Source organism: Shewanella sp. 2_MG-2023 (genome assembly GCF_030548905.1).
Lineage (GTDB): Bacteria > Pseudomonadota > Gammaproteobacteria > Enterobacterales > Shewanellaceae > Shewanella > Shewanella electrodiphila.
Genome location: NZ_JAUOSO010000027.1, coordinates 1 through 44,180 on the forward strand (window position 1 = coordinate 1; position 44,180 = coordinate 44,180).

At 41.1% G+C, this 44,180-nt stretch carries 37 protein-coding genes; 19 read left to right on the forward strand and 18 right to left on the reverse strand.

What is annotated here, in order from left to right:
- Window positions 1–622 precede the first annotated feature (622 nt).
- The 3 genes from Q4600_RS19785 to tesB form a co-directional block, all read right to left on the reverse strand.
- Window positions 623–1,858: an MFS transporter gene (locus Q4600_RS19785; RefSeq protein WP_303518114.1), complete on the reverse strand. Its 1,236-nt coding sequence runs from the start codon at window positions 1,856–1,858 to the stop codon at window positions 623–625.
- A gap of 170 nt (window positions 1,859–2,028) precedes the next feature.
- Window positions 2,029–2,424, reverse strand: a complete 396-nt coding sequence (locus tag Q4600_RS19790) for a YbaY family lipoprotein (protein ID WP_102529623.1) — start codon at window positions 2,422–2,424, stop codon at window positions 2,029–2,031.
- Window positions 2,425–2,429: 5 nt separating this feature from the next.
- Window positions 2,430–3,293, reverse strand: coding sequence for an acyl-CoA thioesterase II (tesB, locus tag Q4600_RS19795; RefSeq protein WP_102529624.1), 864 nt, complete (start codon window positions 3,291–3,293; stop codon window positions 2,430–2,432).
- Window positions 3,294–3,527: 234 nt separating this feature from the next.
- Between tesB and Q4600_RS19800 the strand changes: the two genes are divergently transcribed.
- Complete coding sequence (locus Q4600_RS19800; protein WP_102529625.1) at window positions 3,528–4,406, forward strand: 1,4-dihydroxy-2-naphthoate polyprenyltransferase; 879 nt, start codon at window positions 3,528–3,530, stop codon at window positions 4,404–4,406.
- A 191-nt stretch (window positions 4,407–4,597) separates the two neighbouring features.
- Here Q4600_RS19800 and Q4600_RS19805 read toward each other — a convergent pair whose 3' ends face one another.
- From Q4600_RS19805 to Q4600_RS19815, 3 genes are all read right to left on the reverse strand, one after another.
- Complete coding sequence (locus Q4600_RS19805) at window positions 4,598–4,903, reverse strand: hypothetical protein (RefSeq protein WP_102529626.1); 306 nt, start codon at window positions 4,901–4,903, stop codon at window positions 4,598–4,600.
- Between the two features lie 341 nt (window positions 4,904–5,244).
- Window positions 5,245–6,774, reverse strand: coding sequence for an NADP-dependent phosphogluconate dehydrogenase (gene gndA / locus Q4600_RS19810; RefSeq protein WP_102529627.1), 1,530 nt, complete (start codon window positions 6,772–6,774; stop codon window positions 5,245–5,247).
- A gap of 405 nt (window positions 6,775–7,179) precedes the next feature.
- The gene (locus tag Q4600_RS19815) at window positions 7,180–9,579 is read right to left on the reverse strand and encodes an OmcA/MtrC family decaheme c-type cytochrome (protein WP_303524427.1); all 2,400 of its coding nucleotides are present in this window, start codon (window positions 9,577–9,579) and stop codon (window positions 7,180–7,182) included.
- Window positions 9,580–9,970: 391 nt separating this feature from the next.
- Here Q4600_RS19815 and Q4600_RS19820 point away from each other — a divergent pair, with 391 nt between their 5' ends.
- The 5 genes from Q4600_RS19820 (at window position 9,971) to Q4600_RS19840 (ending at window position 15,751) form a co-directional block, all read left to right on the forward strand.
- Window positions 9,971–10,618 (forward strand): 4Fe-4S dicluster domain-containing protein, encoded by a 648-nt coding sequence (locus Q4600_RS19820; protein WP_102528838.1) that lies wholly within the window; start codon window positions 9,971–9,973, stop codon window positions 10,616–10,618.
- A gap of 22 nt (window positions 10,619–10,640) precedes the next feature.
- Entirely contained in the window at window positions 10,641–12,866 is a 2,226-nt protein-coding gene (locus Q4600_RS19825) for an aldehyde ferredoxin oxidoreductase (protein ID WP_303518071.1), read from the forward strand.
- Window positions 12,867–12,904: 38 nt separating this feature from the next.
- Window positions 12,905–13,438, forward strand: a complete 534-nt coding sequence (locus Q4600_RS19830; RefSeq protein WP_303518067.1) for a hypothetical protein — start codon at window positions 12,905–12,907, stop codon at window positions 13,436–13,438.
- A 359-nt stretch (window positions 13,439–13,797) separates the two neighbouring features.
- On the forward strand, window positions 13,798–14,808 hold the full coding sequence (locus Q4600_RS19835) for a LysR family transcriptional regulator (RefSeq protein WP_248957013.1): 1,011 nt from the start codon (window positions 13,798–13,800) through the stop codon (window positions 14,806–14,808).
- Window positions 14,809–15,001: 193 nt separating this feature from the next.
- The gene (locus Q4600_RS19840) at window positions 15,002–15,751 is read left to right on the forward strand and encodes an SDR family oxidoreductase (protein WP_229372449.1); all 750 of its coding nucleotides are present in this window, start codon (window positions 15,002–15,004) and stop codon (window positions 15,749–15,751) included.
- Between the two features lie 171 nt (window positions 15,752–15,922).
- Here the strand turns inward: Q4600_RS19840 and Q4600_RS19845 are convergent, their stop codons facing one another.
- On the reverse strand, window positions 15,923–16,399 hold the full coding sequence (locus tag Q4600_RS19845; protein WP_303518062.1) for a hypothetical protein: 477 nt from the start codon (window positions 16,397–16,399) through the stop codon (window positions 15,923–15,925).
- 310 nt (window positions 16,400–16,709) lie between these two features.
- Window positions 16,710–18,629, reverse strand: coding sequence for a propionyl-CoA synthetase (locus Q4600_RS19850; RefSeq protein ID WP_229372444.1), 1,920 nt, complete (start codon window positions 18,627–18,629; stop codon window positions 16,710–16,712).
- A 383-nt stretch (window positions 18,630–19,012) separates the two neighbouring features.
- Between Q4600_RS19850 and Q4600_RS19855 the strand changes: the two genes are divergently transcribed.
- From Q4600_RS19855 to Q4600_RS19890, 8 genes are all read left to right on the forward strand, one after another.
- A complete protein-coding gene (locus Q4600_RS19855; protein WP_102528841.1) occupies window positions 19,013–19,408 on the forward strand; it encodes a MerR family DNA-binding transcriptional regulator in 396 nt (131 codons plus the stop codon).
- Window positions 19,409–19,719: 311 nt separating this feature from the next.
- Entirely contained in the window at window positions 19,720–20,889 is a 1,170-nt protein-coding gene (locus Q4600_RS19860; RefSeq protein ID WP_102528832.1) for an isovaleryl-CoA dehydrogenase, read from the forward strand.
- Between the two features lie 153 nt (window positions 20,890–21,042).
- A complete protein-coding gene (locus Q4600_RS19865) occupies window positions 21,043–22,650 on the forward strand; it encodes a carboxyl transferase domain-containing protein (RefSeq protein ID WP_102528831.1) in 1,608 nt (535 codons plus the stop codon).
- 23 nt (window positions 22,651–22,673) lie between these two features.
- Window positions 22,674–23,534, forward strand: a complete 861-nt coding sequence (locus Q4600_RS19870; RefSeq protein WP_303518056.1) for an enoyl-CoA hydratase-related protein — start codon at window positions 22,674–22,676, stop codon at window positions 23,532–23,534.
- Complete coding sequence (locus Q4600_RS19875; protein ID WP_303518053.1) at window positions 23,534–25,570, forward strand: acetyl/propionyl/methylcrotonyl-CoA carboxylase subunit alpha; 2,037 nt, start codon at window positions 23,534–23,536, stop codon at window positions 25,568–25,570. The genes Q4600_RS19870 and Q4600_RS19875 overlap by 1 nt, the downstream gene beginning before the upstream one ends.
- Entirely contained in the window at window positions 25,570–26,478 is a 909-nt protein-coding gene (locus Q4600_RS19880; RefSeq protein ID WP_303518051.1) for a hydroxymethylglutaryl-CoA lyase, read from the forward strand. The genes Q4600_RS19875 and Q4600_RS19880 overlap by 1 nt, the downstream gene beginning before the upstream one ends.
- Before the next feature lie 143 nt (window positions 26,479–26,621).
- A complete protein-coding gene (locus tag Q4600_RS19885; RefSeq protein ID WP_303518049.1) occupies window positions 26,622–27,338 on the forward strand; it encodes a CoA transferase subunit A in 717 nt (238 codons plus the stop codon).
- A 10-nt stretch (window positions 27,339–27,348) separates the two neighbouring features.
- On the forward strand, window positions 27,349–28,005 hold the full coding sequence (locus Q4600_RS19890) for a 3-oxoacid CoA-transferase subunit B (RefSeq protein ID WP_102528827.1): 657 nt from the start codon (window positions 27,349–27,351) through the stop codon (window positions 28,003–28,005).
- Window positions 28,006–28,399: 394 nt separating this feature from the next.
- On the opposite strand, the gene Q4600_RS19895 is transcribed toward Q4600_RS19890, so the two are convergent.
- The 4 genes from Q4600_RS19895 to Q4600_RS19910 all read right to left on the reverse strand — a co-directional run bounded on the left by Q4600_RS19895 (window position 28,400) and on the right by Q4600_RS19910 (window position 30,984).
- Complete coding sequence (locus tag Q4600_RS19895) at window positions 28,400–28,768, reverse strand: hypothetical protein (protein WP_303518047.1); 369 nt, start codon at window positions 28,766–28,768, stop codon at window positions 28,400–28,402.
- 539 nt (window positions 28,769–29,307) lie between these two features.
- Complete coding sequence (locus Q4600_RS19900) at window positions 29,308–29,697, reverse strand: GntR family transcriptional regulator (RefSeq protein ID WP_248957019.1); 390 nt, start codon at window positions 29,695–29,697, stop codon at window positions 29,308–29,310.
- Window positions 29,698–29,774: 77 nt separating this feature from the next.
- Window positions 29,775–30,002, reverse strand: coding sequence for a DUF2188 domain-containing protein (locus Q4600_RS19905; RefSeq protein ID WP_248957020.1), 228 nt, complete (start codon window positions 30,000–30,002; stop codon window positions 29,775–29,777).
- A gap of 637 nt (window positions 30,003–30,639) precedes the next feature.
- Window positions 30,640–30,984: an FKBP-type peptidyl-prolyl cis-trans isomerase gene (locus Q4600_RS19910; RefSeq protein WP_229372626.1), complete on the reverse strand. Its 345-nt coding sequence runs from the start codon at window positions 30,982–30,984 to the stop codon at window positions 30,640–30,642.
- 389 nt (window positions 30,985–31,373) lie between these two features.
- Here Q4600_RS19910 and gltS point away from each other — a divergent pair, with 389 nt between their 5' ends.
- Window positions 31,374–32,603 carry a sodium/glutamate symporter gene (gene gltS / locus Q4600_RS19915; protein ID WP_102528824.1) on the forward strand — a complete coding sequence of 410 codons (1,230 nt, stop codon included), beginning with the start codon at window positions 31,374–31,376 and terminating at the stop codon, window positions 32,601–32,603.
- 221 nt (window positions 32,604–32,824) lie between these two features.
- On the opposite strand, the gene azu is transcribed toward gltS, so the two are convergent.
- The gene (azu, locus tag Q4600_RS19920; RefSeq protein ID WP_102528823.1) at window positions 32,825–33,280 is read right to left on the reverse strand and encodes an azurin; all 456 of its coding nucleotides are present in this window, start codon (window positions 33,278–33,280) and stop codon (window positions 32,825–32,827) included.
- A 319-nt stretch (window positions 33,281–33,599) separates the two neighbouring features.
- Here azu and Q4600_RS19925 point away from each other — a divergent pair, with 319 nt between their 5' ends.
- On the forward strand, window positions 33,600–35,141 hold the full coding sequence (locus Q4600_RS19925) for a M28 family metallopeptidase (RefSeq protein ID WP_303518113.1): 1,542 nt from the start codon (window positions 33,600–33,602) through the stop codon (window positions 35,139–35,141).
- A gap of 120 nt (window positions 35,142–35,261) precedes the next feature.
- Here Q4600_RS19925 and Q4600_RS19930 read toward each other — a convergent pair whose 3' ends face one another.
- The 3 genes from Q4600_RS19930 to Q4600_RS19940 form a co-directional block, all read right to left on the reverse strand.
- On the reverse strand, window positions 35,262–35,663 hold the full coding sequence (locus Q4600_RS19930) for a hypothetical protein (protein WP_303518040.1): 402 nt from the start codon (window positions 35,661–35,663) through the stop codon (window positions 35,262–35,264).
- Window positions 35,664–36,063: 400 nt separating this feature from the next.
- On the reverse strand, window positions 36,064–36,513 hold the full coding sequence (locus tag Q4600_RS19935; protein WP_303518037.1) for a hypothetical protein: 450 nt from the start codon (window positions 36,511–36,513) through the stop codon (window positions 36,064–36,066).
- Window positions 36,514–36,936: 423 nt separating this feature from the next.
- Window positions 36,937–37,428 (reverse strand): DUF1097 domain-containing protein, encoded by a 492-nt coding sequence (locus Q4600_RS19940; RefSeq protein ID WP_303518034.1) that lies wholly within the window; start codon window positions 37,426–37,428, stop codon window positions 36,937–36,939.
- 468 nt (window positions 37,429–37,896) lie between these two features.
- Here Q4600_RS19940 and Q4600_RS19945 point away from each other — a divergent pair, with 468 nt between their 5' ends.
- Window positions 37,897–39,243 (forward strand): coproporphyrinogen III oxidase family protein, encoded by a 1,347-nt coding sequence (locus tag Q4600_RS19945; protein WP_102528818.1) that lies wholly within the window; start codon window positions 37,897–37,899, stop codon window positions 39,241–39,243.
- 166 nt (window positions 39,244–39,409) lie between these two features.
- On the opposite strand, the gene Q4600_RS19950 is transcribed toward Q4600_RS19945, so the two are convergent.
- Entirely contained in the window at window positions 39,410–40,048 is a 639-nt protein-coding gene (locus tag Q4600_RS19950; RefSeq protein WP_303518031.1) for a TlpA disulfide reductase family protein, read from the reverse strand.
- A gap of 278 nt (window positions 40,049–40,326) precedes the next feature.
- On the opposite strand from Q4600_RS19950, the gene Q4600_RS19955 reads away from it, so the two are divergent.
- Both Q4600_RS19955 and Q4600_RS19960 read left to right on the forward strand, forming a co-directional pair.
- Window positions 40,327–41,232 (forward strand): alpha/beta fold hydrolase, encoded by a 906-nt coding sequence (locus Q4600_RS19955; RefSeq protein ID WP_303518029.1) that lies wholly within the window; start codon window positions 40,327–40,329, stop codon window positions 41,230–41,232.
- Window positions 41,233–41,477: 245 nt separating this feature from the next.
- On the forward strand, window positions 41,478–43,268 hold the full coding sequence (locus tag Q4600_RS19960) for an acyl-CoA dehydrogenase C-terminal domain-containing protein (RefSeq protein WP_303518027.1): 1,791 nt from the start codon (window positions 41,478–41,480) through the stop codon (window positions 43,266–43,268).
- 263 nt (window positions 43,269–43,531) lie between these two features.
- Here Q4600_RS19960 and Q4600_RS19965 read toward each other — a convergent pair.
- A partial coding sequence (locus Q4600_RS19965; RefSeq protein WP_303524429.1) for a hypothetical protein occupies window positions 43,532–44,180 on the reverse strand: 649 nt, incomplete at its 5' end.

Consider the following 44,180-nt stretch of genomic DNA (forward strand, 5'->3'; position numbering starts at 1 on the left):
TCCCCTTCGTCTAGAGGCCTAGGACACCGCCCTTTCACGGCGGTAACAGGGGTTCGAATCCCCTAGGGGATACCACTCTCTTTTTTTAAGAGTTATTAAAGCCACTTAATTGTGGTTTTTTTATGTCTAAAATTTAGCTGACAACGACCAACAAACCAGTTTCCAAGTATGTTAAAGCTAGCTAAATGCTAATGTTGTTGTGGCTTAATACCCAATCATCTCCTAATTATCTTTTCTAACTATACAAGTCTAAGTTTCAATCCAAGATGAAATTCAACTTGCTGCATGTCACTAACAATATTTAATCTTCAGCCTCAAGATAAAATGACTTTAAGAGTAGTTCATTGATTTTCATGTCCATCTAAGGTTCCAAGTTAGGCTCATTTGTAGCCCATTCTTGACGTAGCACGTGGAATTAAGGATAAAGTAAAAAGTGCACCTTTAGTGCAGTTCATGAGTGCAGTTAAAGCTTTAATCCACTTAGATAAAAATGAGAGAGCATAAACACGAAACAAACTCTTTGGTTAAAAATCACTTATAAAACTGTTTTGTTCACATGCGATAAAAAGCAGGCACAAAAAAAGAGGCCTATTGGCCTCTCATATAAACTTTTTAATATCCCTTAGCTTCGTGCTGCTAAGTCATCAGCCTTTGATTGATGATAAGTTAGGCGCATAATTGCGACACAGAGTAATGAAATAAGCCCACAACATCCGATAACAACACCTTGCCATTCTAACTGGTGCCAAAATAGCATCAAATAAGGCCCTCCAAGCGCCGCACCAAGATAATAACTACAAAGGTAGAGCGAGGTTGCTTTTGCTCGATGAGTAGACGCTCTGATAGCTACAAATGAATTACAACAACTATGAGTTAAGAAAAACCCACTGGCTGTCAGTAAAAAACCAATTATAATCGCAGGTAAGGTATCTATTAAGGTTAATAACGTCCCCACCAGCATGACGAGTAATGCACCTTTAAATAAACGAAGTGCACCAAACTTTACTACCCACTTAGCAGAAAAGTAAGACGTTAATGTACCACTCAAATAACAAAGAAAAATTAACGTAGCAGCAAAACGACTAAAGCGATAAGGTTCATCCATTAAGTGCAGCTGGATAAAGCTAAACTGGTTTACCATCATCATAAATGCCAGCCCGCCAATGGCATAAACTAAACGCATTTGATTATCGGTTAAGTGGTATATAAAACCACCCACGTCTTGCTTGATTTTCGCAAGCACACCGATTGAGGTTTGTGTTTTTTCTGGCTTTAGTTCTCTTCTTGGAAGCAGATAGGTCACAATGGAAATACCCACTAAAGTCACGGCGAAATTGACCGCCATTGCTTGCTCCCATGTGCAATATTGCGACAGTAAGCCTCCCATTAATCTGCCACCAATACCGCCTAAGCTATTGGCCATAATATAAATAGCAGCAGCCTTTAATAAAAAGCTCGCTGGTAATTGATCTTTAAAATATGCCATCGCAATAGCAGGTACTGCGGCTAACAAAACCCCTTGTAATAACCTCACCATTAGCAAAGCATCAAAATCTTTTGCGTAAATAAGTAAAATGTTAGACGCGACTAACAACCATAAGCTGACCATTATCGGCGCCAAACGGCCAATACGATCTGAGATCACGGCATAAATTAATAAAGAAAAGGCAAGAGAGAAGCTCGTCACAGAAAGAATTAACGTCGCATTGGCGCCTGTAACATCAAAATGCTCAGCAATGGATGGCAACATGCCTTGCACAGCATATAAATTGATATAAACAACAATAGAGGCTAAACACAAAGCCCAGATAAGGCGAAGCTCAGATCTTGATTGATCAACTTCATTTACCGCACGCAATTCAGGCACAACTTAAGCCTCGAATAAAAAGAAATGAAATTTGATTATTGCGTGATATACAACTTATGCAATTCACGACTTTGGAAGATGTGAGTTACGTCTTAATTCCAAAGAATAAACATTAAGACGTACTCTACATTTTTGAGGTTTAGCTAAGAGCTGGAACGAAACTAACGCTCAACTTTTTTCATAATAACTTCGGTGGTGAACTTATCATTATTAATCACTGGGAATTTTTCGTAAGTTTGAAAAATCGGTCTATCTTGATACATGATCATCGCAACCACGCCATATTCAATATCGTTATCAATACTGTCAGCCGGTAAAGTAAACTTAAACGGTACTGGTGCGCGGGCAATATCAAAGGTTTTTTGTGAAATAATCAAACCTGGGGTATTCAAACCAATAATCGCGATATTAATTTTACAGTTCTGTGGCAGCGTAATTTTCTCTAAGTAGCCTGCATAACCATTAATGATTACTGGCTCATCAGGCGTAACAGTGACACATGCTGTCAGCATCAATGTCATGCATCCTAAAAGCAGCGCTTTAAAACCATATTTCATACTTTTTACCCTTTTGTCATTCTTAGTAGGCCTTCTTGGGTAGCAGATGCAACCAAACGCCCTTGTTGATCAAAAAACTGTCCTTTAACAAAACCACGACCACCACTAGCATTGGTACTTTCAACACTATAAAGCAACCAATCGGAAAAATTAAATGGACGGTGAAACCACATTGCATGATCTATGGTTGCCATTCTTACACCTGGAGTTAGAAATGATACGCCATGTGGCTGCGCCGCTGTCACTAAGAAGTTGAAATCAGAAGCGTAAGCTAACAGATACTCTTGCACACTATGATCGCTCGGAATGTTACCATTCGCTCTCATCCACACATAGCGCTTCGGCTCTGTTGAGTCGGGTGCGATAGGATGAATAGGATTGACTAAACGCATCTCAATCGGTGAATCAGCCATAAACTTTTCAAGTATTTTTGCTGGTACTTTATCGCGCATAGTGAGTGCCAGCTCTTGCTGATTCAATAACCCTTCAGGCCCAGCAACAACAGGCATCTCCGCTTGGTGATCGTAACCTTCTTCTGGTGCTTGAAAAGAACAAGTCATGTAAAAAATTGGACGCCCTTTTTGAATGGCTTTAACCCGTCTGGCACTGAAACTGCCACCATCACGCATGTTCTCAACATCATAAACAATCGGTAGCTTTTCATCGCCAGCGCGCAAAAAATAAGAATGCAAAGAGTGTACTTGTCTATCTTCACTTACCGTTTGTTTTGCAGCACTTAATGCTTGCCCCATCACTTGACCGCCAAATACATGCCCAAAGCCTAAATCTTGGCTTTGACCACGAAACAGGCCTAGTTCTATTTGCTCTAATGAGAGCAATGAAAGTAAATCGTTTAATACTTGGCTCATAATTATCCTAGCGGCTCTGCCAAACTCAATATCCTTAGGTTACCTTAGAACCACACATCATTAGTAAAAATATTCTAGAATTTACTCATATATAAACAAAATTTGATAAAATTAAGCAAAAATAACAACAACTTTTTACTTCATAGCGCGATCATAGCCGCTTACTTAATTCCAAAAAATTGCTATGCTATTAGGCTATCCTAATTTAACTCGACACCCTGAAGCCCTAAATATATGCAATCTTGGATTTTAGCTATCAGACCTCGCACACTACCTGCTGCAATAGGTCCTTTATTAATTGGTAATATTTTAGCCCTACACTTAGAGCAGTTCAGCTTTACAATTGCTTGTATCTCAATGCTGTGCGCTATTTTATTACAAATAGCCGTTAACTTAGCCAATGATTATTTCGACTTTAAAAACGGTATTGATACCGACGAGCGTGTGGGTCCAGTCCGTGTAACCCAAAGCGGTATGATTTCACCTAATAGCGTGCGTAATGCCATGATTTTATGTCTCGTACTCGCACTCATCGTGGGTTCTGCATTGATAGTACATGGTGGTTGGCCGATCGCAGTTTTGGCTGTAGCTGCGTTATTGGGGGCAGTTTGTTATAGCGGCGGTCCTTACCCTCTCGCCTCTCATGGATTAGGTGAAGTGGCTGCATTTGTATTCTTTGGGCTGGTAGCGGTCGTGGGAAGTTACTATATTCAAGCTGGCGACACTAGCATCAGTGCTTGGCTGTTAGGTAGTGCCATCGGCATGTTTAACGCAGCGATTATGCTAGTAAATAACACCCGAGATATTCAAACTGACACTAAGGCCGGTAAAAATACTCTTGCCGTTCGTATAGGTCAGGCTCAAGCTCGCGTGCTTTACCAGGCATTAGTGTATTTACCATTCGGGATCATTATTGGTGGTTTCTTGATGGGTTACTTGCCTGGAATCCCAGTATTGCTTGCAGGACTAGCATTAGTGTACGCCCGTCAACTTAGCGGTGAATTCAGTAATACCAGTGGCGAAGCCCTTAACCCAATCTTAGGTCGAACCGCCAAATTAACTATGATATTTAGTTTCTTATTCAGCCTTGGTTTAGTCATTACCTTAGCGTAAATATCACAACATAAAGGCTTCTAATGAGAAGCCTTTATTATTTATGTTAAAATTCAATCTTCACACTAATTACCATAAAGTATTTTTCAAAAAGAAATACTTTTATTAATTAGCTTCAATACAGTCTCAAAAAATTATTTACTGTTATTGATGACACTCAGAACCGATTAAAGACTTTGACGTTAAAATAGTTAACTGGCTTCTGCGGCAGCAGCGGCATTAGCTGAAATCAACTTCCTGTCAAAGTCATCATTGAGCAAAATAACATCGGCAATTGAAGCTCTTAGCTTTACTGATGCTGGTGCTTTATTAGTGGTTCTCTGACTCAGTGATTCGCGCAATAATACCACTTCTAATAACTTTTCAAGAGACTCATTATTCTTGGTTTCTAACGCGGGCAGTTGTTTTACAGCGGCTTGAGAATATTTATCATATTCGGAAGTAAGAGTTTCAATGGCTTCTACTAGTCTTTTTTTCTTATCCGTTTTCGTTGGCATGCATACTCCCTCATCTTTATTAGTATCTTATTTAACCTATATTAGAGTTGGCTCAGTTACAAGGTTGTTAACTACAGAGAAACATGAATATTGCTATTAATATAAAAAATAAGACTAATAGTTAATATAAAATTAGACCAAATACGAATGAGTCTTTATTAGAGACTAATTTTATCAAAAAAAGTTTTGTCATAGATAGATTGCATATTTTAATGTCAATAAAACCTTATTTAAGTTGTCATAAGATAGTCATTATAAAACGACTGGGCTTACAGATAACAAAAAAGCACTTCTCGCGGAGAAGTGCTTTTATTTAAAGCGACAAAATTAGCTGCTTATGATTACACCTTAGACAATGTGCGCTCTTTTGCACTCCAATCTAAATGGTACTTCTCGCCAGCAGGTTTATCAGTGCGTTCAAAGGTGTGTGCACCGAAAAAGTCTCGCTGACCTTGTAGTAAATTAGCTGGTAGCGTTTCACTGCGATAGCTATCGTAATATGCCACTGCAGAACTAATACACGGCGCAGGAATGCCTTGCATAACTGATGCTGCAACTGTTTTACGCCAATTCATGTGCTTAGCAGATAAACTATCACTGAAGGTTTTAGCCATCAGAAGATTCGCAAGCTCGGCATCGTCTTGGTAAGCTTTGGTAATAGACTGCAAGAACGTCGCGCGAATGATACATCCTGCGCGCCAGATCTTAGCAATTTCAGCAAAATCTAAAGACCAATTTTGCTCTTTTGCAGCCATCGCCATTAATTGGAAGCCTTGGGCATAACAACAGACTTTGGCGCAATATAATGCATCCTCAAGATTAGCAATAAACTCGGCTTTCTCTGCATCAGTTAACGTAACCTTAGCTGGGCCTGCAAGCTTAGTGCTTAAGTCAACTCGCAAGCCTTTTTGGGTACTGACAGCTCGCGCATACACGGCTTCAGCAATGGTTGGTGCTGGGCAGCCAATTTGTAAACTGCTTACCGCAGTCCACAAGCCTGTTCCTTTTTGGCCTGCTTTATCTAAGATCATTTCCACTAACGGCTTACCAGTTAATGGATCGTCTTGTTGTAATACTTCAGCGCTGATTTCCATCAAGTAGCTGTTTAAGCTGCCTTGATTCCAACCATGAAAAATATCACCAATTTCATGAGCCGATAATCCTAAGCCATCATGAAGTAATTGGTAAGCTTCGCAGATTAATTGCATATCCGCGTATTCAATACCGTTATGTACCATTTTCACATAATGACCAGAACCCGCAGGGCCAATATAAGTAGTACATGGCTCGCCTTCAATAACAGGGTTTCCTGGCTCAAAGCGCTCTATTGGTAACCCTGTTTCTGGATCGACTTTCGCTGCCATCGCTTTCCAGACAGGTGCAACGTATTGCCATGCATCTTTATTACCACTTGGCATCAATGACGGGCCAAAACGCGCCCCAACTTCACCACCTGAAACCGCTGAACTAAAGAACACAAATTTGCCTTTAAAACGTGCTTCACGTTCTACAGTATCAGTCCATAAACTGTTACCTGTATCGACAATGATGTCGTCAGTTTCAATACCGGCATCAATCAGTGCATTACACACACCATCAACTGGGCCACCAGCAGGAACAGATAACACGATGACACGAGGTTTTACTAATGATGCGAGCATTTCAGTAAGATTATTACAGCCAAGCATTCGGGGTGCTTTATCAGCTTTTCTTTCTGCTGTTTCTTGATTAATAGCAGCATTAACTTTTTCACTGTCAAGATCGAAAGCGGCTACCTGGTAGCCATTATCAGCTATGTTTAACGCGAGATTCTTGCCCATCACACCGAGGCCGATAACGCCGATGTCTGAACGGAATGGTTGGGTATTCATTATTATTTTCCAAAGGTCACAGAGATTAATCGCGCGTAGCGAATCCATTTGAAGGGGGATTATACGGATTTATGTAACAAAATTACAGTCGCAAAATGTGCACACTCTATTGCATAAATTGGAAGGCAGAGAAATAAACAAGTTTTAACTAATAAACACAATCAGTTATGACATACCCTTCTTAATGTAAATTATGACTAAGCCGTTTAAATACAATTTTTGGATATTCATATGTGTTGAATACAAATAGATGTTAGATACAAACAGAAGTGCGGATAAATCGGACGAGCATTAACAATGTTCAATAAGGCACTGATAAAATGTCTTAATAAAAAAGGTTGTTCAAGTAAATCGGACTGACTTTACTCAAACAACCTTCTATCAATATAACGCTAGGGCTTTAGGTTAATTAAAGCCGTGCATCACATCAATGCCAAAGCCTTTACCTTCGCCATGACAAGTATGACAAGATTCATCTCCAGGTTGATATATCGCACCTGAACTCGCATCTTGTTGGAACACCCCACCATAACTTTGAGCATGGGCAGCCCAACTAGCTTCATTGTTATGACATGCAGCACAAACTGCGACAGTTGGAGAATACTCAGCCACTTCACCCGTCATTGTCGCATTCGGCGTCGCGACAATAACTGAACTTTGCGCAGACAGAGTATCCATAGTCAGCTGGCCTTCATCATGACAAGCCTGACAGTCATTCGCTGCAGCAGGATAAGTCATATCCTCTCGCTCGCTACCACTGTAACCTACGGTTGTACGAGTATTAGCATGTAAAGAATGCACTAATTCACGATAACCTAAGCTGTTACTGATGGTTCTGAACGCCTTCACATTGGCATCACCCGGTGTATGCTTGCGCGTTGCATTCATATACTTGACCATGTCATTGGTGTGACAGCTTTGACAACTACCATCAGCAAGTGTGGTTGCAACTTGTGGTGAGTGACATGCGCCGCAGGTAGCACCATTACCAGGAGTCGAAATTTTACTGTGGGCATCGTTCACACGTTGCTGGAACTGGTCATCATGACAAGCGGCACATTTTTGGTTGTTCACCAACTCTGTATAAGCCGACACATTCGCCGTTAATGCAACAGCACTATCGGCTGGAACTTCTGCAACCACAATATTTGAATCAGTATCTTGCGCGTCACAAGAAGCCACAAGGCCAGTAGATTTATCGCCACACGCCATCACTTTAGCGTACAGAGTGCCTACTGAATCTAAATCAAAGTCAGCAACACCAGCATTTTTAACAATAATAGTGACCACTGAGCCATCTCTAGTCATCGTAATATCATCAGCGCCAGATACAATATCCCACACTTTTCGCTGGCCGTTATTCTCAGGCATCACTGTTTGCTGCGCATTACCTGAAGCGACAATCCATAAGTTATCAATTGCAGGATCGACATCTGGATTAGCACTTAATTGATTAAAGGTTAAGGTCGCCGTTAAGGTATCTTGCAATTCATCAATCACACTATCACTAATAGCAAATTGATATTGCTCAGCTAACGCATCCGTCACACTGACCGCGGCATTATGAAATATTGCTGAACCTAATGGGTTATTGCTATCAGGATGACAACCACTACAACTCATTGCCCACGCATCAGGAAATGCATCACGATCATGGAATAAACCAACAGCGGTGCCATTCCAGCCTTCTGGCGCATATTTCTCATGACAACTTAAGCAGGTTTCTTGACCTGGGTATTGATAAAAATCCGCTTGAGGCGCAGCATCTTCAATATGACATTGCTGACACTGATGCATATCACCTGGGTAAGATAAATCACTGTAGTCATGAACTGAGCCCTTATAGCCAATCACTAAGTAATCACTCTTATGGATTTTATGCACTACGCTCGCCATACCAATGCTTACACCTGTTTCAGGGTCACCAGAATAACTGGTATGACACATTACACAGCCTTCATAATCGAAGCGCTTGCTACCATGCATAAGTAAGCTATTGTCTGCAGACAGATCGGCTGTGTGACAGCGATAACAGCTTTGCTCAGAAGCCAATAACACTCGGCTATCTGCTTCTGCAGCGGCTGTGCCAGTTTGTGGATCAAAATCAAATGTCGTATTAACCAACATCGTATCAATTGTAGCCCCAGAATAAGGCAACAACTCTAAATAAACACGGTGAATGTTTTCAGCAACGTACTCAGTATTGATGCCATCAATATTCGAATAGCTGTCTAAAGATTGCGAGAATGTGTAACGATATAAACCATTACCTATGGCTTCAATACAGGCTTCTTTACAAGTAGACTCTATGCTTGCTTGCCACTGCGTGCCTTTATTTTTATCCCAGCCCGGTTCTAAATCATTATCAGCAACCTCTCCAGGCTCTACCACGTTATTAATATAACTGGTCCATTGTGGAGATAAATCCGTTTCAGCCGTACTTTGCACGCTGGCACTGTCAGCTTCATTTAACGGTCTAATACGTCTTTGTTGATCGCCAAGTTTGGCAATACCCGCACCTAATGTTTGAATCGAATCTAAGTCAGCTAGACCACTTACAGCAACGCCATTGACATTACTTAAGTAAAACTCAAAAGAAACTTGTAATGCATCATCAATAGTCACTTTTTCGATTTCAGCTTTTAAAGACTGGGCTGAAGATATTGAAATATTGATGTCACCCGGCTCACCATCTTCGCCATCATGTCCGTCATCACCGGAACATGCTGTAAGTGCGACCACTGGAACTAGAACAAGTGGAGTTAACCACTTCTTATATTTCCTAGTTAACAATCTGCTCATCATTGTTATTCCTTTTATTAATCCATGGCATTTTTATTTTTATTAATCATTATTTATTTATTAAAATCTTATTGTGATAAAAATCATGAAACCATTTAAAATATAAAAATAATAATTAAAAAACCTAAAGTTTCACTTATTAAAATGCATATTTTAAAAATCAAAATTCCAGCTAGCAGAATCCACAAACCAATATAAAACAGCAAATAAAATTACCATTTTCAAATAATGAAATACAGGCCCTAAAAGTGTGACGGGAGATATATATTGTAACTTCCAATCAAAACAAGAAAACAAACGTGATCATAGTCAACTTGTTTTTAATTTAATTAAACAATACTTAAGTTATAAATATAAACATAAAAGCAATATTTATAATTAAGAGGAAACAAATATGATTACAAGGAGAGCACTACTTGCTAATGGCGCTAAAGTTGCTGTTGGTACAGTATACGGCGGTACATTAGTTGGTTTTCTAACAGGGTGTGGTAGCAGTGATGACGCTGACACCCCTATTGTAGAAGTTCTTCCCGGCGGCCTTATGGTGGTTAATCCAATGCTATGTGTCGGTTGTCGTCGCTGCGAAATTGCTTGCAGTTGGAGCCACGGGAAATCAGCTGTCAGCCCAAGCACCTCAAGAATTAAAGTCGCTAAAAACTTAAACTTTGGCCCTCATGGCGTACAAGCCAATTATGAAGACCAGCGTGGCGAACAAGGTGATAGCACCATTGTTCCGTCTACCTGTCGTCAATGTGATGTCTGCATGACGGTATGTCCGCAACAAGCCATATCAGTCAATGAAGAAACTGGTGCAAGAGAAGTCAATGATGACTTATGTGTTGGCTGTGGTTACTGCGCGGATAAATGTCCCCAACAAGTCATTACTATCGATAAAACCACGCGTAAATCACTTAAGTGCGACCTTTGCCAAGGTAACCCTAATTGCGCTCAAGTTTGCCCTACAGGTGCCATTAAGTTTTACACCTGGGAAGAAGCAGTTGCTGAAGTTGAGCTTCATGAAAAATATTTAGAATTAGTTTAAACAAAAACTAAAAGGAATAATTATGACTACTACATATGGCGGCTGGGCCGGTTATGTTTTAAGAGTTAATTTAACAACAAAAGTAATTACTAAAGAAACAACAGAAACCTACCACGATTATATTGGCGGAATGGGAATCGGTTATAAAGTATTATGGGATAATCATGTTGATGGTATTAAAGCAACAGATGAAGAAAATAGACTAGTTATTTCAGCAGGACCATTAAGTGGTTCTGGTGCTATTTGTTCAGCAAGAACAACTATTACTTCACGCAATCCTGTTATTCGTAATCACTTAATTACTGACGGCCATTTTGGCGGGCACTTCTCACCCGAACTTAAATTTGCAGGCTACGATGCAATTATCGTTGAAGGCAAATCAGACACGCCAGTTTGGTTAAAGATTGTCGATGATACGGTAACATTAGAACCCGCAGAATCTTTATGGGGAGTGGGAATTTTCGATACTTTTGCTGCTGTTAGCAAAATGATGGGACAGCAAGCCCAAGTGGCAGCAATTGGTCCTGCCGGTGAAAACCTCGTTGCCCAATCAACAATTCAAACCCAAGGTGGTCACTCTGCTGGTGGACATGGTTCAGTTCTAGGTTCTAAGAGATTAAAAGCAATTGGTATTATTGGTACCGGCACAGTTGATATCGCTGAATCCACAACCAATGAGCAACTGCGAGCATTAGATGATCATATTCTTGGTATCATTGGCGCGAATAATAACGGCGTGGTGCCTAACCAACCGCAATCTTGGGCAGAATATAGCTCTTCTGGTAGCCGCTGGCGCGGTGGGCCAGGCGTAAAATGGGGCGCAGCTGACACCCCTATTGAATTAGAAGAAACCCCATGGGACGATCGCCAAAAAGTGGGCATGCGCAGCTCAATGGCCGAAATGTATTTTGGCCGCGACGAAGCTAATAAAATCTTCAAACGTCCTGGTGGCTGTCATTCTTGTCCTATTCGCTGTTTCTGCGAAATCAAGAACCCAAAAATGAAAACCGAATACAAACTACCAACTGAAAACATCACAAATGTATGTTTGGGCTTCTTAGATCCATGGTATTCAATGGGTAAACCAAGCAGTGGTGAGAAACGCACCGATATTCAAACCGTTGGTGCTTATTATATGGATTATAATGGCATTTGGAGCGCCTATGGCCAGCTTTCTCATGTCATGCGTGAATTTACCGCACGCGACTTTTGGAAAATAATTCTACCTGCAGAAGAATATGCAGCGATTAATTGGGCCCAGTACGCTGACCAAGATGCTCACTTCATGCAAGATTACTATACTCGAATTGCTCATGGTGCATCTTATAATGGCTCAAACATTTTTGGCCGTATGCTTGGCCAAGGTTTACATAATTTTATCAACGATGATGGTGAACTTTATAACATTGAAGATATTCTAAACGAAGTCGAATCACCAAGAATGGCAGGACTGACATTTGCACTTGAAAGTGATGAAGGTTATGAATTCTACGGTGAGACCTATAGCGTATTCTTAGATTCCCATGTAAAAGTATTCAATCGCTCAATGGTTGGTGGTGTACATCATGCCAGTGAGTCTGCAGGACAAGTTGGCGCACTGCTCAACACTGTATTTAACCGTGATCCACAATGTCATTCACACATTAATTTAATCAATTGTGGCCTTCCTTGGGCGAAAATTGCAGAAGTCGCAGAATCAATGTGGGGCCCCGGTGCATTTGACCCAGTCAAACATTACACTGAAATGAACACGTCTAAAGCTAAGTTTGCTAAATGGTGTTTAGTGAAAAACGTACTGCATGATTCACTGACTTTATGTAACTGGATGTTCCCGCTATTGGTTTCACCTGACGTAAATCGTGATTACATTGGTGATAGCTCAATTGAATCGCAAATGTTCAGTCTCGTCACAGGGATTGAGACCTCTGAAGCAGAGCTTGATGCAAAAGCTGAAACGGTACTGCAACTGCACCGAGCATTAACAGTGTTGCAAATGAATGAGCCAAATCAACGTGAAAAACATGATGTCTTATCTGAATGGGTTTACGATTTAGATCATGACATGAACTTTGGCGATGAAGGCACGATTAAAATGGATCGCGACGATATCCAAATAGGTTTAGACATGTTCTATGCCGAAATGGGTTGGGATAAAGACACAGGCGTGCCTACACGTGCCACCTTAGAGAAGTTCAAACTGGGCTATGTCGCAGATAAACTAGAAAGTTTAGCCTTGCTACCAGCTTAAGCATTGATTAGTTAGTAATAAAGAAAGGTGGTTATTTCATGATTGAACTAGTCGATTATATTCGTTTACTCAGTAAGGACGGTCGTCTTGTGACGGCCGAACAGGTCATTGCCGTTGCTGGACTTGATCTTGAAATTGAAGATGTAAAAGTCGCACATCAAGCCCTGATTGAAGATAGTCAATATCAAGATATCGCCATCATTGCTGCAGAAACTGAACATTACTTTTATTCTAAAAAGTTCATTGTCCGCAGCTATGCTACTCAGTGGGTGGGTGTTAAAGACGGTAAGTTAATTGAAACTATGGCGGACTATATTCGCCGTTACTCTTCAATGGGTGAATTAGTCGCGGCATCAAATTTCACCCATCCACCCTATAACCTTGAGCATTCAGCGTTAGTAGGCTTGATAGAGAGGTTTGATCAAACAGCAGGATGTGAAGATATTCATTTTCAGCTGGATGCTCAATCCTATGAGACTAAAAGTGAGGGTTACTTTTTTTCTATCAAAACCATGACAACAACCTATGCCAAAGTGCTAGCGGATCATGATCCTTTTGAATGGTCAGCGTAAACTCATTATTCATTAATGAGTTGAAGGATAAAATTTAACAATGCCAATCTAAAGATTGGCATTTTCTTTTACCTGCAACGTTATCATCAGGTTCAAGAATGAGTTTAAAAGTTAAATTTCAAAAGCCAGTTTAAGGCAAGATTCTCTGTTACTCATATAACATATTGAAATTCACTATTTCACTCAGTATACAAAATAAACTTTAGGATGATTTTCCTTTTAATTATCGTGAGTTAACAGTTCGATAGTATAAATCATACAAAAGCGTGATTAAGGTATAAATTATTACAACGCTCTCTGCTCAGTTACCTCTAAATTGGTACATTACTAACAAGGTTAATCCATAATAAGCGTGCATAATGAACCCTACAACAACACAAGAAAGGTTACTAAACCTCGACTACATGACCTTATTAGTTTTTTTAAGGCTATATGAATTCCAAAGCGGAAAATTAACAGCTGAGTCATTTAGCGTCCCTCAATCAAAAATCAGCCGCTGTTTATCAAGGCTCAGAGAAGCTTTTGATGATCCTTTGTTTGTAAAAAGAGTGTCAGGATTAGAAATTACCGATAAGTCACAGCGCTTATATCCAATATTAAAAAAAATTGAAATAAACCACATCGACCTTGCCCAAGAGATTAATAAAAGCGTTGAAAGCTTAGACAGTGACATTATTATTAAAGCTCCATCAGGTTTTACCAATGGCGTATTAAGAAAGCTTTATAACTGCCAATGTGAGAACCATTGCGGCAGTGCATGTGTCAAGTCTGCAGTACTGCAAGACAATGGCTCAAATGATGAAGAAATGCTGTTAAATAGCCAGTGCGATATGGTTATTAGCTGTAATCCGTCTATTCATGTTGGTATTCAAAGCCAAAAGATTTGTGAAGTAACAGACACTTTTGTCGTCGCTAAACATGATCACCCCATTTGGGATGAAATCTATAAACCCCTTTTAGATCGCGTATTAAACTACCCTGTCATTTTAACGGAAGTAATGCACTTCAACAGCGAGCTTGAAGCCACGCCGTTAAAGCAGTTTGCTGACGGCAGAATGCGAGAATTAAAAGTCGCAGCAAAAACCAATAATTTAAATGAGATTTACGACTTTTTAACTGGCACAGATGCCATCACGCTAGTGGTTTCTCAAGGTGCGGTTGATTATTTAACTAATGACGATGCTTTACGCGCGCAAATCGTGCCGCAAACAGAGCGCGCTGAGTTAATGCGCAACAAGCCCAATATGACGCTGTATATGCAAACTCGTAAAACTGAGCGCAAGTTATCAAACTGCGTTAAAAATAAGATAGCAGAGCTGATTGCTACGGGTGCCAATGGCTGTATTAAAGCTTGCCAATTATCGCGTTAATCGCAATAAATTCATAACGCATGCACCCAGTTATACCACGCCAACTAGGCTAACTTAGTTGGCGTTTTTATTGCCTTAAATCCGCCTATTTGACACATAGCGCTGTTCCCCGCAAGATAATCAACAAACTAAAAAAGACTAAAACCCTCCTAAAACAGGCTTTTATCACTAGATTGCGAAGAATGGAATCAAGATGTTTAGACAAAATATTATTATTACTGGCGCCAGTTCAGGGCTAGGCCAAGGTATGGCACTTGAGTTCGCGAAACAAGGCGCTAACTTAGGTTTGTGCGCAAGGCGGACCGATCGTTTAGAAGCATTAAAAGCCCAAATCAACGACACTTATCCCAATGTCAAAGTCTGGTTACTAGCCTTAGACGTTAACGATCATCAACAAGTATTTGACGTGTTTGACCAATTCAAAGAGCTAATGGGCAATGTCGACAGGGTTATTGTTAATGCAGGCATGGGTAAAGGTGGCTCTATCGGCACTGGGCTTTTTGAAGCCAATAAACAGACTGCCCAAACCAATTTTGTTGCAGCATTAGCTCAGTGTGAAGCAGCAATGAAAATTTTCCGACAACAAAATGCAGGGCATCTGGTCACCGTTTCATCAATTAGTGCTCTGCGCGGTTTCAGGCGCGCGATGACGGTTTACGCCGCGACTAAAGCTGGACTGACTTCGTTAACCGAAGGGATCCGACTCGATGTTATGAATACACCAATAGCGGTTACTTGTGTGCATCCAGGATACATTAAAACTGAGATTAACGATCACGCTGATGGCGCGCCATTTATGGTTGATGCAGAAACCGGTTGTCGAGCAATGGTTAAGGCCATCAATAAAGAGCCGGCTAACTGTTATGTGCCGAGTTACCCATGGGCATTTATCCAACTTATTTTAAGAGTACTGCCAGATAAAATGCTACGCAAAATGAGTTAAAAAACAACAAATCGAACAAGCATCAAACCAAAAGACAGTAAAATTGTTCAATAAATATTTTGATACCGTATCATCTTAAATTACGGCTCTGCATAAAAAAGAGAAGCATTAAGCTTCTCTTTTTTGTGCTCGTCTCGCGCCTGTCTAATGAGTATAGGGCGACAAAGTCGCTTACTTAAGTTCAGTAATATTGATTGAACCTTTACCGTAAGTTGGATGACCTTTTTGTTGTTCTTCAGGCAGTTGATTAATGCAGTAATTGATATAAAAAATGTTAAACACGACTGTGAGAATTTTATTCATTTTCAAATCAATGCCGAAATTCACGTGGGCATAATCTTGCAATGCCGCTCGCGCTCTAAATGACCAAAATACATATAAAAAGAAAGCGCCAAAAAGTAATAAACTGCCGATAGCACTCATCAAACCAAAGTCACTGTGTGACAACACACCACCAAAACCAAAGCAAACTGCTATCGCAATAATAAACGAATCATCAGCGGTGCGAATTGAAGTAATCTCGTCCATTTTGGGATACTTAGCAAATAACCAAATTATCGGATATATCCCACCAGTAAAAACGGTTAACCAAAATAATCGGCTGGTTTTAGTATTAATCTTTTCAGGTAATTCTTTAATATTATTCATATACGTTGATCAAACCTTTATCATATTTACTGGTTAACACTTATTTGCATCACTAACTTAGTTGCTACTCGACAATGTAATCTGCCTACCTTGACTGCATCATTGCTAAATGACACCCAAAGATTATAAATTAAAAACAGTTCAATTTGATTAAATAACACTATAAATCAGCATGTAACTCCCATTTTAGACCAATTATCGCTGTAATCCAGTCCCGTTTTAACGCATGACGACCTAGTTCATATCGAATCATTATTTTAAAGGCAATAAAAAACGAGCCATTTGGCTCGCTTTCAATAACACTAACAAACTACACAGTAAGCTCTTTGGTAAGCGAATCAGCATACCCCATCTTAGTTAACGCAGTGCGAACAATATCTAATGTCATTGGATCTTCAATGGTCGCTGGCACAGTATATTCGTTGTTATCAGCGATTTTACGCATGGTGGCACGTAATATTTTTCCTGAACGAGTTTTAGGTAACTTTTGTACTGCACTCACTAATCTAAAAGAAGCGACTGGGCCAATTTCATGGCGTACTAAAGCCAGTAACTCTTTGTAAAGTTGCTCATCTGATAAGTTAACGCCATTTTTAAGCACCACTAACCCGAGTGGTACTTGGCCTTTTAACTTATCTTGTACCCCAATGACCGCAGCTTCAGCCACTGCATCATGCTGACATAACACTTCTTCAAAGCGACCAGTCGATAAACGGTGCCCTGCGACATTAATAATGTCATCAATACGGCTCATGATATACAGGTAACCATCTTCATCAATGTAACCCGCATCACCCGTTAAATAGTACCCTTCATACATCGACAAATAACTGTCTACATATCGTGCATCATTATTCCAAAGGGTACTTAGATTACCAGGTGGCAATGGCAGCTTAATGACCACATTACCGCTTTCATTAGCAGGTACTTCATCACCCATGGCATCGAGTACCTCTACTTGATAACCCGGTACTGGACGTGCTGGCGATCCCGCTTTTACTTCAATGGGATCAACCCCCATCAAATTCGCTGCAACAGGCCAACCAGTCTCGGTTTGCCACCAATGATCAATAACTGGCTTATTGAGTTTATCTTGTGCCCAATAAAGCGTATCAGGATCGCAGCGCTCACCCGCTAAAAACACTTGGCCTAAACAAGATAAATCGACGCCTTTAAGCAGTTCACCATTAGGGTCTTCGCGTTTGATCGCACGAATGGCAGTAGGGGCGGTGAAAAAACTGTTAACTTTATATTGCTCAATGATGCGCCAAAAAGCGCCAGCATCAGGGGTGCCTACAGGTTTCCCCTCATACATTAGTGTTGTTGCACCAGCCATTAACGGCCCATAAACAATATAAGAATGACCAACCACCCAACCCACATCAGATGCAGCCCAAAATACATCGCCTGCTTCAATATTATAAATGTGCTTCATCGACCATGTCATAGCAACTGCGTGACCACCATTGTCACGCACGACGCCTTTGGGTTGCCCAGTGGTGCCCGAGGTATACAGCACATATAAAGGGTGAGTTGATTCAACTGGCACGCAATCCACAAATGGGGCATCCGCTATTGCAGTCTGCCAGTCAGCATCTCTCACAGGTTGCATCTCAGCACTATACTGGGGACGATTTAAAATAACGCAGTGATTCACTTCATGGCTAGCTTGATTTAATGCTTCATCTAAAAGCGGTTTGTATTTCACTACGCCTGATGGCTCGATACCGCACGAAGCCGAAAGAATTAACTTGGGTTTAGCGTCGTTAATGCGTGTTGCTAACTCATTTGCAGCAAAGCCGCCAAACACTACAGAATGAATAGCACCAATCCGCGCACACGCTAACATCGCGTAAGCAGTTTCAGGCACCATTGGCATGTAAATCACCACCCTATCGCCTTTTTCAATGCCAATAGACTGCATATAACCCGCTAAACGGCTTACTTGAGATAGTAATTCTTGATAGCTAATACTGTATTGGTTTTGCGTCACTGGACTTATATATTCGATTGCAGTTCGTTCGCCATGACCCGCTTCTACATGTCTGTCGACTGCGTTATAACAGGTGTTCATTTCACCACCAGCAAACCACTTATAAAACGGCGCGTTAGACTCATCAAGCACTTGCTTGAATGGTGTAAACCAGGTTACAGCCTCTGCTGCCTGTTGCCAAAACCCTTGCTTATCTTGCAAAGATTGCTGATGCATTTGCTTTCCTAATCCAGCCATCTTTTACTCTCCAGTAAACTGCTTGTCAGTTAATTTTAAATCGTAGTGATTATTTTTATTTCATTATGGCGTGGTTAAAAAATAAACCCTATTAGACCAAGGGATATAGCATTTCAGGGATTAAATAAGGATTTTGAATCTGCACTTAATGAGTTAACGTATTGAAATTAAAACACTCGTATAAATTTTCATGTCACCTATTTAGCAAAACTTGATATAATGCCTAGTGCTAACTTGAGCTATGACTGGTGAATGCCCACCTTGATTGGCAAGCACGATTTACAAAAATCCCCGCTAAAAAAGCCGTTACAAACTGGCTGCAAACTTTACCTTTACGTAAACTTCATATATCTTGCATCAAAAGACGTACTTTTGGTGAAACGATGAGCGCAAATTTAAATCCACAATCCACTTATTCAATTAGTGATTTATCAAAGGAATTTGATATCACCACACGGAGTATTCGTTTCTACGAAGACCAAGGGTTAATTAAACCTAAACGCCGTGGGCAAACCCGTATTTACAGTCTGAAAGACCGTGTACGTTTAAAACTTATTCTACGTGGTAAGCGCCTAGGCTTTTCGCTAGCTGAAACCCGTCGTTTGTTTGAACTCTACGATGCTGACAAAAGCAGCACATCGCAGCTGCACACCATGCTTGATTTAGTCGAAGAAAAGAAAGCATCACTGCAACAGCAAATGGACGATATTAAAGTGGTATTAATGGAGCTTAATTCGGCAGAGCAACAATGTAGAGCAGCCCTTAAAGAAGAAGCTTAAATACTTATTTTAAATAACCATTGAGATACCAATAACTCAACAAATAGAAGTTAATCTCAAAAGGTATGCACCAGCTCATATAGCGATCCAGTAAATAGCACGTTAATACAGACAGTAACACCAAGCAGTAACACCAAGAGGTAGCGGAACTCATCGCCGCTATTTTTTGAAGTAACAAGTAAAACAACATTGAGCCCGTACAAAGAGATGGGCCAATAACAACATAACAAGCTTGACCATAAAAATTATAAGCCCAAGAAACAACATAGTTTCACGGCAGCAGTAACCTATATTCAACAGGACACAAGACAATGACATCACTCTACACAAGCCTTAATTTCGGCCTGGGCGAAGACGTGGACATGCTTCGCGACGCCATCCACGACTTTGCCAGCAACGAGATTGCTCCAATCGCTGCACAAGTTGATCAAGACAATGCATTTCCTAACCACATGTGGCCTGTTTTAGGCGAAATGGGGTTACTGGGTGTAACTGTGCCTGAAGAGTTTGGCGGCGCTAACATGGGCTACCTTGCCCACGTGGTCGCAATGGAGGAAATCTCCCGCGCATCTGCTTCTATCGGCCTAAGTTATGGTGCCCACTCAAACCTTTGCGTTAATCAAATTAACCGTAATGGTAACGATGCGCAGCGCGCAAAATACCTACCTAAACTTGTCAGCGGCGAACATATCGGCGCATTGGCGATGAGTGAGCCTAATGCAGGTTCTGATGTGGTATCAATGAAGCTTAATGCCCGCAAAGAAGGTGACCGCTACATTCTTAATGGCAACAAAATGTGGATCACTAACGGTCCTGATGCTGACACTTTGGTGATTTACGCTAAAACCGATATCGACAAGGGCCCACACGGTATTACAGCCTTCATCATTGAGAAAACATTCAAAGGTTTCAGCACAGCGCAAAAGCTCGATAAATTAGGCATGCGCGGCTCTAATACCTGTGAGTTGGTATTTGATAACTGTGAAGTACCAGAGGAGAACATTCTTGGCGGTCTGAATAACGGCGTCAAAGTGTTGATGAGCGGCTTAGATTACGAACGTGTTGTGCTATCAGGTGGCCCACTTGGGATCATGAATGCCTGTATGGATATTGTTGTACCTTACATTCACGAGCGTGAACAGTTTGGTAAATCAATCGGTGAGTTCCAGCTTATTCAAGGCAAAATCGCTGACATGTACACAGGCATGAATGCTGCAAAATCTTATGTCTACAACGTAGCCAAATCATGCGATCGCGGTGAGACGACCCGTAAAGATGCCGCTGGCGCTATCTTATACAGCGCAGAGCTAGCAACCAAAATGGCACTCGATGCAATTCAGTTACTCGGCGGTAACGGTTATATCAATGAATATGCAACGGGCCGACTACTGCGTGATGCCAAGCTATATGAAATCGGCGCAGGCACCTCTGAAATTCGCCGTATGTTGATTGGTCGTGAACTGTTTAACGAAACAAAATAATCAGCAAAACGCTAATTATCTATACACCAAAAAGCATAACCTAAGCCTTTTTAAATGGCCACATTGAAAGTGTTATTGCGAAGCATGGTTGGGAGTTCCCCCCATTGTCTCAGCCATGCTATCGCGCCACTTGACTCATTAAGGATATGAATTGTGACGCAATTGAGCAGCCGTATTAACTCCCGCAGCGATGAATTTAAAGCCAAGCATAACGACATGGCCGCACTCGTCGATGATTTAAAAATCAAACTCGCTAAGATTGAGCAAGGTGGCGGCCCTGTCGCCCTTGAACGTCATCTATCGAGAGGTAAATTGCTCCCGCGCCAACGAGTGGAAAAACTGCTCGACCCAGGTTCGCCATTTTTAGAAATCTCCCAATTTGCCGCCTATGAAGTTTATGATGAAGCCGTTCCAGCAGCAGGCGTAATCGCAGGTATTGGTCGTGTCAGTGGCGTTGAATGTATGATTATCGCCAATGACGCAACCGTTAAAGGCGGCACTTACTACCCTATTACCGTCAAAAAGCATTTACGCGCCCAAGACATTGCCAGTCGCTGTCATTTGCCATGTATCTACCTTGTCGATTCTGGCGGCGCAAACTTACCACGCCAAGACGAAGTATTCCCCGATCGCGACCATTTCGGGCGCATCTTTTATAACCAGGCGCAAATGTCAGCTAAAGGCATTCCGCAGGTTGCTGTCGTAATGGGCTTATGCACTGCTGGCGGCGCTTATGTACCCGCAATGGCAGATGAATCGATTATCGTAAAAGAGCAAGGCACCATCTTTTTAGCTGGACCGCCATTAGTGAAAGCGGCAACTGGTGAAGAAGTCTCAGCAGAAGAGTTAGGCGGCGCTGAAGTGCATACCAAAATCTCTGGGGTTGCCGATCACTTAGCCCAAAATGATGACCATGCACTTGAGCTTGCCCGTAAATCAATTTCTCGCCTTAATCATCAAAAAGAAATTGCCGCACAATTAAGCCCTGTTAAACCGCCAAAGTTTGATATTAACGAGCTTTACGGCATTGTCGGCACTGATCTTAAAAAACCATTTGATGTCAAAGAAGTCATCGCCCGTATGGTCGATGACTCAGATTTTGATGAATTCAAAGCCAATTACGGCAACACGCTGGTTTGCGGTTTTGCCCGTATTCATGGCTACCCCGTCGGCATTGTGGCTAATAACGGTATTTTGTTTTCAGAGTCAGCCCAAAAAGGCGCTCACTTTATTGAGCTATGTTGCCAGCGAAAAATTCCATTACTATTTTTACAAAACATCACCGGATTCATGGTCGGTAAAAAGTACGAACATGAAGGCATTGCCAAGCACGGCGCAAAAATGGTTACCGCCGTATCCTGTGCAAATGTGCCTAAATTTACTGTGATTATTGGTGGCAGTTATGGCGCGGGTAACTACGGCATGTGCGGCCGTGCATTCGAGCCAACCATGATGTGGATGTGGCCCAATGCACGCATTTCAGTCATGGGGGGTGAACAAGCGGCAGGCGTATTAGCCACAGTACGCCGTGATGGTCTCGCCCGTAAAGGCCAAGAATGGTCTGATGAAGACGAGCAAGCATTCAGAAAACCGATTGTTGAGCAATACGACAAAGAAGGTCATCCGTATCATGCCAGTGCACGTTTATGGGATGACGGAATCATCGACCCTGCGCAAACTCGTGATGTGGTTGGTTTAGCCTTATCGGCGGCATTAAATGCGCCTATTGAAGACACCAAGTTTGGTGTATTCCGCATGTAATTGCGGATAAATAGGAGCAGATAATGACAGATACAACAGCCATAAAAAATGACGTTCTAAAAAATGATTATCAATACATCCAATGCCAGCTAAACCAAGGTGTTGCTGAGCTAATATTAAACCGTGTTGAAAAGCATAATGCCTTCGATGAAGTGATGATTAGCGAAATGATTAGCGCCATTGAAGCCTTTGCTATCAACAGTCAATGCCAGCAATTGATACTGCGAGCAAACGGTAAAAACTTCAGTGCAGGCGCTGATTTAAATTGGATGCGCAAACAAGCAAAAATGGACTTTGAGCAAAACCTTAGCGATGCCAACGAACTGGCTAAGTTAATGCACGTGCTAGATAAGTTCCCTAAACCGACTATCGTTTTAGTCAATGGTGCAGCCTTTGGTGGCGCACTTGGGCTAATTTGCTGCTGCGATATTGCCATTGCCAATGAACGTGCCAGTTTTTGCTTAAGCGAAGTCAAACTCGGGCTTATTCCAGCAGTGATAAGCCCATACGTGGTTCGCGCAATGGGTAACCGCCAAGCAAGGCGCTACATGCTAACCGCCGAGCGCTTTAGCGCAGAGGTTGCATTAACTTATCAAGTTATTCATGAAATAAATGATGACTTAGATGCTGCAGCAAAACCATTTATTGAAGCCTTTAATGGCAACAGTCCTCAAGGTATGGCGTGGGTTAAAACCTTAGTGTCGCACCTTGAAGATGGCGTTATTGATGACGCTACCCTCGCCCATACCAGTGAGCAAATTGCTCGAATTCGTGTGTCAGATGAAGGCCAAGAAGGCCTTAATGCATTCTTTGAAAAACGCTCGCCAGCTTGGATAAGCAACCAACAACAAAACGCCAAGACTGATGCACAAGGAGCCAAATAATGTTTACCAAATTATTAATTGCTAACCGCGGTGAAATTGCTTGTCGCATTATTAATACCGCCCGCGCAATGGGCGTTCGCACTGTTGCTTTATATTCCGATGCCGATGCCAATGCCCGTCATGTTGCCATGGCAGATGAGTCATTTCATATTGGTGGCAGCGCGCCAGCAGAGTCGTACTTAAAGGGTGATGTCATCATAGATATCGCCAAAAAATCAGGTGCTGAAGCGATACACCCAGGTTACGGTTTCTTATCTGAAAATGCAGGTTTTGCTCGCAGCTGTGAGCAAAACGGCATAGCCTTCATTGGTCCAGGCAGCGATGCCATTGACTCAATGGGCAGTAAAAGCGCCGCAAAAATCATTATGGGCGCAGCCAATGTACCGCTAGTGCCGGGTTACCATGGCGATGCACAGGACGACAACACCTTACTTGCTGAAGCAGAAAATGTCGGCTATCCCATGCTGATTAAAGCAGCCTATGGCGGCGGTGGTAAAGGCATGAAAATCGTTGAAAACCAAGCTGAAGTACTTGATGCGATTAACTCAGCTCGCCGTGAAGCAGCATCATCGTTTGGTAATGACAAACTGTTGATGGAACGCTATTTGCGCCAGCCTCGCCATGTTGAAGTGCAAGTATTTGCCGATACTTTTGGCAACACCATTTACTTATCTGATCGTGATTGTTCAATTCAACGTCGCCACCAAAAAGTGGTCGAAGAAGCGCCAGCGCCAGGTTTGTCTGATGCGCTGCGTCAGCAAATGGGTGAAGCCGCTGTTGCTGCAGCCAAAGCGATTGATTATGTGGGCGCAGGTACGGTTGAATTCTTATTAGATACCGACGACAGCTTTTACTTCATGGAAATGAATACCCGTTTGCAAGTTGAGCATCCAGTAACCGAAATGGTTACAGGACAAGACTTAGTAAAATGGCAGTTAATGGTGGCCAGCGGCAGTGAGTTACCCCTTAAGCAAGATGAGGTCAGTATTCACGGCCATTCATTTGAAGTACGTATCTATGCTGAAGATCCCCGTAATGAGTTCCTGCCAGCGGCGGGTAAATTAAACTTCTTACGTGAGCCTGATCAAAACCGCCATGTGCGTATTGATTCTGGTATTCGTGAAAACGACGTCATCAGTAACTTTTACGACCCGATGATTTCAAAATTAATCGTATGGGACGAATCTCGCCCACGTGCGCTGCAGCGTCTGACTCATGCATTAAGCTCATACCAAATTAGCGGTCTTAAACATAACATCGAGTTTTTAGCTAATATCGCTGAGCATCCCGCATTTGCTGAAGCTGATTTTTGCACTGACTTTATCGAACGTTACGCCAGCAGTTTAATTGGTGACGTCACCAATGAGTCGGATAATGCCCTCGCCTTAGCAGGCCTTTATCAAGTGCTTTCTCGTCAAGAGACCGCAAAGGTTAACGCCACCAATAGCGAAGACCCATACTCGCCTTGGGGACAAGTCAGTGGCTTTAGGCTCAATAGCGCCAGCGTGCACCATGTAGCGCTACTCGATGATGTTCAAACGTTGCAAAACTTAGTCATTACTGACTTAGGTGATGCTTTACACCTTGGCCTAAACGGTCAAGCGCTCAAGCTTGCTGGTTCCATAGTTGATGACATGTTATTAGCTGAAATTAACGGCCATAAAAGTAAAGTCCCAGTCAGCCATGAAGGTGATGATTTTACTCTTTTCTTACCGTCTGGCAGTTACCACTTTAAAGCGGTTCAGGCACAAGTTGCCGAAGACACCGCAGACAGTGCGGATAAATTAAAAGCACCAATGAATGGCACTGTGGTCACCCACTTAGTTGAGGTGGGCGATAGCGTCACTGAAGGCCAAGGCTTATTAGTGATGGAAGCGATGAAAATGGAATACACCATTGAAGCGCCATTTGATGGTGTGGTCAGTGAGTTTTACTTCCAAAGCGGCGAACTCGTGACCGATGGCGCTCAGCTATTAAATGTCGAAGCGCTTAATGTCGAAGCTCTGAATGTAGAAGTTGCAGAAAAGGAAGCCTAATGATGAATGCAGCGAGTCTTCCTAACAAAGTCAGTATTTTTGAAGTTGGCGCCCGTGATGGTTTACAAAATGAAAAGGCAGTTAGCACCCGAGATAAACTGACCTTAATTGAGCAACTCGCCGATGCAGGGGTCAAGCGTATTGAAGCCGCCAGTTTTGTGTCACCTAAATGGGTGCCACAAATGGCTGATTCAGGTGACGTGCTTAAAACTGTCAAGCGTAAACAAGGCGTGGTCTACTCTGCTCTTACCCCCAATCTAAAAGGGCTGGAACTTGCACTTGACGCTGGCGCCGATGAAGTTGCCATCTTTGGCGCGGCATCTGAAAGCTTCAGTCAGCGCAATATCAACTGCTCTATTGAGGAGTCGATAGCACGCTTTGAGCCAGTCATGGCACTGGCTAAGCAAAGAAACATCCCCGTTCGCGGCTATGTTTCCTGTGTCCTTGGTTGCCCTTACGAAGGTGACATTGATATTAACGAAGTCGCCCGAGTGTCTGAAATACTTTACAAAATGGGCTGTTACGAGATTTCACTTGGCGACACCATAGGTGTTGGCACGCCCATTAAAGCCCGTAAGATGGTTGAAGCCGTTGCTAAATTAGTCCCGGTTGAAAAGCTGGCGCTGCACTTTCATGACACCTACGGCCAAGCATTAGCTAATATCGCAGCCTGTTTAAGCACAGGCGTTAGCGTGATTGATTCATCCGTTGCAGGCCTTGGCGGTTGCCCGTATGCCAAAGGCGCATCAGGCAATCTTGCTACCGAAGATGTGGTTTACATGCTGCACGGAATGGGTATCGAAACCGGCATTGATTTAACCAAGCTTGCTAAAGCAGGTCAGCAAATAAGCCACACTTTAGACAGAACAACAGGCTCAAAAGTGGCACAAGCTATTTGCGCAGAATAAACCGTTTTTAGCTAATAAGCTTTTTAGCTAATAAACTTTTTTGCTAATAAGCTTTTTGCTAATAAATAGTAAGTAGATAGCAGACCAAATACATCGTGATGGGCATTCATTGCCACTCGCGCAATACAGAAAAGGACAAGATGATGGCAGGACTCAACAAAGTCGTTCACAGTTACGATGAAGCCCTAAACGGCCTCAGTAATGATATGACCATTATGGTCGGCGGTTTCGGATTATGTGGCATTCCAGAAGGTCTGATTAATCACATGGTCAAAATGGGCGTCACTGGATTAACCGCTATTTCAAATAATGCCGGTGTGGATGACTTTGGTTTAGGCTTGCTACTAAAAGAGCGCCAAATTGCCACGATGATCGCCTCTTATGTCGGTGAAAATGCCACTTTTGAGCAACAAATGTTGTCTGGTGAACTTAATGTCATCTTAACGCCACAAGGCACTTTAGCTGAAAAGATCCGTGCTGGCGGCGCAGGTATCCCTGCCTTTTTCACCGCTACTGGTTACGGCACACCGATTGCTGACGGTAAAGAAACCCGTGAAATCAAAGGCCGTCATTACGTACTTGAAGACTCATTGACCGCTGACTTTGCCCTCGTTCGAGCTTGGAAAGCTGACACCATGGGTAACTTAATCTTCCGTAAAACCGCAGCGAACTTTAACCCGATGATGGCGACAGCTGGAAAAATCACCGTGGTAGAAGCTGAAGAAATTGTAGAGCCAGGTGAGTTAGACCCTAACCATATTCATACCCCAGGTATTTACGTTGACCGCGTTATTCAAGCAAGTTTCGAGAAGCGCATCGAACAACGTACTGTCAAACCAAATGCAGCGGCAGCAAAATAAGGAGCAAGACATGGCATTATCAAGAGAACAACTTGCTCAACGTGTAGCCCAAGAAATGCAAGATGGCTTTTACGTTAACTTAGGTATCGGCATTCCGACCTTAGTGGCTAACTATATTCCTGAAGGCATGAGCGTGATGCTGCAATCTGAAAATGGTTTATTAGGTATGGGTGAGTTCCCAACTGAAGACACCATAGATGCAGATCTTATCAATGCAGGTAAGCAAACCGTCACTGCTGTTGATGGCGCATCGTTTTTCTCATCGGCAGAAAGCTTTGCCATGATCCGTGGCGGCCATGTTGATTTAACCGTACTGGGCGCTTTTGAAGTCGATGTAAATGGTTCAATCGCCTCATGGATGATCCCAGGCAAGTTAATTAAAGGCATGGGCGGCGCCATGGACTTAGTGGCTGGGGCTGACAATATTATTGTCACCATGATGCATGCTGACAAAAAAGGTAACTCTAAGTTACTGCCTTTATGCGAGCTGCCTTTAACGGGTTATGGCTGCATTAAACGCGTGATGACTGACTTAGCCTTTATGGAAATCAAAGACGGCGCATTCCACTTGTTAGAGCGTGCCCCTGGGGTGTCGGTTGAAGAGATCCAATCTAAAACAGCGGGTAAGTTGGTCGTGCCAGAGCATGTACCAGAAATGGTGTTTTAAATTGAATGTGTGATTCAATTTAAATTTGATTAAAGACTAAAAGCGAGCTTCATTGAAGTTCGCTTTTTTGTTGGCTGCCAACTTCGGTTGAATTATTTAGTTTTTGAAAGATTAACGTCGTGGCGCTTCGCCCACACCAGACCAAAAGGGAGTGAACGGCAACTCCCTCTTGGAACACCCACCCGCTCCAACGAAGTGTTATTCCTCTGACTTACTAAGCCAATTGACTACCGCCTTAGATTCGCCATCCATGGCTCAACTAAGGCTATGTCGGCGTCCTGCCTCCATCACGTCAATTAGCTTAACGTCATCGGACACTTCAAATGGAGATTGTTGAATCGGCAGGTTTGTTTTTAATTAGATATTCAATTTACTTTACCTAAACTTATTTTCTTCACTTATTGCCTTCTAAATAAACTCGTTCATATACATAATAAATATACATAATCCAACAGGTATCAATCACTATAAGAATCAACATTGGTGAAAATTTATCAAAGAAACCTAAGATTGCTGAATACAATCCAGTGGAAGCATAAACACATAAGAAAATAAGTTTGAAATCTACATCATATTTAAACAGTTTTATTTCTTCCTGTGTAAAAAGCGCGACTAAAAATATAATTCCACTTACAACTCCGACTGCATAATTTCCCAAAAAAGTGAAAAATAGACTTCCTTGCATAAACATAATTGGAATTATCGACGACTGTATAAAAGAATAGGTATCTTGACGCTCACAGCCTTCATACGGATTTTCCATTTATATCATTCCCTTTGGTTATTATCTAAATTCTGGCCTACAAATCATTACTCAAAATCTGAGGGTTCCCACTTATTCGTTAGCGGATAACACTGGCTTGCTATATTTATTTAGCCCCCCAACAAAAGATATGGTACTAAAAAACAATATAGGTGTTTTAAATTCTGTCCCTTGGGGTTGCGCCTTTATCAAAAGTTACTCCCGATTTCATATAATAAGTGGGAACAGATCAAACTTTCTTTATCGTACAGCAAAATTAATCTGCGGGTTCGATGATCTCCGTTGGAAGTGTCTGAATCCGTTAAGCTAATTTTAGTGATGGAGGCAGTTCATTCTCTTGCATCCATGCACTTCATGACATTCAAGCATCCAGTCTATCGAAACTGATATTACCTCAGTTGAGTCATGGTCACTCTGATATCCCTGTCTTCGAGACATTCATATATCCACATGTAACCCTCCCTTATATCGATCATATTTTAAGAGAGGGTTACAGAGGATATTTAACATTCATTATACTAATCAAAAAAATATAGACCTCAACTGTCAAATGATAAGTTTGAACGCCAAACATTTCTTTTTCCATGTTCAATAATATCTATATAACCTAGTGATTCTAATCTAGCTAATTGCTCCCTTATCACGCTTTTCACTGAACCGATTTCGAGAGCTAAGTCATTTTCTGAGGGCAAATTCTGACCAGATTTATAATGCTCATTTAAATATTCAAAAACAATCCTGAATTGGAAATGTTGGTTTAACATTTTATTCAATCTAACTTGAGATGCCACTCCGTCAATCAATGCGTTAAAAAGTTTTGGGTGTTCTATTTTATATTCTTCAAGGTTCAACTTTGGTGCTTCAATAACATCAGCTAGATGGGCTAAGTTTTTAAAACCTGTCAGTGTTAATTTTTCATCTAAATTCATAATGGTTCCTATTTATATAATGGATAATAGAGTTTAATAATCAGAATTCTTGCTTCTGACAGTTAATTTAAAATCAATTACCCCTTAGGTGGAAATGGATCATTTCCGTGAGAATCCCGTTTGCGAATTCGACCATCTTGCCTATGAATAAATAATTCTGATTTCTGATTTTTTGCAATCTCTCTTGCAACTTCTATTGCAGAAGATTGGGTAGTGTGTCGACTAGTGAACCTTTCGTTTCCAGCACCTTTAACTCCCCATCCACCTTCAGGATGTGGAATTGCATGTTGATTTTTTCTTGGCATATAAACCTCTGTTGTGAAATGCCTTTATATAGTAACAAAACAACCAACAAACACAACATGTAGTGAAAACTAGCACCAAAAACACCATATATAGATTTCAAAGGGGGTACTTTAGCCAAGATACCAATGAAACCTGCGGGCTCAATTCACTCCGTTGGAAGTGTCTGAGGGCGTTTAGCTAATTTACGTGATGGAGGCAGGACGCCGACATAGCCTTAGATTGAGCCATGGATGGCGAATCTGAGGCGGTAGTTAATTCGCTAATAAGTACGAGGTTAAACACTTCGTCGGAGCGGCAAGAATCTTTATATATGAATCAGCGAAAAGGGAAATGCTGTTGTTTCCCTTTCGTCTGGTGTGGGCGAAGCACCACGACTTTAAATCTTAGTGACCGCAGGTCATAAATAATCGAATTAAACTAATCCAAACACTCCAATAGAACCTACAGATTCAACAATCTACATTGGAAATTGCCGATGCTGTTGAAGAATTTATATAGAAAGATGAACGTGAGTTTGCAGCTAAGGCTTTATTAGCCCTGATAGGTTAGCCAAAAACAACAATGGCAACATTACTGTTGCCATTCATCAATCACTACGATGCTGATGATTAATATCAGCAGTTAAACGTGCTGATATCAATCATCTCGGGTTAGCACTTCTAATAATTCGATTTCAAAGAATAAATCAGAATTAGGTGGGATTTTATCGCCAATTTTGCGTTCGCCATAACCAAGGTGAGCAGGGACTGACAGTTGGCGTGTTCCGCCTACCTTCATTGGGTTGTCACCAATAATACCTTGATACCAACCCTGAATAACCCGTTTAGCGGAGATCACCACTTGAAAAGCTTCTGAGCTATCAAATACGCTGCCATCGGCTAATTTACCGGTATATTTACAGGTGATTAGTGCACCTTTTTCTGCGGCTTTACCTTCACCAACCGTGATGTCGGTAATATTAAGTTCTGCAAGGGAAGTCATACGAATGCCTTTTCTATAAAATAATGCCGAGATTATAACAGCAAACGGACATTATTCTGATGCTAAAAATAACTAAGAATCAGTTATTCAGCATCGTTTCTAACCGCTAAATAATTCTTTCCAGCTAACCAATACATCTCCCACAACCGCCCTATTCTCATCAATCTCAATTGTTCACTAAAACTGAATATCAGCTGAACCAACTGGCAATTTAAATTAATAATTACAACTATTTAATCTTACATCAAGCTTGTATCAAGTTGATGTCCTGATAATGAGTTATCGATTAAATCAACAGCTAACACTTTAAAATTATTTCTTAAAGATAGCGCTTTAACCTAAATAGATAAGCCAGTTTGTAAACCACAACCCTTTCAAGAGGACAAAAAATGGAACCCCAGTTAGTCGAAGTGAAAGACTTCGTATCATTCACCTTAGCCATTATTACCTTATTTATTGGTAAAGGCATCATCTCGCAATATGAGGTGCTTAGAAAATACAGCATACCCGAACCTGTTGTTGGCGGTTTTTTCTGCGCTATTATTGTCGGCGTTCTGTATTATGCCTTTGGACTACAAATTGAATTTAACCTCGAAGTAAGAGATATATTATTACTGTACTTTTTTGCGGGGATTGGTTTAAAAGCTGATTTTGCGACCTTAATTAAAGGCGGTAAACCGTTACTAATTTTACTATTTTTATCAAGCACCTTTATTATCCTGCAAAATGTCATGGGGGTAAGTGTTGCAAGCTTATTTGGCTTAGATCCTAAAGCCGGCTTAATGTCAGGTTCGATTTCTCTCATCGGCGGCGTTGGAACCGCAATGGCATGGACCCCAACCTTTGTTGAAGAGTTAGGCATTACCAACGCTAGTGAACTAGGCATAGCTTCAAATACCCTAGGTCTTATCGCAGCATGTGTTATTGGTGGCCCGATTGCCGCCTATTTAATGAAGCGTCATAAGGTCAAACCCAATCAAGATGACGAACTGGATATTGGTGCTAGCCATCAAGAAAACAGTAAATCAATTAAAGTCGATTATTTTGGGGTACTGCGCGCTTGGCTATGGCTTAATGTCACCTTGATAATGGGCTATTTTATTGATTTAGGTTTGCAAGGCGCAGGCCTTAAATTACCTATGTTTGTCGCCTGTTTACTTGCAGGTATTATTATCGGCAACGTTGGTAGAGCGATACTGAATCGCAATAAAGACAGAGACCAAACCTACATTGAAGAAGCGTCAAGAGGGCTAAGCTTAATTCAAGATATTTGTTTAGGCATGTTCTTAACCATGGCGCTAATGAGTCTTAAAATCTGGGAACTCGAGGGCAGCTTCGCTTACATCTCCGTTGTAATGACTTTACAAGTCATTCTGTCTGTTGTCTTTACCATTTTTGTCGTCTTTAGAATGATGGGTAAAGATTATGAAGCGGCAGTGATTTGTTCAGGTTTTGGCGGGGTAACCTTAGGCTCAACAGCAACTGCAATTGTTAATATGACTGCGGTATCACAACAATATGGCGCCGCCCATAGAGCCTTTATTATCGTCCCTTTAGTGTGCGGCTTTTTCATCGACATCATCAATGCAATGATTATTAATATGTTCGTGAGCTTTTAACCATCTCTCACACATTTTAAATTAACAAAAAGGCGAACCATTTTAGGTTCGCCTGTTGATTTTTAACACTCGCTCGTTAGAGTTTATCCTAATTGAGTAAGCTCAAAGTGAATTAACTCAAAGCCAATTAAACCTGTAAATTTAACAGTATTTGCTATAGACCTGTGTTAAAAGCTTATGTAAAAGTTTCTGTTAAAAACCTTCGCATATAAATGCTATTTTTAAGCCTCTATAACAAAGCTACCTTGCATAATCGCCCAATGCCCAGGAAAGGAGCAAAAGAATCGGTAAGCTGCACTGCTGTCTAACCCTTCAATACTAAAAGTGATTGATGTCTCTGCACCACCACCAATAACACCAGTATGTGCGATGACTCTGGTATCGTCTGGTTTAACATAACTGTGTTCAATACCTGCAGTCATTCCATCATTGGCGATTGCTTGTATATTCTCGGCCGTACTTAACACCCAATTATGTCCCATCGCAGATTTAGGTAACGTGCCTGAATGCTTCAGGTTTAAAGTTACTTGTTTACATGTTGCTGGAACAGCTAACGTTTTCTTATCAAATTGCATTGCATCATTGGCTGTAATAGTCAGTTCACAGTCATTAGCACTGACACTTAAACTTGCGAGAGTTAACGCTAGTGTCGCTGTTAACTTAGTAATGTGAGTCATATTGCTCCCTTATAATATGGTATTGATTGCAGCAGCGCTGCTTAGCAAAGACAGTCTAAATCAATAACAAGTAAATGAGAATGATTATCAATAGTAAATAAGTTAAAGATTAAATTAGCCTACTACGAATGTGACTGACTCAAAGTGATCATCAACAGTTCGGCAATATTGTTAATAACGCCATTGAAAATCAAGTTGTAACTTATCGTTACACTCGACACTTTCTCTCCGCCATCATACTGTTACAATGAATTTTCCCCCTAAATACTGGACGTAACCTGTGAAAACTTTTCGTTTATTGACCGTATGTAGTCTGCTTTTGCTACCAAGCGTTGATGCTGCGCCATTTCAATTTGATCAAAAGATTTATCATGAAGATGTCAAAACTCTCGCCAGCGACGAGTTTGAGGGCCGAGGCCCTTTATCTAAGGGAGAAAAGCTGACTGTTGAGTATTTAGAAAATGCCTACAAAGCGATGGGGCTTGAACCCGGTTTTGGTGACAGTTACCGCCAAGCTGTGCCTATGGCTAAAATTACCGCAGACCAAAACATGCAGCTAAAAATTGACGATTTAGTTTTCAATAATGGCAGCGACTTCACCGCCAGAACTGAACAAGTTTTACCTCAGCTTGCGCTAAATAATAGTGATGTAGTCTTTGTCGGCTATGGAATTAATGCCCCAGAGTATCAATGGAATGATTACGCTAACCTTGATGTACAAGGTAAGACCGTGATTATTTTAGTAAATGATCCTGGTTTTGCGACCCAAGACCCTAGCATCTTCAAGGGTAACGCTATGACTTACTACGGTCGTTGGACTTATAAATATGAAGAAGCGGCAAGACAAGGTGCCAAAGCCGTTTTTATTGTGCATGAAACCGCACCAGCAGCCTATGGTTGGAATGTCGTACAAAACAGCAATACCAATACTAAATACACTTTAGTCGATGAGGATAAAAACCAGTCTCATATTGGTGTCATGGGTTGGATACAACATGATGTAGCCAAACAAATTTTTAAGGCCGCAAACTTAGACTTCGATAAATTAAAAGTCACAGCTGCAAAACCAAGTTTTAACGCTATTCCATTAAACCTTAAAGCTAATTTGTCTGTAAAAAACGATATTGAATTAGCCACATCTTATAATGTCGCAGGGTTAATTCCAGGCACTAGCCAAGGTGATGAGTACTTAGTGATGCATGCCCATTGGGATCACCTTGGTAAAACGATTAAAGATGGTAAAAGTCATATATATAATGGCGCAGTCGATAATGCTTCTGGCGTTGCTGGCGTCATGCAATTAGCGCGTCACTTTAAACAACAAAAGTTAGCTCCAAAACGCGCTATTCTTTTCACCGCCTTTACTGCTGAAGAAACAGGGTTAATTGGCGCACAATATTTTGCTGCTCACCCACCTGTACCCACTAAACAAATTGTGTCATTTTTAAATATCGATGGGATGAATGTTGGTAAAGGTGTCGATTACATTTTGCGTTATGGTGAAAATGTATCTGAACTAGAAACGTATTTAGATAATGCCGCTAAAGCTCAAGGTCGGTCAGTTAAAGCTGATCCCCGTCCTCAAAATGGTTTAATGTTCCGCTCAGATCATTTTGCATTAGCTAAACAGGGCGTGCCAGGGTTAATGTTTATGAGCCTAGGCGACACCGACCCTGAATACATTTCACATAAATACCATCAAACTGCCGATGATTATAATCCCAATTGGGACCTTGGTGGCGTAAAACAAGATTTGGCATTAATCTCAGATATCATTGAAAAACTTGCTAATAATGATGATTGGCCAAAATGGATTGAAGAATCTGATTTCAAAAAACGCCGAGCTGAAGATGCACGGTAATAGGCACTATATGACTTTTCTGTCATTACTGTAAAAGCTCAGTAAATCAAAAAGCGAACCAATTAAGGTTCGCTTTCTAATTTATGCGATAAAGAACGAAGCTAAATACAATAATTCGTTCTAGAAGTGGTAGCGCACGCCGCCTATTGCTTCTAGCTCGACTTTAACATCATCCAGTAAATACAAGGTTGGCTGTGCTTCGATAAAAAAGGTGAATCGCTCTACCTTAGTGTGAGCACCAAATATTGCTCTAGCACCTAATTGAATATCATTGCTTTTAGAGTCAGCAACCTTACCGCCAATGCCCCAGTAAAAATGGGGGTGGTCTTGAAAATTGAATGTTTTATCTAAGGTAAATGATAAATCATCTAAGCCTACACCAAACTTATAATTATCCATTTTGATATTAATACCTGAGTCACTACCGACCATAAGTCCCACTTCTGGAGCCGCTTTGGCTGGCGCTGAAATCATTATGGTTATGAGAATGATGATTGAGGTAAACAGTGTCGCAGACTTCATGAATATCCTTGCTAGATGCTTAAAAAGCGACATCCTAGCGAGATTGCATATCGGTGTAAATTAGAAACCCCTGTCCTTTCTTTTATGCACATTTATTTATAATAAAGCTTCAATTCTGATAACCATTTGATAGCGCAATAGCATCAAGCTAAGTAATGTCCGTCTAAAATGAGCTTATTAATGCCAAGATAGTTTGTGACGAGATGGCTTGTAACAAGATGGGTTGTGAAAAAAATAATAGCGCTAAAAAAAGCTGTTGGGAGATTGAATGAAATAGCTAGAGTAATTTTAAGAGAGTGTAACTAACTTTGTGTAACAGCTTATCAAACAGTACTCAATATAATATCGAGTACGGAACCGATTCAAATACATCTCAATCTATGAACAAGTTCCGATTATCTTACTTTAAGATAATTTCTCGCATTCTATATTCACCGGTTAAGGTTCTAACTTCTGGGTATTTGGCTGAAATTTCGTTAGACATTTTCTCGTCTGACTCACTCCATTTCTTCATAAACTCTTGATACCTGGTTTTATTCGGCTCGATATCAGCAGCATTAGCAAAACTGACCACCAGCAGCATATTAAAATCACCGCTCGTAGGTAAATCACTGCCGTATATCTTCCAATCTTTAATATAACCAAGCTCCTTTTGCAGCTTTACAGCTTTAACCCAACTATTGCGTAAACCCGCTAGGTAAATATCACCCATGTTCGGATCAACACGTACAGTCGTCATCATCATTATTTCGGTGCCAAGATCATAATCTTCAAATACTTCTAATCTATCCTTTGAAAATGCAGAACCACTTACTAAAACGCATAACAATAATATTAAGGTCTTGTTCATGTCGTTCACTCCTATTGCAATCATTTTGGTCACGATATAGCGACCAAATGTGCATAGAAAGTATAGCCAAATGGGCTATAAACGCATGATTAAATGCAAACGTCAGTCTTTTCAGTTTATTAGATTGAAATTTATACTGACAAAATAAAGTGATGTCATTCTAAAGTAATACAAGCTTATGATGAATATAGATAAAAAAAGGATACTTAAGAATGACACCGAATGTTCAGCAACAAACGCTGGTATAGAAATGATCAACTAACTCCATTATAAACCCCTAAAAAAAGCCTGTTAAACGTTGTGTTAACAGGCTTAAATGTAGCACTTTGGTGGTACGCTATTTATCGGCAATAACTAGCCTGTTGATAAAAGCGTTTTCCTAACTATAATCGCAATTTAAAGTCACAATATTAGATAACAAGGTTAAAGCTCTTTGGCAGTATTGCCTGCAAATAGACTTTGTATTTTGGGTGTAATACTAATCAACTGAGCAGTCAGTAAGCTCATGCTATAACCCAGTACAGCACCGATGAATAATGGCGGTAAAATCGCGGCAAGATCTGCACTCATTGCAAAAGTAATGCAACAACCTATAAAAGCGCCAGGGATAAAAGCGAGCTTTTTATAACTTGCCTGTAAACACATTGCTGCTGTAGCAATACCCGTAAAGGCATAACCTATTATCGGAGATATAAAGAAACTACTGCCTGAAATGATTAACCATCCCCAAAACACGCCCGATAAATTAGTACTCATGGCCATAAACATGCCTTTAATACCGGTTTCTGTTTGAGCAAAAAAAGTGCTGCAACTTAAAAAACCTATCCAAGTCACTAATTGGAAAACGTCGGCAACGCCTGCCCACAATGCTGCTAATAAACCTGCTGAAATCGCGATTTGCCAACGATGTTCCATAGCTAACCTCTTGAAATAGTCTTCATTAAGAAACTGAGTGTTTATAAAATAACACAATAGAGGTTAATTTACGCTATTCAGGCACTAAAAAAAAGCGACCCAAGCCCAGTTTTGATGAATGAATCAACAAATTTTCGATAAAAAACACGTAAACATTAAATATTACTAATTTAAGATATAGCTTGTGGCGACTGTAGGGACCACTTTTTCTAATCATTAGAAATCTGCTTCAATCATTTTTTTGTCGTATAAGTATTGAATTTAAAACGGAACAAGTGATAGGCATCAAATTTTGGTAAATCAACTACATAAAAAAGGTATAGATTTGTATTTTCATGCTTTACACAACAGTTTGGACTTATTGAGTCATTTACGCTGATATCCATCTAATAAATGATTACAAACCAATCGCCCTTTTCAAATGAAAAGCTTGCACAGTTGGTGAAACCAAAAGACTAAGGCTTGCTCATGAAAAAATACTTATCTACTTCTAGGCTGAACCTTGCTACCAGCTCTTTAGACTGGGTAATGGGGATGACGATTAAGCAATCGCTCAGTTTAAAAGATGCCGTCGCATTAACTGATGTGACTAAGCTGACTGTGCCAGAAAAGCCCATCGAAACACTTTATATTCATATTCCTTTTTGCCATACCCTTTGCCGTTTTTGTTCATTTCACAAAATTAAATTTAATGAAGGTGTCGCCAAGGCTTATTTTAAGGCGTTAAGACAAGAAATTCGCATGGTGATAGCCCAAGGTTATCGCTTTAATCGGGTATACATTGGTGGCGGGACGACAACCATATTAGAAGATGAGTTGATTAAAACCATCGAGATGATTAAGTCTATTACCACGGTACGAGAAGTGTCCTGTGAAAGTGACCCAATTTATTTCAAAGAAGGTAATCCACATTTACTCAAAGGCTTGGTTGACCGCATGTCGATTGGGGTGCAAAGCTTTGATGATAAAATTCTAAAAGCCAGTGGCCGATTTGAAAAATTCGGCAGTGGTTTGCAACAAGCTGAATACGTTAGCCGTGCCATTGAAGTGATCCCCACAGTTAACTTGGACATGATGTATGGCTTTAAGATGCAAACGCCAGAGACTGTTGCCAGTGATTTAGCTCAAACCATTCGCTTAAGCCCAGATCAAATCACCACTTACCCTTTAACCGTTGGCATAGGCCAAAATCGCAAGAAAGCAGGTTGTTTAGCAGGTAGTCCTGAAGAATTATGGCCACAGTTTTTAGCGGTAAAAGAAGCAATGGCTGAACGTTACATCATGGAGTTCCCGTGGACATTCAGCCGTAACTTTGGTCAGCCAGTAGAAAATAAATACGTTTTAGATGGCGAAGATTGCTTTGGCGTTGGCTCAGGTGCTTTTGGTCGTTTTGGTGAACAGTTTAGAATTTCAAGTTTTGATATTCCTGACTATATTAGCCGAATCGAATCAGGGCAAACAGGTACCTGTTATACCAAACCATTAGAAGCCAAAGCCCTATTACAACATCACTTAATGATGATGATGGGTCACGGCACACTGGACAATCAGCAGTTTAAAGCCCATACAGGCAAAACACTTTGGCAAGCTTTTCCACTGGAAATGAGTTATCTGATTTCCGCTGGGGCTTTGACTAAGAAAGGCAATAATTACCAGACCACGGTTGGAGGTCAATTTATTGCACTGAAAATGTTCTCAGGCTTTTTGGCTGGTATGGATTACTTACGTGAACAAGCACGAGACTTGCCTCTAACCATGGCTGTTGATGAATCTGCAGAAAACAAATCTGATGAGTCTCCTATCTTTACTGGATAAGTCGTCATAAATAAGCTCAAGCTTGGTTTAACTGCTTATTCAGTTAAACCAATACAGAAAACATAACCCGCTTTTTATAAAGCGGGTTCTTTTTATAAGGCAGAGTGTTTTTAAAAAGCTAGTTGCCGTTTTATATCCCTATCAACCTGGTGGTCATGTTATTTCGTTATTGCTCAGATAATAGAAAATCAATTGCCTGAACTAATTTAGGTGAGTCTGGATCTGATATTCGCGTAACCCAAACCACTTGTCCTTGTCGATTAATAAACACAGTCGTTGGAGTACCTGTTACACCATAGCGTTTTGCAACCTTGTCACCATTTATCAAGGTTGTCATGTCGATGCCTCGCTCCTTTAACACCTTCGCTGGCATTGCACCTTTATCTTCATTGAAGCTAATCGCCACCATTTCAAGATCAGATTCACTATTCGCTAACCTTAATCGTTCAAGCCCTGGTTGAAGCTTTTTACAATAAGGGCACCAAGTGGCCCAAAAATGAATAACAACCGGTTTGCCCGCTTGCTCAGCCAATGACCATTCATTGCCTTGGACATCATTGAGTATAAATGCTTCAGCTTGAGGAAAATGATGTTCATCAGTTAATGTCTCATCTGCCCGCGCAGCAGTTGAAAAAAGCAACATTAACAAGGTCAGTAAAGTAAAGGTCATTACCTCCGCTGCAATTTCACGATACCGTCTATTTAAAATAGGTCTGTTTAAAATCGGGCTATTTAAAATCAGTCTGTTTAAATTAAGTCCATTTAAACTCTGTCCGTTTAAGGTCAGTCCGTTGATAGGTTTCATAAGCATTCAATCCTATTAATAAAGTCGACAATCAGCGATAAGCATTCGCACTTGAATATTAAGACCGACTAAAACACCTTTTTTATTCAGGGCAGCTTACTGCTAAACGAGAACACAGCTCGCCAGTTTTTCAGCGGCTTGTTAAGTGACTGATTTAGATTAGTGTTTACGCATGTTTGAAAATAAGAATTCGACGTTAAGAACGTTTTACAAACAGGATTAATCACGTTAGTTTGGTATAAAACAAAAAAAACAAAATGGATTATTGGGGAATATCTATGCAAAAATTAACCCATTGGTTAAATCAAGGTCGTTTTCATAAACATGCCTTTAAACCACACTTTGAAAATAACATTTTTGTCAGGCATGAGGGCGATAAGTCCAAACCAGCATTATTACTGATCCACGGATTCCCCACTTGCAGTTATGATTGGCAACCAATTTGGGATAGCTTAAGCCCACACTTTTATCTGATTACCTTAGATATGATTGGTTTTGGTTATTCCGATAAGCCGACAGACTTCCCCTATTCTTTTGCTGCTCAAGCTAATTTAATCGAAGATGTACTTACGTCATTAGATATTAACCAAGTTCATATTTTATCCCATGATTACGGTAATACCGTCAGCCAAGAATTATTGGCAAGAAACAATGATGCTAAGCAAAAGCAAACGCCGCCTTGCTTTGAAATATTAAGCTGTTTATTACTTAATGGCGGCATTTTCCCCGAAGTGATTCATCCAATTCTCATCCAAAAACTGTTACTAAGCCCCATAGGTTTTATTGTGGCTAAAGGCATGGGTTATGACGCTTTCAAACGTAATTTCGACAATATCTGTTGTATTAACATTGACGATATTGAACTGAGAAAATATTGGCAACTGATCCAACATAACCAAGGCGACCGTATCTTTCACAAGCTGATCCAATACATGAAAGAACGGGTTGAACATCGTGATCGCTGGGTCGGTGCATTGCAACAATATAAACAACCCATGCGTTTTATTAATGGTTTAGAAGACCCTATTTCAGGGCATGACATGCTTAAACGCTACCAAGAGCTGATAACCGATGCAGATACCATCAGCCTTAACGGCGTGGGACATTACCCACAAGTTGAAGCGCCAGAGCAAGTTCTTGAGCATGCATTCTCTTTCTGGAAAAGCCATAAAATAATGACTTAAAGCCTACATTTACCTAGCTAAAACATCGCTTAAAAATAAAGCTGAGTTTTTACTCGAAATTGGTTAAGGTAGTTTATCGCCTAACAAATAAGCGAAATTGCACAGTAAATAATAAGCAAAAGGTTCAGCTGTCTGCCCATGTATTTGCACAGTTGAACCGACACGATAAACAGTTATGGAGTCTGTTAACCTTGCTTCGCTAGTATCGGCAGTTTGACAGATAGCAAACAACAAAGGACCGTATTATGCCGATTTATCAAGCTCCCCTTCGCGACTATCAATTCATCCTATCTGAGTTACTCAATATTTATCAGCAAACTGACCTTAAAGGTTTTGATGAAATCGACCCTGAACTTACCGATGCCATTTTACAAGGCGTGGCTGACTTCACCACCGATATCATGTTGCCGCTTAATGCCTCTGGTGATCTTGAAGGTTGTAAGCTTGAAGACGGAAAAGTGATAACACCAAAGGGGTTTAAAGCCGCATATCAGCAATACATTGATGATGGTTGGGCAACCCTTACCTGTGACCCTGAATACGGCGGTCAAGGCTTACCCGAAGTGATTGGCACCTTTGCCACCGAAATGAAAACCGCCACCAATATGGCATTTGCCATGTACCCGGGATTAACCCATGGTGCTTACTCAGCGATTCATGTTCATGGCAGCGATAAACTTAAACAAAAGTATTTAGAAAAACTCGTCAGTGGTGAATGGACTGGCACAATGAACTTAACTGAGTCTCATGCAGGGACAGATCTAGCCTTACTGCGCACTAAAGCTAAACCTCTTGGCGATGACACGTTTGCGATTAGCGGCGAGAAAATATTTATCTCATCAGGGGATCACGACTTAGCTGAAAACATCATTCACTTAGTGTTAGCAAAATTACCTGATGCCCCTGAAGGCGTCAAAGGTATCTCATTATTCGCGGTGCCTAAATTTATGGTCAACGATGACGGTTCTTTAGGCAAAGAAAACAGCTTAAGTGCCACCGCACTTGAGCATAAAATGGGCATTCATGGTAACTCAACCTGCGTGATGTTATTTGATGGCGCTGTAGGTGAATTAGTCGGTGCGCCTCATCAAGGCCTAAAAGCCATGTTTACTATGATGAACCAAGCCAGACTCGGTGTGGGTATTCAAGGGTTAGGTGTTTCAGATATTGCCTACCAAAATGCATTGGTGTACGCCAAGGACCGAGTCCAAGGCCGCGCATTATCTGGGATAAAACATGCCGACCAAGCAGCGGATCCTATCCTGGTTCATGGTGATGTTCGCCGCATGTTGTTGTCGCAAAAGTCATTCAATGAAGCAACCCGAGCACTAATGGGCCAGCAAGCATTGTGGTTAGATATCGCTGAGCGCCACTCCGATCCTGTCAAAGCTAAACAAGCGTCTGCGCTTGCGGCATTATTTACGCCTATCGTTAAAGGTTTTGTCACCGACCAAGGATTTAAAGCCTGTGTTGATGCGCAGCAAATTTATGGCGGTCATGGCTACATAAACGAATGGGGCATGGAGCAATTTGTCCGCGATATTCGTATTGCCATGCTTTATGAAGGTACTAACGGTGTTCAAGCGTTAGATTTAGTGGGTCGTAAATTGTTATCTGATAAAGGGGCGACATTAAGCCTTTGGTCAGACATGGTGAAACAGTTTATTGGTGAGCACAGCGCTAATGACGCAATGAAGCCGTACATTGCAGGGCTAATGGATGCTGCTGCAGATTTAGAAAAAGCCACTGGCTTTATTGCAAAATCAGCCGCCACCAATCCAGACATGATTGGTGCAGCTTCGATGCCTTATATGCAATTATTTGGTATCTCGGCTCTCGCTTGGATGTGGGCACGTATTGCAGCTACTTCTCTTGCAGCCATTGAAGCTGGTACTGATGAACAGGCTTTTTATCAAGCTAAGTTAAACACAGCCAGCTTTTACATGAACTATTGGGGTTGTCAGACACGTAGCTTACGCAAGCAAGTGGAAATGAGCAGCGCAAATATTGCAGCCTTTGATGACAATGACTTTTAAGCGGTGCTATTAAACCGCAGTAACTCTGCCACCAAAAAACAAAAACAGCGCCAATAGGCGCTGTTTTAAATCCATAACGATGATTAATAATTTATCTAGGAATGAAAGTCACTTGCTTATAATAAAGTTTAATCACTTTTAAACTCACTTTTTGGAAAGAAACGAGTTTGTAATGCCCCAATAAGAGGCTGAAAATAGCTTGCTAAAATGTGTAGCGAAGCGGAACCGAGCAAGCTGTTAGCAGTCCCTACTTTATTGGCTTGTTATAAGTTGCCAGCTCTACTGCTTTGGTTTTCCCTGCTCGGATCGTGAGGTCTGCAATTGTTGTAAGCATATGCATTATGTATACGACCATTGTCGTCTAAAATCTCACACTGCAATTTGCAAGGATTACCTAAAGCGCTTCTCCAATAGTGATATTTATCTTCATACGTTGCTTCAAATTCCACAGAAATATTAACTGAAGTAACCCACTCTAATGGAATGTCATGCTTTTCCAGCAAGCAAGTGAGCATGTTGTGGTAAAAGGTAAGCATTGCATCAAATTCGTTTGATGTTGGACTTATTGCTTTATTTTTTAGATCGATTGAGACGGTTTTGCTTTCCCGTGTAACCACAAGATTGTATATCTTACCAATTCCCCAATATCCATCAATATCATTATTCCTGCTATTGAAGGAGCCAATAATGCCGCTAGCAATGCTACCTAACTCTCTTCGACGAGCCATAATTCTCCAGCGACTTATAACGCCGCAATATGGGGCGCACAAATGCTTGGCTAAAATTAGCGACGAAGGAGCGCAAGCCAAGCGTTTTGCGTCCTTTTCATAATTGCCTTGTTGAACGAAGCCGCTCTGCGGCAGAAAAGATAAAAGCTCACCTTTATTTTCCCATCTTAAATACTTACTAGAC

Bases quoted from the DNA above. Each gene is read 5' to 3' on its own strand.
- Q4600_RS19790 (WP_102529623.1), bottom strand. From the start codon at position 2,424: ATGAAATATGGTTTTAAAGCGCTGCTTTTAGGATGCATGACATTGATG.
- tesB (WP_102529624.1), bottom strand. From the start codon at position 3,293: ATGAGCCAAGTATTAAACGATTTACTTTCATTGCTCTCATTAGAGCAA.
- Q4600_RS19800 (WP_102529625.1), top strand. From the start codon at position 3,528: ATGCAATCTTGGATTTTAGCTATCAGACCTCGCACACTACCTGCTGCA.
- Q4600_RS19805 (WP_102529626.1), bottom strand. From the start codon at position 4,903: ATGCCAACGAAAACGGATAAGAAAAAAAGACTAGTAGAAGCCATTGAA.
- gndA (WP_102529627.1), bottom strand. From the start codon at position 6,774: ATGAATACCCAACCATTCCGTTCAGACATCGGCGTTATCGGCCTCGGT.
- Q4600_RS19815 (WP_303524427.1), bottom strand. From the start codon at position 9,579: ATGATGAGCAGATTGTTAACTAGGAAATATAAGAAGTGGTTAACTCCA.
- Q4600_RS19820 (WP_102528838.1), top strand. From the start codon at position 9,971: ATGATTACAAGGAGAGCACTACTTGCTAATGGCGCTAAAGTTGCTGTT.
- Q4600_RS19825 (WP_303518071.1), top strand. From the start codon at position 10,641: ATGACTACTACATATGGCGGCTGGGCCGGTTATGTTTTAAGAGTTAAT.
- Q4600_RS19830 (WP_303518067.1), top strand. From the start codon at position 12,905: ATGATTGAACTAGTCGATTATATTCGTTTACTCAGTAAGGACGGTCGT.
- Q4600_RS19835 (WP_248957013.1), top strand. From the start codon at position 13,798: ATGAACCCTACAACAACACAAGAAAGGTTACTAAACCTCGACTACATG.
- Q4600_RS19840 (WP_229372449.1), top strand. From the start codon at position 15,002: ATGTTTAGACAAAATATTATTATTACTGGCGCCAGTTCAGGGCTAGGC.
- Q4600_RS19845 (WP_303518062.1), bottom strand. From the start codon at position 16,399: ATGAATAATATTAAAGAATTACCTGAAAAGATTAATACTAAAACCAGC.
- Q4600_RS19850 (WP_229372444.1), bottom strand. From the start codon at position 18,629: ATGGCTGGATTAGGAAAGCAAATGCATCAGCAATCTTTGCAAGATAAG.
- Q4600_RS19855 (WP_102528841.1), top strand. From the start codon at position 19,013: ATGAGCGCAAATTTAAATCCACAATCCACTTATTCAATTAGTGATTTA.
- Q4600_RS19860 (WP_102528832.1), top strand. From the start codon at position 19,720: ATGACATCACTCTACACAAGCCTTAATTTCGGCCTGGGCGAAGACGTG.
- Q4600_RS19870 (WP_303518056.1), top strand. From the start codon at position 22,674: ATGACAGATACAACAGCCATAAAAAATGACGTTCTAAAAAATGATTAT.
- Q4600_RS19875 (WP_303518053.1), top strand. From the start codon at position 23,534: ATGTTTACCAAATTATTAATTGCTAACCGCGGTGAAATTGCTTGTCGC.
- Q4600_RS19880 (WP_303518051.1), top strand. From the start codon at position 25,570: ATGATGAATGCAGCGAGTCTTCCTAACAAAGTCAGTATTTTTGAAGTT.
- Q4600_RS19885 (WP_303518049.1), top strand. From the start codon at position 26,622: ATGGCAGGACTCAACAAAGTCGTTCACAGTTACGATGAAGCCCTAAAC.
- Q4600_RS19890 (WP_102528827.1), top strand. From the start codon at position 27,349: ATGGCATTATCAAGAGAACAACTTGCTCAACGTGTAGCCCAAGAAATG.
- Q4600_RS19895 (WP_303518047.1), bottom strand. From the start codon at position 28,768: ATGGAAAATCCGTATGAAGGCTGTGAGCGTCAAGATACCTATTCTTTT.
- Q4600_RS19900 (WP_248957019.1), bottom strand. From the start codon at position 29,697: ATGAATTTAGATGAAAAATTAACACTGACAGGTTTTAAAAACTTAGCC.
- Q4600_RS19905 (WP_248957020.1), bottom strand. From the start codon at position 30,002: ATGCCAAGAAAAAATCAACATGCAATTCCACATCCTGAAGGTGGATGG.
- Q4600_RS19910 (WP_229372626.1), bottom strand. From the start codon at position 30,984: ATGACTTCCCTTGCAGAACTTAATATTACCGACATCACGGTTGGTGAA.
- gltS (WP_102528824.1), top strand. From the start codon at position 31,374: ATGGAACCCCAGTTAGTCGAAGTGAAAGACTTCGTATCATTCACCTTA.
- azu (WP_102528823.1), bottom strand. From the start codon at position 33,280: ATGACTCACATTACTAAGTTAACAGCGACACTAGCGTTAACTCTCGCA.
- Q4600_RS19930 (WP_303518040.1), bottom strand. From the start codon at position 35,663: ATGAAGTCTGCGACACTGTTTACCTCAATCATCATTCTCATAACCATA.
- Q4600_RS19935 (WP_303518037.1), bottom strand. From the start codon at position 36,513: ATGAACAAGACCTTAATATTATTGTTATGCGTTTTAGTAAGTGGTTCT.
- Q4600_RS19940 (WP_303518034.1), bottom strand. From the start codon at position 37,428: ATGGAACATCGTTGGCAAATCGCGATTTCAGCAGGTTTATTAGCAGCA.
- Q4600_RS19945 (WP_102528818.1), top strand. From the start codon at position 37,897: ATGAAAAAATACTTATCTACTTCTAGGCTGAACCTTGCTACCAGCTCT.
- Q4600_RS19950 (WP_303518031.1), bottom strand. From the start codon at position 40,048: ATGAAACCTATCAACGGACTGACCTTAAACGGACAGAGTTTAAATGGA.
- Q4600_RS19955 (WP_303518029.1), top strand. From the start codon at position 40,327: ATGCAAAAATTAACCCATTGGTTAAATCAAGGTCGTTTTCATAAACAT.
- Q4600_RS19960 (WP_303518027.1), top strand. From the start codon at position 41,478: ATGCCGATTTATCAAGCTCCCCTTCGCGACTATCAATTCATCCTATCT.